Origin of the sequence: Pseudomonas allokribbensis (genome assembly GCF_014863605.1) — a bacterium.
Taxonomy (GTDB): Bacteria; Pseudomonadota; Gammaproteobacteria; order Pseudomonadales; family Pseudomonadaceae; genus Aquipseudomonas; species Aquipseudomonas allokribbensis.
Genome location: NZ_CP062252.1, coordinates 5,899,440 through 5,957,110 on the forward strand (window position 1 = coordinate 5,899,440; position 57,671 = coordinate 5,957,110).

Sequence of the window (57,671 nt, forward strand, 5' to 3'; positions counted from 1 at the left end):
ATCTGTTCAGGCGGAAGACCCGTCGGCTGACCGATCACTGCCCTGAAAAAAGTGGCGCATTATGCAGACGTCAGCGGGGGATCGCCAGAGTCTGCACTGCTTTTATGATAGTTGAATGTCGGCTCAGCCGAGTTCGACGATTTCATAGTCGTGGGTGATTGCCACGCCAGCTGCGCCGAGCATGATCGAGGCCGAGCAATACTTCTCCGCCGACAGCTCGATGGCGCGTTTGACCTGGGCTTCTTTCAGGCCACGACCCTTGACCACGAAGTGCATGTGGATCTTGGTGAACACTTTCGGATCTTCGGTCGCGCGTTCGGCTTCCAGGAAAGCTTCGCAGCTTTCAACCGCCTGACGGGACTTCTTCAGGATGCTGACCACGTCGAAATTGCTGCAACCGCCAACGCCCAGCAGGAGCATTTCCATCGGGCGAACACCCAGATTGCGACCACCGGCGTCCGGCGGACCGTCCATGACCACGACATGACCGCTGCCGGATTCGCCGAGGAACATGGCTTCGCCAGCCCATTGGATGCGTGCCTTCATCGCCAAGACTCCACTGTAGAAAAAAGGGTCGCCAGCTTAGCACAGGGCCCCGGTTTGACTGCGAGCGCTGATCCTAGGACGGATGCCTTTACCGCGTAGGTAATTTCTCGAATTTTCGACGAAGTGTCTGGTAAGCTGGCGCCAATTCACTGGCGCCTAGCCAGTATTTGTAGCGACCGCCTCAGCGCCTCATATAAAAACCAAATATAACCGTGCAGTCTTTTCGGGATACAACCATGGTTGGTATTACCCCCACACCTAAAATCAAGAACCTCGACAAACTGCTGATGCATTGCCAGCGCCGGCGCCATGCGGCCAAGAGCAACATCATCTGCGCCGGGGATCGCTCGGACACGCTGTACTTCATCATCCGCGGCTCGGTCACGATCCTGATCGAGGACGACGACGGCCGCGAGATGATCATCGCTTACCTGAATGCCGGGGATTTCTTCGGTGAGCTGGGCCTGTTCGAACAGGCCGGCCAGGAACAGGAGCGCAGTGCCTGGGTGCGGGCGAAGGTCGAGTGCGAGGTTGCGGAAATCAGCTACGCCAAATTCCGTGAGTTGTCGCAGCAGGATCCAGACATTCTTTATGTGCTCAGCGGACAAATCGCACAACGCCTGCGCAACACCACGCGCAAGGTCGGCGATCTGGCGTTCTTCGATGTCACCGGCCGCGTGGCCCGCTGTCTGCTGGAGCTGTGCAAGCAACCCGATGCGATGACCCACCCGGACGGCATGCAGATCAAGGTGACCCGTCAGGAAATCGGGCGGATTGTCGGTTGTTCGCGGGAGATGGTCGGTCGCGTGCTCAAAGATCTTGAGGAACGCAACCTGGTGGATGTGAAAGGCAAGACCATGGTGGTCTTCGGCACTCGCTGAGTTCGAACGCTCAGGCGGCGTAGATCTGCGCCAGCATCAAAAGAAAGAGTTCATCGAGTCGCGCCAATGCATGGGGCGCCGGGAATTTCTCATGCAACGCGATGTGGCTGGCGGCACGTACCCGTTGCTCCAGGCCACACGCTTCGTTGAATCGATTGACCGCCGCGACCATCGATTCGCGCTCGTCATCCAGCAGCATTGCACCGTGCACCAATCCCACCGGGCGCTGCCCACCCTGACTCTGGCGCCAGCGCTGAGCGGTGCCGACCATCTTGCGGCCGTCGAGGTTGACGTTAAAACGACCGTCGCAGAACGCACCGTCAATTTCACCCAACGACGACCTGCCGCCCAACTCATCCAGCAACTCACAGATCGGATCACACAGACGCCGGTAACCGGTTTCGATGCGGTTCAGATCGCCTTCGCTGCGAGGCGGCGCGTAGACCAGTGCAATGTTGATCGTCGACGCTGATTGCGGAACAGGTTCACCGCCAGTTTCACGCAACAGCACCGGCCAACCGGCAGCCGCGGAGACTTCACAGGCGTGATCGAATCCGGGAAGGCGATTCAAGCGGCGCGGCATGACCAGAGCGCGATCACTGGGCTGCCAGAACAGCAGACCGAATTCAGCATCACCGGCGCAGACCGAGGCCAGCAGATCCTGCTCGGCTTGCAGGCCGGCTTCGATGGTCAGGGAAGTGGGGATCATAAGGTTTCCATAGGACGTTGAGCCTGAGGTGAATCTTATGCTGCCTTCGCGGGCAAGCCCGCTCCCACAGGGATACGGGCGCCTGCGAAGAGTCGATCAGTCGAGGGTCGAACCGCTCACCGGAACGCCGCGCTCAGGGAAGAACAGGCGCTGCAGTTCAATGCCCGGGCTTTCGGCGCGCATGAACGCTTCACCGACCAGGAACGCATAAACGTCGCTGATTTCCATGAGTTCGACATCGGCACGGTTGAGGATCCCGCTCTCGGTGATCACCAGACGATCGCGCGGAATGCGCGGCAGCAGGTCGAGGGTGGTTTCCAGGCTCACGTCGAAGGTGTGCAGGTTGCGGTTGTTGACCCCGACCAGCGGCGTGTCGAGGGTCTTCAATGCGCGTTCCAGCTCATCGCCGTCGTGGACTTCCACCAGCACATCGAGACCGACGCCTTTGGCCACCGAAGCCAGCTCGGCCATTTTCACGTCATCCAGCGCGGAGACAATCAGCAGCACGCAGTCGGCGCCCAGCGCACGGGCTTCGACGATCTGGTACGGATCGATCATGAAGTCCTTGCGGATCACCGGCAGCGAACACGCGGCACGGGCCTGCTGCAGATAAGCATCAGCGCCCTGGAAGTAGTCGATATCCGTCAGTACCGACAGACAGGTCGCCCCGCCCTTCTCATAGCTTTTGGCGATATCGGCAGGAATGAAGTTCTCACGGATCACGCCTTTGCTCGGCGAAGCCTTCTTGATTTCAGCGATCACAGCCGGTTGTTTCTTCTTGGCCTGCGCCAGCAAGGCACGGGCAAAACCGCGGGGTGCATCGGCCGCCTTGGCCAGACTTTCCAGCTCGCTCAGGCTCACACGGGCGCTACGCTCGGCGACTTCCTGAACCTTGCGGGCCAGAATGTTTTCCAGAACCGTCGGTACACTCATCCCTCATTCTCCACTTTGAATACCGCGGTAAAGGCACCCAACTCCTCGAGTTTTTCCCGAGCGAGACCGGTGTGCAGAGCGTCGTGGGCAAGTGCCACGCCTTCTTTCAGACTTGTTGCCAGATCGGCGGCGTACAGCGCCGCACCGGCATTGAGCACGATCATTTCCGCAGCCTTCTGACCATTCTCGGTCTTGCGCTTGCCCAGCGCGTCGCGGATCAGCGCCAGCGAAGCTTCCGGACCTTCGACCGACAGGCCATGCAGACTCTGGCTCTTCATACCCAGATCTTCCGGCTCGACCCAATATTCGGTGATCTCGTTGTTCTTCAGCTCGGCCACAAAAGTCGGCGCAGCGAGACTGAATTCATCCAGACCGTCCTTCGAATGCACCACCAGCACATGTTTGCTGCCCAGACGTTGCAAGACTTCGGCCAGTGGCCGGCACAGCGCCTGAGTGAAGACACCGACGACCTGATGTTTGACGCCGGCCGGATTCGTAAGCGGGCCGAGCATGTTGAACAAGGTACGCAGGCCAAGGTCACGGCGCGGGCCGGCAGCGTATTTCATGGCTTTGTGATGCGTCTGGGCAAACATGAAACCGATGCCGACGTTGTCGATGCAACGCGCCACCTGAACCGGGGTCAGGTTGAGGTAGATCCCGGCCGCTTCCAGCAGGTCGGCGCTGCCGCTCTTGCCCGACACCGCGCGGTTGCCATGTTTGGCGACGGTGCAGCCGGCCGCGGCAACGACAAAGGAGGAAGCGGTGGACACGTTGAAAATGTTCGCGCCGTCACCGCCGGTGCCGACCACATCGACCACGCCGTCGAGGGTCTTGAGTTCGACCTGGTCGGCCAACTCGCGCATCACCGACACCGCGCCGACGATTTCGTCGATGCTTTCGCTCTTCATGCGCATGGCCATCATGAACGCGCCGATCTGCGCGTCCGTGCATTGGCCGGTCATGATTTCGCGCATCACATCACGCATTTCATCGGTGCTGAGGTCGAGGTGATCGACGATACGGCTCAGGGCTGTCTTGATATTCATGGAGAGTCCTTAGCGCGTGCCGCCGGTTTGTTTGAGGAAGTTGGCGAACAGTTCGTGGCCCTGCTCGGTGAGGATCGATTCCGGGTGGAACTGTACGCCCTCGATGTTCAGGGTCTTGTGACGCAGGCCCATGATTTCATCCACCGAGCCGTCATCGTGCTGAGTCCACGCGGTCAGCTCCAGGCAATCGGGCAAGGTCTCATGCTTGACGATCAGGGAATGATAGCGGGTGACGGTCAGCGGACGGTTCAGGCCGGCGAATACGCCCTTGTCCTCGTGGAATACCGGGCTAGTCTTACCGTGCATCACTTGCCGGGCACGCACCACGTCACCGCCAAAGGCCTGGCCGATGGACTGGTGGCCGAGGCAGACGCCGAGGATCGGCAGTTTACCGGCAAAGTGCTTGATGGCTTCGATGGAGATGCCGGCTTCGGTCGGTGTGCACGGACCGGGGGACACCACGATTCGCTCCGGGTTGAGCGCTTCGATTTCGGCGATGGTCAGCTCGTCGTTGCGCACGACCTTGACCTCGGCACCCAGCTCGCCGAGGTATTGCACAACGTTGTAAGTAAAGGAGTCGTAGTTGTCGATCATCAGCAACATGGCGTTTCGAACCTCTTGAATTCTGACTTGGAAACAGCCTTCGGATGACTTGCCAGGACGCTGCACGATGTCGGACGCACAGGTGGCGACGGCAAAGCGGCATTTCAAACGGGCAAGGAAGGCAAAGCGATACAGATCCGGCGGGGCCGGCAGAAAAGATTCAGGCGCGCCAACGCCAGCGGGCGTGTGCCTTGATGACTTGATCCAGGAGTTTGCTGGTGATCAACACGGGGAAGGTCTCGTTCATACGTTCCCGCACAGTAACTTAGCTGGGCAGAGCGTGCAATATGGCCGGGCCTGACGGGGGGAAAACTATGGGAGGGTTGACGACCGATGGCAAAACGCCGGAAGTTTTTGGTACTGTCGTTTCGTTCCATACAACAATAAATAAACGGACTTGCTCATGATCAAACAGACGTTGTTTGTACCGCTCGCCGGATGCCTGCTCGCGATGGCCTGCGCCCAGGCGAATGCCGCGCCCAATCCTTATTCGAATTTCATCGTCTTCGGTGACAGCCTCAGTGATGCCGGGACGTTCACCGACAGCGGCGGCCCCGCCGGATCAGTCGAACGCTACACCAACCGCACCGGCCCGAACTACCACAACGGCAGCGGTGAGTTGTACTCGCTCAATGCCACCCAATTGATCGGCGGTCGGCTGGGCTTCACGCCGGACCAGACCGCTTCCGCGGACTCGGCAGTGCGCGCCGGCCAGGGTTTGCCGGACGGCAACAACTGGGCGGTAGGCGGATACCGCACTGACCAGATTCTTGATTCGATCACCAGCACGTCCGACACCGGCGAACGCACCCGCGCCGGCTACCTGCCGTCGAACGGCTTTCGTGCTGATCCGAATGCCCTGTACTACCTGACCGGGGGCGGTAACGACTTCCTGCAAGGTCGCGTCACCAGTCTCGATCAGGCCAGCGCTGCGGCTGATCGCCTGGCCAGCAGTGTTCGGACTCTGCAAGGCGCAGGCGCCCGCTACATCATGGTCTGGTTGCTGCCTGACATCGGCTTTACCCCGGCTTTCAATGGCACCGCACTGCAGACGTTCACGTCCCAGCTCAGCGCCCAGTTCAACACCGAACTGGTGAGCCAACTGCAAACCATCAACGCCAACATCATCCCGCTGAACATTCCGGTATTGCTCAAAGAGACGTTTGCCAACCCGGCACAGTTCGGCCTCGCCACCGATCAGAATCTGGTCACGACCTGCTTCAGCGGCAACAGTTGCCTCGAAAACGCCCGGTACGGGATCAACAGCGCCACGCCGGATCCGACCAAGCTGATCTACAACGACTCGGTGCACCCGACCGAAGCCGGGCAACGGCTGATTGCCGATTACGCCTATTCGTTGCTGGCTGCTCCATGGGAACTGACCCTGCTGCCGGAAATGGCCCAGGGCACGTTGCGTGCGCATCAGGACGAACTGCGCAATCAATGGCTGGCCGACTGGGAAAACTGGCAAGGCGTTGGCCAATGGCGGGCGATTGTCGCCGGCGGTGGCCAGCATCAGGACTTCGATGACCAGCATGCTGCGGCCAGTGCCGATGGCAACGGTTACAACCTGAACATCGGTGGCAGCTACCGCCTCGACGACGCCTGGCGTGTTGGTGTGGCGGCGGGTTTCTATCACCAGAAAATCGAAGCCGGCGACAACGACTCCGAGTACAAACTCAACTCCTACATGGGCACCGCGTTCGCCCAGTACCAGCAAAACCGCTGGTGGGGTGACCTGGCTGTTACCGCCGGACATCTGGACTACGACAGCCTGAAGCGCAAGTTCCAGCTGGGGGTCAACGAACGTGGCGAGAAAGGCGACACCGACGGTTACGTACTGGCCATCGGCGGCCGTGTCGGCTACGACATCGCACCAGAGGCGAGCAGCCCGTGGCACCTGTCGCCTTTCGTCAGCGCCGATTTCGGCAAGGTGGAAGTCGACGGTTACTCGGAAAAAGGCGCGGACTCTACTGCGCTGACCTTCGATGACCAATCGCGCAACTCCCGTCGCCTCGGCCTCGGCATCCAGGGCAAATACCAGATCACCGCACAGACCCAGGTATTCGGCGAATTCGCCCACGAGCGCGAATACAACGACGACGCCCAGGATCTGACGATGAACCTCAACAGCCTGCCGAACAATCGCTACACCCTGGAAGGCTACACACCGCAAACCAACCTGAACCGCCTGAATCTGGGCGTGAGCCACAACCTCACCAAGGACGTGGCCCTTCGCGCCAGCTACAACATTCGCAAGGATGACGACTTTACCCAGCAAGGGGTCAATGTTGGCGTAAGTCTCGACTTCTGATCAGAAGGCCATAAAAAACGCGGCGCCCTCACAGGCGCCGCGTTTTTTTATGGCTGAATCACCCGTCACTCAGTCCGGGGTTTGCTCGGCCAACGCAACAGCTCGGAACATTGCCCGACGCTTGTTGATGGTTTCTTCCCATTCCAGCGCCGGCACCGAGTCGGCAACGATGCCACCACCGGCCTGCACGTGCAGCTCGCCGTTCTTGATCACCGCGGTGCGAATTGCAATCGCGGTGTCCATGTTGCCGTTCCAGGCGAAGTAACCGACCGCCCCGCCATACACGCCACGCTTGACCGGTTCCAGTTCGTCGATGATTTCCATCGCGCGGATCTTCGGCGCGCCGGACAAGGTGCCCGCCGGCAGGATCGCCCGCAGTGCGTCCATCGCCGTCAACCCGGCCTTCAACTGGCCGGTGACGTTGGAAACGATGTGCATCACGTTGGAATAGCGCTCGATGACCATTTTCTCGGTGAGCTTCACCGAGCCGATTTCCGAAACACGCCCGGTGTCGTTGCGACCAAGGTCGATCAGCATCAGATGCTCGGCGATTTCCTTGTCGTCGGACAGCAGGTCCTCTTCCAGCGCCACGTCAGCCTCTTCGGTGGCCCCGCGAGGACGGGTGCCGGCAATCGGGCGCACGGTGATCAGGTTGTCTTCGACCCGCACCAGTACTTCCGGCGAACTGCCGACGACATGGAAATCACCGAAGTTGAAGAAATACATGTACGGCGTCGGGTTGAAGCAACGCAGCGCACGGTACAGATCAATCGGCGCCGCCTTGAAGTCGATCGACATGCGCTGGGACGGCACGACCTGCATGCAGTCGCCGGCGAGGATGTATTCCTTGATGGTGTCGACGGCTTTTTCGTAGTCGTCCTGGGTGAAACTGGAGCGGAATACCGGCTCGGCCGCCTGCTGCTTGCTGAAATCCAGGCCACGGCGCGGGGTGATCGGCTGACGCAGTTTTTCCAGCAGTTCCTGCAATTGCGCCTGGCCCTGCTCGTAGGCATCGGCCTGCGCCGGGTCGGCCAGCACGATCGCGTGCATCTTGCCGGCGAGGTTGTCGAACACCACCACCGCATCGGAAACCATCAGCAGAATGTCCGGCACGCCGAGCGGATCCGGGTTCGGGCATTTGCCGAGGCGCTTCTCTACATAACGCACGCAGTCGTAACCGAAGTAACCCACCAGGCCGCCGTTGAAACGCGGCAGACCGGCAATGGTCGGCACGTTGTAGCGGGCCTTGAAGGTTTCGACGAAGGCCAGCGGGTCTTCAACGTCGTGGCTTTCGGTCTCGACGCCATCGACGGTGATACTGACGTGATGATCATGAACCCGCAGCACGGTGCGGCACGGCAGGCCGATGATCGAGTAACGGCCCCATTTCTCGCCGCCCTGCACCGATTCGAGCAGGTAGGAGTTGGGCTGGTCGGCCAGTTTCAGGTAGATCGACAGCGGCGTGTCGAAGTCGGCCAGGGTTTCGCAGGCCAGCGGGATGCGGTTGTAGCCTTCAGCGGCCAGACGCAGGAATTCTTCGCGGATCATAGGGTGCCTCGTGGTGTGAGGTGCAAATCAGTCAGGTGTGCAAACGCGCCGGCAGACCGGCCAGGAACAAGTCAGGCGCGCCAACGCCAGCGGGCCAGGGCCTTGATGACTTTCATCCAGAGTTTGCGGGTGACCACCACGATGGCGTTTCCAGAAGGGGATTGAGAAGCGTCGGGCAACGTTATCTCAGCGGCCGTATCCAGGCAACCGGGAATTAACTTGCGCAGATCGTCGATCACCAGCGCCGGGGATTCTTCGGCAATCGGCCGACCATGGTTGTAGCCATAACTGAGCGCTACACATTTGACCCCTGCTGCTTTCGCCGCCAGCACGTCGCTGCGCGAGTCGCCGACGAACAGCGATTGCGAGGCCGGAATGCCGGACATCTTCATGACAAAGAACAGCGCTGCCGGATCGGGCTTCTTCTGCGGCAGGGTGTCGCCGCCAATGATCCACTTGAAGTAGCGGCCGATCTTCATCTGATCCAGCAACGGCGCAACGAAGCGCTCCGGTTTGTTGGTGATCAGCGCCATGGCCACACCCTGCTTGTGCAGCCATTTCAGCGTGTCGCGTACGCCGGGATAGACCACGGTCAGCTCATGGCTGGCGCCGTAGGCTTCCATGAACACCTCCAGCGCATGCTCGGCTTCGACGTCATCCACGGAGGCATGGTCGATGCCACCGGCCAAAGCGCGGCGCACCAGCACCGGCGCGCCATTGCCGACCCACTCGCGCACCGACTCGATACCGGCAGGCTTGCGCCCGAGGGAGAGCAGCATGTTATCCACCGCCGCCGCCAGGTCGGGTACCGAGTCGATCAGCGTGCCATCCAGATCGAACATCACCAACCGCGGCAGTTGCCCCGGGAATAGCTGCTCAAATCCGCTCATGGGCGGGCCAGCGCCAGTTCGGAACGCATCTTGTCGATGACTTCCTGATAGTTCGGCGCATTGAAGATCGCCGAGCCGGCGACAAAGGTGTCGGCGCCGGCAGCGGCGATTTCACGGATGTTGTTGACGTTGACGCCGCCGTCGATTTCCAGGCGGATGTCACGGCCCGAGGCATCGATGATCGCGCGCGCTTCGCGCAGCTTGTCGAGGGTGCCGGGGATGAATTTCTGCCCGCCGAAGCCCGGGTTGACGCTCATCAGCAAGACCATATCGACCTTGTCGATCACGTACTTGAGCACGTCCAGCGGGGTCGCCGGGTTGAACACCAGGCCGGATTTGCAGCCGCCTTCACGGATCAGTTGCAGCGAACGATCGACGTGCAGCGTGGCTTCCGGGTGGAAGGTGATGTAGGTGGCGCCGGCCTCGATGAAGTCACCGACGATGCGATCCACCGGGCTGACCATCAGGTGCGCGTCGATCGGCGCGGTCACGCCATACTTGCGCAGCGCGGCGCAGACCATCGGGCCGATGGTCAGGTTCGGTACGTAGTGGTTGTCCATGACATCGAAGTGAACGAAGTCGGCACCGGCGGCCAGAACGTTGTCCACTTCCTCGCCCAGGCGGGCGAAGTCGGCGGAGAGAATCGACGGAGCAATAACGAAGGGCTGCATGACGCACCTTTTCTGAGCTAAATCACGATGGCGCGCATTGTATACCTCAAGTTTCCGCGCGCGCACCGTGACCGCGATGATTGGGTTGTGCCATGACCGATGACCGGCGGATTCTCAGTACGCTGCCCGGTAGATCTTCTCGATGTCGGCAGCGCTGAGCTTGCGCGGGTTGTTGCGCATCAGGCGCTCGATGCCTGCGGCCTCTACGGCCATGGCCGGGATCGCCTCTTCGGGCACACCGAAACTGCGCAGACCCTGCGGAATGTCCACCGCTGCGCACAGTTCGGTCATCGCCGTGACGGCACGGTCCGCCGCTTCATTGAGGCTCAGATGAGCGGTCTTCACCCCCATGGCTTCGGCGATATCCTGCATCCGTTCGACGCAGGCCATCTTGTTCCAGGTCATGACATAAGGCAGCAACAGCGCATTGCTGACGCCGTGGGTAATGTTGAAACGCCCGCCCAGCGGATACGCCAGCGCATGCACCGCGCCAACCCCGGCATTGCCGAACGCCATGCCGGCCATCAGGCTCGCGGTGGCCATGTCTTCCCGCGCCTGCAGGTTGGATGGGTTGGCGTAGGCCTTGGGCAATGACCGGGCGATCAACTTGATCGCGCCGATCGCCAGCGAATCGGTGATCGGCGAGGCATTCAGCGACAGATAGGACTCGATGGCATGCACCAGCGCATCGACACCACTGGCGGCCGTCACACTGCGCGGACAAGTCAGGGTCATCTGCGGACTGACCAGCGCCACGTCCGGCAGCAGGTAGTCGCTAACGATGCCCTTCTTCAATTGAGCGACCTTGTCCGAAAGAATGGCGACGTTGGTCACTTCAGAACCCGTGCCGGCGGTGGTCGGGATGGCGATCAGCGGCGGGCCCTTGCGCGGCACCTGATCGACGCCGAACAGATCCTCCAGCGCACCGTGATAACCGGCATACGCCGCGACGCTCTTGGCGATGTCGATGGCACTGCCGCCGCCGAGGCCGATCAACCCGTCATGCCCGCCCTCTCGGTAGACGCGCATGCAGTCCTCGACGATGGCGATTTCCGGATCCGGCAGCACGCGGTCGAAGATTTCGTACTCGCGCTCGCCGATCTGCGCCAGCGCCAACTGCACCGTGCCGGACTTGACCAGCGCGGCATCGGTGACGATCAGCGGGTTGTCGATGTCCAGCCGTGTGAGCTCGGCCGCCAGTTGCTCGATGGCCCCGGCGCCGGTGATCAGTTTGTGAGCAATCTTGAACGAGGAAAGACTCATCGTGCGCAGCCTCTTATAGATGTGGGAGCTGAGCACAAGCGTAGCTGGGGAATTCGGGTTGTCTGTCATTCAGCGCATGAATGGCAGACAACCCGGATCGTGCAGTCGTCAGACCTGAGCGGTGCGCAGTTTCTCGCTACGCCCACGCAGCCACTCAAGCGTCAGCAGCAGGATCACCGAGAAGGCAATCAACAGAGTCGCCGCCGCCGCAATCGTCGGACTCAGGTTCTCGCGAATCCCGCTGAACATCTGCCGAGGCAACGTCGCTTGCTCAGGGCCGGCAAGGAACAGCGTCACCACCACTTCATCAAACGACGTCGCAAAGGCAAACAGCGCACCGGAAATCACCCCCGGCGCAATCAGCGGCAAGGTCACCCGACGGAACGTGGTTAGTGGCGAAGCCCCAAGGCTGGCCGCCGCCCGCACCAGGTTATGGTTGAACCCCTGCAACGTCGCCGACACCGTGATGATCACGAACGGCACACCCAGCACCGCGTGCACCACGATCAGCGAAAAGAAACTGTTGCCCAGGCCCAACGGCGCGAAGAACAGGTAGCTGGCCACACCGATGATCACCACCGGCACCACCATCGGCGAAATCACCAGCGCCATCACCAGCGCCTTGCCGGGGAAGTCGCCACGGGTCAGGCCGATGGCCGCCAGCGTGCCGAAGACCATTGCCAGCACCGTCGCCGCCGGGGCGACGATGATGCTGTTCTTCAGCGAGCGCATCCATTCCGCCGAGGCGAAGAAGTCCTGATACCAGTGCAGCGAAAAACCTTGCAGCGGGTACACCAGGAAACTGCCCGAGTTGAACGACAGCGGCACGATCACCAGCACCGGCAGGATCAGGAACAACAGGATCAAGCCGCAGAGGATCCGCAAGCTGTAGAACCACACCCGCTCGACGGGCGACATATAAGGACTCAGCATTTCAAACTCCCCTTAGCTCAGGCGCAGGCGACTGGCGCCCACCAGCCAGCTGTAGATCAGATAAAGCACCACGGTCGCCAGCAGCAACAGCCCGCCAAGCGCAGTGGCCATGCCCCAGTTGATGCTGGTGTTGGTGTAGAACGCGACGAAGTAGCTGACCATCTGATCGTTCGGGCTGCCCAGCAACGCCGGGGTGATGTAGTAGCCGATGGCGAGGATGAACACCAACAGGCAACCGGCGCCGACACCGGCATAGGTCTGCGGGAAGTACACCCGCCAGAAACTGGCGAACGGATGGCAACCCAGGGAAATCGCGGCGCGCATGTAGGTCGGCGAGATGCCTTTCATCACGCTGTAGATCGGCAGGATCATGAACGGCAGCAGGATGTGCACCATCGAGATGTAAACCCCGGTACGGTTGAACACCAGCTCCAGCGGTTTATCGATCACGCCCATTGCCATCAGCGCGCTGTTGATCAACCCGCCGGATTGCAGCAACACGATCCACGCGGCGACCCGCACCAGAATCGAGGTCCAGAACGGCAGCAACACCAGAATCATCAGCAGGTTGCTTTGACGTGACGGCAGGTTGGCCAACAGGTACGCCAACGGATAGGCCAGCACCAGGCAGATCACGGTGATGATCAGGCCCATCCAGAAGGTCCGGGCGAAGATGTCGAGGTAGATCGCCTGATCCGGGGTGGCCGGGGCCAGCTCGCCGAGATCGTCGATGCGATGATCCACCGCCGCCAACAGGTAGAACGGGGTGATGCTGCTGGTGTTGCGCTTCACCGCTTGCCAATAGGCCGGATCGCCCCAACGCTCGTCGAGGCCTTCCAGCGCTTCTTTATAAGAGGTCGGCTCGCTGGCGAATGGCAGCGAACGGGCGGTTTTGGTCAGCAGGCTGCGATAGCCGGCCAACTCCATGTTCAAGCGCTTGGACAGATCGCCCAAGGTCTGGTTTTTGCGGGCTTCGGCGAGGTCTTCGCCGGCGGCCTTGTAGACCGGTTCAGCGGGCAGTCCGCGACCGTCCCAACTGGCAATGGCTGCCACGGTGCGTGGCATGCCGCCCACCACTTCCGGGTTGCCGACGCTTTTGTAGAGCAGCGCCACGATCGGCACCAGGAACACCAGCAACAGAAACAGCACCAGCGGCGCGATCAGCGCCTGGGCCTTCCAGCGGTTGACCCGCTCGGCGTGCTTGAGCCGCTGCTTCAAGGTGGGGCTGTTGCCCTCGTTCAGGGGAACGGCGATGGCCATGACGTACTCCGGAAATCTTTTGAATGACGGCGTCACCCTTGGGGTGACGCCGCGTAGGCATCACGCCTTACTTCGCAGCCCAGGAATTGAAGCGCTGCTCCAGTTGCTCACCGTTGTCAGCCCAGAAGCTGACGTCGATCTGCACCTGGTTGGCGATGTTCTCCGGGGTGGTCGGCATGTCTTTCAGGACATCCTTGGCCAGCAGCGGTACAGCCTGGGTGTTGGCCGGGCCGTAGGCGATGTTTTCCGAATAGGTCTTCTGCTGTTGCGGTTGCACCGAATAGGCGATGAATTTCTTCGCCGCTTCCGCACGCTTGGCGTCCAGACCTTTCGGGATGGCCCATGCGTCGAAGTCGTAGATGCCGCCGTTCCACACCACTTTCAGGTTGGATTCTTTCTGCACGGCAGCGATCCGGCCGTTGTAGGCCGAGCTCATGACCACGTCACCGGACGCGAGGTATTGCGGCGGCTGGGCGCCGGCTTCCCACCACTGGATGCTTGGCTTGAGTTCGTCCAGTTTCTTGAATGCGCGATCCTGACCATCTTTGCTGGCCAACACTTTGTAGACGTCTTTCGGCGCAACACCGTCGGCCATCAGTGCGAATTCGAGGGTGTACTTGGCGCCTTTGCGCAAGCCGCGCTTGCCCGGGAATTTCTTGGTGTCCCAGAAGTCCGCCCAACTGCTCGGTGCGGTTTTCAGCTTGTCGGCGTTGTAGGCCAGCACGGTCGACCACACGAAGAAGCCCACGCCACACGGCTGGATCGCGCCTTTGACGTAGTCTTCGGTCTTGCCGAACAGAGCAGGATCGAGTTGCTCGAACATGTCTTCGTCGCAGCCACGGGACAGTTCCGGCGATTCAACCTCTACCAGATCCCAGGACACGCTCTTGGTGTCGACCATGGCTTTGACCTTGGCCATTTCACCGTTGTACTCGCCGGCGACGATCTTGCCGTTGCCTGCTGCTTCCCACGGTGCGTAGAAGGCTTTGACTTGCGCCGCCTTGTTCGCCCCGCCAAACGACACCACGGTCAGATCCGGGCCAGCGGCCATTGCGCTTGCCGCACCCATCAGGCCCAGGGTCAGGGCTGTGAACTTCAGGGATCTCAACATTTATTGTTCTCTCCACGTGCAGGGTTGGTGTTGGTATTGCCGGGGCGATTAATGCGCCTCTAGAAGTGGGTCGAGTGCACGAACGTGTTCGACCTGCCAGCCAAGCGGAACCACGTCGCCGACCGCGAGCGCTGGATCGAGCTCGGCAATCGGTTGTTTCACGAAGAAGTCGGTCTTGCCGCAGACTTCCAGGCGCACCCGGACGTGGTCGCCCAGATAGATGAATTCGGCCACCCGCCCGGAGAAGCGGTTGACGCATTGATCGCTCGAACCGTTGAGGCTGACGCGCTCCGGACGGATCGACAGGGTGACCGGTTCACCGGTCTGGCCGATGTTGACCGCCAGCGCCTCGACCTTTTCCCCACGCCCCAACTCGACCACACAGCGCTCGCCGCTCTGGCTGAGCAGGCGACCGTTGAGGCGGTTGTTCTCGCCGATGAAGTTGGCGACAAAGGTGTTTTTCGGTTCTTCGTAGAGGGTGCGCGGCGGGGCGATCTGTTGGATCTCACCTTGATGGAATACAGCGACGCGATCGGACATGGTCAGGGCTTCGCCCTGGTCGTGGGTCACGTAGACCACGGTCACGCCGAGGCGCTGGTGCAGGTGTTTGATTTCCATCTGCATGTGTTCGCGCAGCTGTTTGTCGAGGGCGCCGAGGGGTTCGTCCATCAGCACCAGTTGTGGCTCGAACACCAGTGCGCGGGCCAGCGCCACACGTTGTTGCTGGCCGCCGGACAACTGCGCCGGATAGCGCGAAGCGAAGGCATCGAGCTGCACCATGCTCAGGACTTTCTTGACCTTGTCGCTGACGTCGCTCTTGTTCAGGCCGCGCACGGTCAGCGGGAACGCCAGGTTCTCGGCGACGGTCATGTGCGGGAACAGCGCGTAGTTCTGGAACACCATGCCGATGTCGCGCTTGTGCGGCGGCACGTTGTTGATCGCCCGCCCGGCCAGCAGGATTTCACCGGCGGTCGGTGTTTCGAAACCGGCGAGCATCATCAGGCTGGTGGTCTTGCCGGAGCCGGACGGCCCGAGCAGGGTCAGGAACTCGCCCTTGCGGATGTCCAGGTTGAGGTCTTTGACGATCAGGTTCTCGCCGTCGTAGCTCTTCTGCACTCCACGAAAGCTGACCAGCACATCGCTGGCCCCTGCGTTTGATTCGACCTGGCTCATACCCACACCTTTGTTATTGATGACTGCTGTGGGATTAAGCCTAGTGGCTGCTTGCAGTCACGCAAATCGGGGCGCAGGAGAGAATCGCCTCAGCCGGATGGAAGGCCGGGGGTAGGGATTGCCCTACAAGGATGGCGCGTTTGGACATGTCAGGTGCGAGCCCTGAAGTTCCAGCCGCAGGAACCGGCAAAAGCGCCTGTCGTTATTGGATATGGGCGTTAGAGGAGCTTGTGTTCCATCGCATACTTCACCAGCTCGGCGAGTGAAGTGATGTTGAGCTTCTGCATCAGCCGTGCCTTGTGGGTGCTGATGGTCTTGCTGCTCAGGGCCAGTTGCTGGGCGATGTCGTTGACGTTGGCGCCCTGGGCCAGGCGCTCGAACACGGAAAACTCGCGCTCCGACAACAACGAATGCAGCGGTCGTGTATCGGTCAGGCCGACTTCGAAGACCATGCGGTCGGCCAGTTCCGGATCGATGTAGCGCCCGCCCGCCGCGACCTTGCGGATCGCCGTCAGCAGCAGCGCCGGATCGCTGTCCTTGGTCGCATACCCGGCGGCGCCGACCTTCAGCGCCCGGGCGGCCATCTGCGCTTCATCGTGCATCGACAGCACCAGAATCGCTGGCGGATTGTTCAGTGCGCGGATACGCGGAATCGCTTCCAGCCCGTTGACCCCGGGCATGGAAATATCCAGCAGCACCACCTCGCACGGCACGCTGCGCAGGGTTTCGAGCAACTGCTCGCCATTGCTCGCCTCCCCCACCACTTGCAGATCCTTGGCCAGGCCGATCAATTGCTTGATGCCTTCGCGAACGATGGTGTGGTCTTCGGCTACCAGTACACGGATCACTTACTTCTCCTCATCCAATGGCACCCGCACGCTCAGTGTGGTGCCCTCGCCCGGTTCGCTGTCGAGTGACAACTGACCGCCCATGATCAACACCCGCTCACGCATGCCCACCAGCCCAAAGGATGTTGGCCTGCCCGCAGCGGCGACAAATCCTACGCCATCATCGCTGACTGTCAGACACAAATCGGCGCCTTCGAGCGCCAGCGTCAGTTCCACAGTATGCGCCTGGGCATGGCGCATGACGTTGGTCAGCGCTTCCTGAAGGATGCGGAACAGGCCAATGGCCTTGGCATCGCTCAGCGGCGGCAGATTGTCCGGCACCTGCACCAGACACGGAATCTGCGTACGCGCCTCGAATCGCCGGGCCTGCCACTCGATCGCCGAGGCAATCCCGGCATCGAGGATCGGCGGGCGCAATGCCGTTGCCACATCGCGCACCAACTGGAACAACTGCGCAATCAGGCGCTTCATGCTGTTCAGGCGTTCGTTCAGACCCGGGTCGAGTTGCGCGTAGGCCAGTTCGCACATCGATGTCTCCAGTTTCAGCACCGTCAACATCTGCCCCAGCTCATCGTGAACCTCGCGGGCAATGCGTGCTTTTTCCTCTTCCCGCACGCTTTCGAGATGCGCCGACAGCTCGCGCAGTTGTTCGCGCGATGCCGCCAGTTCCAGTTCGATGCGTTTGCTTTCGGTGATGTCCCAGACGATGCCGTCCCAGACGAAGGCGCCGTCCTCCAGTTGCCGAGTGATGGCCTTGATCTCGGCCCAGCGCTGTTCGCCCTGTCGCGTAAGGATCCGCCCCTGCCACGACCAGTCGCTGTCGGTGTCCAGCGCCCGGTCCTGAGTCTGGTGATAACCGGCCTTGTCGTCCGGGTGCACCAGACTGCGCAGGCCCATGTCGCGATGAGCGATGGCGGCCGGCGCGTAGCCCACCAGACTCTCGCTGCCCTCGCTGATGTAGGCAAAGTCGATCTGCCCGGTCACCGGCGCCCGCTCCAGGCGGAACACCAGCCCCGGCACGTTGGCGGCGATGCCCTGCAAGCGCGCCTCGCTTTCCTGCAACGCGGCCAGGGCCCGCCGGCGTTCGGTGACGTCAGTGAGATAAACCACCAGATATTCGCTGTCGCGAAAGCGCAGAAAACTCAACGACACATCCGCCGGCAGGATGCTGCCATCCGCCCGCACACAACTCGTTTCAAAGCTGAGCGGCCCTTCTTCACTGGCCCGGGCGCGTTTCCACAGGTTAAGCCAGCGGTCCATGTGCAAGCCGGGTTCGAAGTCGATCAGCGGTCGTTCGATCAGCGCGCCCTGTGGATAACCCAGCATGTGCTCCGCCGCGCGGTTGGCGTAGCGCACGTGGCTGTCCCAGTTGACCCAGAGGATGCCGACGGTGCTCTGATCGATGGAAAACTGGGTCAGGCGCAGGGCTTCTTCGCTGGCGGCGCGCAGGGCGATGTCTTCCCGGGCGGCGAGCAGGCGTTGTTCAAGGCTGTGTTGCTGGCGCCGCTGCCAGAAGACGATCGCCGCACAACTGAGCAGCAACACGGCGAACAACAGGCTCAGGTTCTGCCAGAACCCCGGCGACTCCGAAAGCCGCGGGTATTTGGGTTGCAGCCATTGGGTGTGCAGGCGTTCCAGATCTTTTGCCGGGATCGCCCGCAAGGCACTTTCGACAATCCCGGCCAGCTCCGGCCAGTCACGACGGGTGGCGACCCGCAGCAGCTGCGGTAGACCGATGTCGCCGACCACTACCAGCCCGGCAAACTCCGGTTCTGTCGACAGCCGCCCCAATTGCGCTTCGTCCACCACCGCGTAAGACGCCTGCTGACTCAACAGCAACTGCAACGCCTGACGCTCCAGCGGCACGCCTTGCAGATTCAGATGGGGATAGTTACCGCGCAGGTAATCGGCGGTAACGCTGGGCATGCGCACGGCGACCCGGGCCTGGCTGTCGAGTTTTTCCAGTTCAACCGAACTGCTCACTTTCTGGTCGCTGACCACCAGTTGCGGCACGCGCATGTAGGGATCGGAAAACTGCCAGAGACGCAGCGAGCCGGGCGTCTGGGTCAGGCCCGGCGCAATATCGATTTCGCCGTCCCGCGCGGCGGCTTCAAGTTGTTCCAGATCGGGGAAGTTGCGCCAGCTGAGTTCGATGTCGAGGGCCTTGGCCATCCATTTCATCAACTCGACATTGGCCCCGGACAGCCGCTGCAAGCGCCGGTCATATTGCGCGTACGGCGCCTGCAGAATCAGACCGACGCGCAATTCATTGTGCTGCGCCAGCCACTGTTGCTGGCCCGTCGACAACTGCGCAACATGGCTCGGCGGCGCAGGCGCGGCCCACCCCATCAAGGGAAACGCCAGACAGCCGATAACCCACAGGCAGCAAAAACGCATCATTGAAATCCCATACACTGACAAATTCTGACCAACCCATTAGGCTGCCGGGATACTTTCTGGCCTGGAATAACCGATGCCCCCTGTCTCTCGCCTGGCAATGCCAGCATTGTGCCTGTCGCTGATCCTGCCTTGTGCGTTTTCCGTCGAAGCCGCCGATCCGGCACCCGCCGCAGCCGCGGAAAAACCCGCCGAAGAAAAACCGGTCGAACGCCAGCCATTGCTTGAGCGTAGTCAGGAAGAAGCCTCGGCACTCGAACGCAAAGTCCCGGCCCAGGAACAGCAACAGTTGCAGGCCGGCAGCGACACTTTCCTCGCGCTGTGGAAACCGGCCAACACGGCTGACCCAAAAGGCGTGGTGATCCTCATCCCCGGCGCCGGTGAAACCGCTGACTGGCCCCAGGCGATCGGCCCGCTGCGGCGCAAATTGCCGGACGTCGAGTGGAACAGCCTGAGTATCACCCTGCCCGACCTGCAAAGCGATGCCATCGCACCGCGCGTGATCGAAGCGCCCGCAGCGCCGAAAACCGCCGATGCAGGCAGCAAGGATTCGACCACTGCCGAACCGATCGAGCAAGCCGCTGGCGGTGAAGCGGATGTGGCGGACAAGGTCGTCGCCGAAACCACCGAAGAACAGGCCAAGGCCGACGCAGAACGAATCTTCGCCCGCATCGACGCAGCGATTGCCTACGCCGAACAGCAAGGCGCGCACAGCATCGTGGTGCTCGGGCACGGCACCGGTGCCTATTGGGCCGCGCGTTTCCTGAACGAAAAGCAGACAGCACAAGTGGAAAAACTGGTGATGGTCGCCGCGCAAGTGCCGCCCAAGGCCAAGCCTGAACTGGCAGAACTGACGCCACTGCTGAAGCTGCCGACCGCCGATATCTTCTATATGGACAAGCCGCTGGATCGCAACGCTGCACTGGAGCGTATGCAGGCCAGCAAGCGCTTGAAGACGTCGGCGTTCAGCCAGGTCGCGCTCAAGGCGTTGCCCGACAACAAGGCCGAGCAGGAACAATTGTTCCGCCGGGTGCGCGGCTGGTTGAATCCGCAAAACCCGGACTGACCGACCGCACAAAAAAAGATCGCAGCCTGGGCTGCGATCTTTTTTTCGTCTAGCGGAAATCCCGCCGCTCGCGAATCAACGTGTAGGCATTGTGCAAGTCGCGAGTTCTTTCAGTTGCCTCGAGTACCTGGGCCGCCGTCGCACCGGTCCCGGCCACCTTGTCCGGATGATGGCGGCTGAGCAGGCGACGATAGGCGCGTTTGATCTGTGCCGGTTCGCTGGTCGCCGACACGCCGAGCAGGCGCATCGCATCCTGGTAACTCACCGCTGCGCTGACGATCGGGCGTTTGTTCGGCTCGTAATCCGCCGCCAGCGCCTGAATCTGGTGAGTCGTCCAGCCCAGCCACTTGCCCCATTGCGCCAGCAGTTCGCGCTCGCTGCTGCCGGCCCGGCCATCGGCCCAGACCATCCGCCAGCAGGCGCGCAACACGCCTTCGGCCGCATGGGGCTGAGCGCTGAGACGCCGCAGATAACCGCGCAGGCGATCCCCGCCGGACTTGCCGCGATTGAACGCAGCAATGGCCCGGCGCTGCGCCGGCTCGCTCATGTCCAGCGCGCGCATCTCCTGACGCGCCTGCTGGATATGACCGTCGGTGACCCGCCCGTCACTCTTGGCCAGACGCCCGAGCAAGACGAACAACAACTCGTCGTTGCGCAGCATCGGCTGGCCGCCGAGTTTTTCCCGCAAATGCCCCCAGCTCTGCAAATGCAGGCGCCGATCCAGCGCCTGCCCCAACAAAGCCCCAAGCATGGCCCCCGGAATGCTGGCGATAGCAAAACCCGCTCCGGCTCCAATCAGAGTCCCTGGCCACAACATATCAGCGACTCGCTTCTATCAAGGTTTCGGCTTCAGCCAGACGCTCGTGCGTACCGACATCGACCCAGTGGCCTTTCAGTCGCTCACCGCTCACCTGCCCGTCCGCCATGGCTTTGCGCAGCAACGGTGCCAGTTTGAAGGCGCCGTCCGTGCAGCCATCGAACAATTGCGGGTGCAGCACAGCGATGCCGCTGTAGGTCAGGGTCGCCGTCTCCGGTTGCCCGTCCTGCACCTGGTCGCCGACCAGACAGAAATCGCCCGTCGGGTGATGGGCCGGATTGTCCGCCAGCACCAGATGCGCCAGACCGGTGATCGGCTGGTGCAGCACGCTGAAGTCGTAATCGGTCCAGATGTCACCGTTGACCACCAGGAACGCTTCGTCACCGAGCAACGGCAAGGCGCGGAAGATACCGCCACCGGTCTCCAGAGGTTCGCCTTCGGGCGAGTAACGGATGCTCAGGCCGAATTGCGAACCGTCGCCCAGGTAATCTTCGATCTGCTGACCGAGCCAGGCATGGTTGATCACGATGTCGCTGAAACCCGCCGCCGCCAGGGCACGCAGGTGGTACTCGATCAACGGTACGCCAGCGGCACGCACCAGCGGTTTGGGGGTGGTCAGGGTCAGCGGGCGCATGCGCTCGCCTTTGCCGGCCGCCAGAATCATTGCCTTCATGCAGTCACTCCGCCACGCAGGCTGACCAGCAGTGCCTGCAGTTGCGCCAATTCCGGACGGCGTGCGATCACCGCTTCTATATAAGAGAAGAAGCGCGGCACATCGCCGAGGTAGCGTGGCTTGCCGTCGCGGTGACAGATGCGGGCGAAGATACCGATGACTTTGAGGTGACGTTGCACACCCATCAGGTCGCTGGCGCGCAGGAAGTCTTCGAAGTCCGGCTGCACGGGGATGTTCAACGCTGCCGCCTGCTGCCAGTAGTTTTCCAGCCAGCCACGTACGCGTTCTTCAGGCCAACTGAGGAAGGCGTCCTTGAACAGACAGGTCACGTCGTAGGTCACCGGGCCGTACACCGCGTCCTGGAAATCCAGCACGCCGGGGTTCGGCTCGCTGAGCATCAGGTTGCGCGGCATGTAGTCGCGGTGCACCAGCACTTTTGGCTGTGCCAGCGCGCTGTCGATCAGCAGATCGCTGACCTGCTGCCACTGCTGCTGTTGCGTGGCGTCGAATTCCACACCCAGTTCGCGTTTCACGTACCACTCGGGGAACAGTTCCAGCTCGCGACGCAACAGCGCGACGTCATAACTCGGCAGCGGTGCCACCATCGGCAACTGCTGAAATGCCAGCAGCGACTGCAAGGCATCGCTGAACAATGCATCGGCATTTTCGCTGTCGATCACGTCGAGATAGGTCTTGTTGCCCAGGTCATTGAGCAAAAGAAATCCACGCTCGAGGTCCTCGGCATAAATTTTCGGCACGTTAATTCCGGATTTCGCCAGCAAAAAGGCGATATCCACGAACGGTTTGCAGTTTTCCTGGGGCGGCGGTGCGTCCATCACGACGAAACTGCGACCGGCGCCTTCCCAACGGAAATAACGGCGGAAACTCGCGTCGCTGCTGGCCGCAGTCAACGTGGCCGGGGGTACGACACCCCAGCCCTGATCGGCAAAAAGGGTTGCCAACTGCTCATCGAGCCAAACTTTCAGGTGTTGCAAGCGTACATCTTGGTCAGGCATTGCAAGGGTCTCCGACGGCGCTAGCCGTCAAGCGGGTCATGCTTTATTATCCAGCATCTTTTTCAGACCATCGAGAGGCGTGCGGCCCACACCGCGGGCAGATGGCACGCAGGAAGCCCGGACTAATAAGATGGCATTGAAATCCCCCGCGTTTCGTAAAAAATTTCCGTTGTTGGTAACCGGCAGTCTGCTGGCTATGCAACCTCTGGCCAGTTCATTCGTTGTCGCCGCCGAGCAGTATGACTGCGCCGTCTCGGCTACGGGCGGCTGGGCCTGTTCGCCAAAGACGTCGGCGGCTGCATTGCCACCGCGTCCGGTGCATGACGGCAGTGCCGTCAGCGCCACCGGCGAAACCCCGGCCGAGAACGGCAGCGTTTCGGACTCCGGTCCCAAACCCGTGCTGGTCACCGAGTCCAAGGGCCGCGGCCTGAAATCCCGTAGCGAAGACTACAGTCACCTCGACTGGGTTCCGCGCGAGAAGCTCACCGCCGCCCAACTGGCCGAGACAGGTCCTTACTGCTCTGGTTCCTATATCGAACCAATTCGTCCTGGCATGAATGACAAGACGAATAAAAGTGACGCCCCGACCTTCATCGGCGCGAAAGCCTCGCGCTATAACACCGAAGATCAGGTCGGTACGCTGGCCGGTGACGTGGTTCTGCGTCAGGGCAGCATGCAGGTCGAGTCCCAGGAAGCGAGCCTCTATCAGGCCGAGAGCCGCGCCGAACTCAAGGGCGACGTGCGCATCCGCGACAATGGTGCGCTGATCGTCGGCGACCACGCCGATGTGCAGCTCGACACCGGTGAAGCGAAAGTCGACAACGCCGAATACGTGATGCACAAGTCGCGCATCCGCGGTAACGCGCTGTACGCCAAGCGCGCCGAGAACGCGATCATCCGCTTGAAGGACGGCACGTACACCACGTGCGAACCGAACAGCAACGCCTGGCAGCTCAAGGGCAACAACATTACCCTGAACCCTGCCACCGGCTTCGGTACCGCGACCAACGTGACACTGCGGGTCAAGGACATTCCGATCCTGTACACCCCGTACATCTATTTCCCGATCGACGACCGTCGTCAGTCGGGCTTCCTGCCGCCGACCATCGGCACCGGCAGCGACACCGGCTTCATGCTGGTCACCCCGTACTACTTCAACCTGGCACCGAACTACGATGCCACGTTGTACCCACGCTACATGAGCAAGCGCGGCATGTTGGTGGAAGGCGAATTCCGTTACCTGACCAAATCCAGCGAAGGTCAGTTCGGCGCCGCGTACCTCAACGACGAAGACACCGATCGCAGCAAGCAGACCGATTACGAAAAAAATCGCTACATGTACAACTGGCAACACAAGGGCGGTCTCGACTCCCGCGTGTTCACCCAGGTTGACTACACCAAGATCAGCGATCCGTACTACTTCCAGGACCTGACCACCGACCAGATCGGCGTGAAGAGCCAGGACTTCGTGAATCAGCAGGGTCTGGTTGCCTACCGTGGCGATAACTACACCGCCATCCTGAATGCTCAGCAGTATCAGCTGGCAACCGTTTCGAACATCACACCTTACGGGCGCCTGCCGCAGATCACCTTCAATGGCAAACTGCCGTACCACCCGGAAGGCCTGAACTTCGATTACGAGACCGAACTCGTTCGCTTTGACCGCGATCTGAAAACCGGTGACTTCGTCAACGAAGACGGCACTGTCTCTCCGCGACTGGATACCAACGTGACCGGCCTGGCTCGTGCCAACGGTGATCGCCTGAATCTGAAGCCTGGCGTCAGCCTGCCGCTGAACTGGACGTATGGCTTCCTCAAGCCATCGCTCAAGTACCAGTACACCCAGTACCAACTGGACCTGGACGGCCAGGGCAAAAGCGACATCGTTGCCCAGAAGGCATTCGCTGCAGCGAACGGCGCCCGATACGTCAACGGTAATTTTGGCAGCAACCAAAACCGTGGCGTGCCGATCGCCAGCATCGACAGCGGCCTGTACTTCGACCGCAACACGTCGTTCTTTGGCAAGAACTACCGCCAGACCCTGGAACCGCGCCTGTTCTACCTCTATGTACCTGAGGTGGATCAAGAAGACATTCCAGTGTTCGACACCAGCGAATACACCTTCAACTATTCCTCGCTGTTCCGTGACAACCGTTTCTCCGGTTCCGACCGGGTCGGCGACGAGAACAAGCTTTCGTTGGGTGTAACCAGCCGCTGGATCGAAGACGACGGCTTCGAGCGTCAACGTATCAGTGTCGGCCAGGCCTTGTACTTCAAGGATCGCGAAGTCCAACTGCCAGGTATCGATCCAAAGACCCGCGACGATGCGCATTCCAACGTTTCGCCTTATGCGCTGGAATACGAATACCGCTGGAACCGCGACTGGCGCACCACTGCCGACTACAACTGGGATCCGGACAGCCGCAGCCCACGTTCCGGCAGCGCGATGTTCCACTACCAGCCTGAAGACAACCCGAACAAGGTGGTCAACCTCGGTTATCGCTATCGCAACGACCAGGTTCGTTACGACCAGAACACCGGCAAATGGTCGGTGGGTGGTGGCGACTACGGCACCCCGGGCCAGCCTGGCTACGTGAAGGACTACTACAAGATCCAGCAGCATGACTTCTCGGTCATCTGGCCGATCGTTCCACAGTGGAGCGCAATCAGCCGCTGGCAGTACGACTACAACCGCAACCGTACACTGGAAGCCTTCGGTGGTTTCGAGTACGACAACTGCTGCTGGAAACTGCGCCTGATCAACCGTTACTGGGTTTCCTACGACGAGTTCAGTCAGGAAGCTCCGCAAAACGAAAAAGGCGACCACGGCGTCTTCCTACAAATTGTTCTGAAGGGACTCGGCGGCCTCACTGGCGCCAAGGTAGAGAGCTTCCTCGACAAAGGCATCCAAGGTTATCGTCAACGTGAAGACCAAGCTTTCTGATTGTCTGCGCCCGCTGATGCTGGGCGCGCTGTTCCTGGGTACCGCGGCCAACGCCGCGGTGCAGTCCATCGATAAAGTGGTGGCCATCGTCGACAACGACGTGGTCATGCAGAGCCAGCTGGATCAACGCGTCCACGAAGTTCAGCAAACCATCGCCAAGCGCGGTGGCGGCTTGCCGCCTCCGGGCGTACTGGACCAACAGGTGCTCGAGCGCCTGATCGTCGAAAACCTGCAACTGCAGATCGGCGAACGTTCCGGTATCCGCATCACCGATGAAGAACTGAACCAGGCTGTCGGCACCATTGCCCAGCGCAACAACATGACTGTCGATCAGTTCCGCGCAGCCCTGGCTCACGACGGCCTGAGTTACGAAGGCGCCCGTGAGCAGATCCGCAAGGAAATGGTCATCAGCCGCGTGCGTCAGCGCCGTGTTGCAGAACGCATTCAGGTATCGGAGCAGGAAGTGAAGAACTTCCTCGCCTCCGACCTGGGCAAGATGCAACTGTCCGAAGAGCTACACCTGGCCAACATCCTGATTCCGACCCCGGAAAGCGCCAACTCTGAAGCAATTCAGAGCGCTGCACGTCAGGCGATGGAGGTTTATCAGCAACTCAAGCAAGGCGCCGATTTCGGTCAACTGGCCGTTGCCAAGTCCGGCAGCGACAACGCTCTGGAAGGCGGCGACATGGGCTGGCGTAAAGCTGCTCAACTGCCACCGCCGTTCGACCGCGAGTTGAGCAGCATGGCTGTCGGCGACATCACTCAGCCAGCACGCACTCCGGGTGGTTTCATCATCCTGAAGCTGCTGGAAAAACGCGGCGGCGAAAGCCAGATGCGCGATGAAGTGCATGTGCGCCACATCCTGGTCAAGCCAAGTCCGGTTCGCGACGAAGCAAAGACCAAGGAACTGGCTCAATCGCTCTATAACCGCATCTCGGCCGGTGAAGATTTCGCCGAACTGGCCAAGAAGTATTCGGAAGACCCAGGCTCTGCCCTCAACGGCGGCGACCTGAACTGGATCGACCCGAACGCACTGGTACCGGAATTCCGCGCCGTGATGGCCAAGTCCCCTCAGGGTCAGCTGTCCAAGCCATTCCAGACCCAGTACGGCTGGCACGTTCTGGAAGTCCTTGGCCGTCGCGCCACTGACAGCACCGAACAGGCCCGTGAGCAGCAAGCCATGACCGTACTGCGTAACCGCAAATACGATGAAGAGCTGCAAACCTGGCTGCGTCAGATCCGTGACGAAGCGTACGTAGAGATCAAACTCCCTGGTGCAGACCAGGCAGCGCAGTGAAACCCAAGCGTTTCGCGCTGACACCCGGCGAACCAGCCGGCATCGGTCCCGACCTGTGCCTGCTGCTCGCCTCGCAAGCCCAGCCACATCCCCTGATTGCCATCACCAGCCGCGACCTGCTCCAAGAGCGGGCCGCGCAGCTGGGGCTGGCCGTCAGTCTGCTGCCTGTGTCGCCCGGTCAATGGCCGGATCTTCCGGCGCCGGCCGACAGCCTTTATGTCTGGGACACCCCGCTCAGCGCCCCCGTGGTCGCCGGGCAACTGGACAAGGCCAACGCCGCATTCGTCCTTGAAACCCTGACCCGCGCCGGCAATGGCTGTCTGAACGGCGATTTCGCCGGAATGATCACCGCCCCGGTACACAAGGGCGTGATCAACGAATCGGGCATCGCTTTTTCCGGCCACACCGAATTCCTCGCCGACCTGACCCACACCGCCCAGGTCGTGATGATGCTCGCTACCCGCGGTTTGCGCGTGGCGCTGGTCACCACTCACCTACCCCTGCGCGACATCGCCGATGCGATCACGCCGGAGCGACTGGAACGGGTCACTCGGATTCTGCACGCCGACCTGCAAGACAAATTCGGCATTGCCCAACCGCGCATCCTGGTTTGCGGACTCAACCCGCACGCCGGTGAAGGTGGACACCTGGGCCATGAAGAAATCGACATCATCGAACCCACATTGGAGCGCCTGCGCGGCGAGGGCATGGACCTTCGTGGCCCGCTGCCTGCCGACACTCTGTTTACCCCCAAATATCTGGAGCACTGCGACGCAGTGCTGGCGATGTACCACGACCAGGGCCTGCCCGTGCTCAAGTACAAAGGCTTCGGCGCAGCGGTCAACGTGACCCTGGGCCTGCCGATCATCCGCACCTCCGTCGACCACGGCACCGCCCTGGATCTGGCCGGTAGCGGCAAGATCGACACCGGCAGCCTGCAGGTCGCCCTGGAAACCGCCTACCAGATGGCCGAGACCCGTTTATGACCGAGCAATACCAACACAAGGCGCGCAAACGCTTTGGCCAGAACTTCCTGCACGATGCCGGCGTCATCGACCGCATCCTGCGCTCCATCAGCGCCAAGCCTGACGACCGGATGCTGGAAATCGGCCCGGGCCAGGGCGCATTGACCGCAGGCCTGTTGAACAGCGGTGCACAGCTCGACGTGGTGGAACTGGACAAGGACCTGATCCCGATCCTCAACCAGCAGTTCGCCGGCAAGAGCAACTTCAACCTGCATCAGGGCGATGCGCTGAAGTTCGACTTCAATACCCTGAACGCCGCACCGAACAGCCTGCGCGTGGTCGGCAACCTGCCGTACAACATCTCCACGCCGCTGATTTTTCACCTGCTGAACAACGCCGGTATCATCCGCGACATGCACTTCATGCTGCAGAAGGAAGTGGTTGAGCGTCTCGCCGCAGGTCCGGGTGGTGGTGACTGGGGCCGTCTGTCGATCATGGTTCAGTACCATTGCCGGGTCGAGCATCTGTTCAACGTCGGCCCGGGTGCTTTCAACCCGCCGCCGAAGGTCGACTCGGCCATCGTCCGCCTGGTGCCGCACGCGGTACTGCCGCACCCGGCCAAGGACCATCGCCTGCTGGAGCGCGTCGTGCGCGAAGCCTTCAACCAGCGCCGCAAGACCTTGCGCAACACCCTCAAGCAATTGCTGAGCAACGCTGAAATCGAAGCCGCCGGCGTCGATGGCAGTCTGCGCCCCGAGCAGCTTGACCTGGCGGCATTCGTGCGCCTGGCCGACAAGCTCGCCGAACAGCCCGCACCAACACCCGCTGCCGACTGACAGGCAAGCATTGCGCTCGGGCAGGACACCGCTCTGGTCTCCTGCCCGATACTTGCCTAGACTCAACCCATCGGCGACACCCCGCGTTCCGCTTTGTCCTTAAGGCCTTTTGCATGTCTGATCCTCGTTATCAGGTCGATGTCAGTGTCGTAACTCACTATCTGGCAGACCAATCGCAACCCGAGCACGACCGCTTTGCCTTCGCCTACACCATCACCGTGCAGAACAATGGCGAGCAGCCAGCCCGACTGATCTCCCGGCATTGGGTGATCACCGATGGCGACGGTCATGTCGAAGAGGTGCGCGGCGCCGGCGTGGTGGGCCAACAGCCACTGATCGACGCGGGAAAAAGCCACACCTACAGCAGCGGCACGGTCATGACCACCAAGGTCGGCACCATGCAGGGCAGCTATGAAATGGTCGCCAGCGACGGCAAGCATTTCGACGCAATCATCAAACCTTTCCGCCTCGCCGTTCCCGGAGCCCTGCACTAATGGCGACGTATGCCGTCGGCGACCTGCAAGGCTGCCTCGAACCGCTCAAGTGCCTGCTCAAGCAGGTCGCGTTCGACCCGGCAGTGGATCGGTTGTGGCTGGTGGGTGACCTGGTCAACCGTGGCCCGCAATCGCTGGAAACCCTGCGCTTCCTTTATGGCATGCGTGAATCGCTGGTCTGCGTACTCGGCAACCACGACCTGCACCTGCTGGCGGCGGCGAAAAACATCGAGCGGATGAAGAAGTCCGACACGCTGCGCGAGATTCTCGCAGCGCCGGACTGCGCCGAACTGATGGAATGGCTGCGCCAGCAAAAGCTCATGCACTACGATGAGCAACGTGAAGTCGCCATGGTGCACGCCGGCATTGCACCGCAATGGTCGCTGCGCAAAGCACTGAAGTACGCCGAGGAAGTCGAAACCGCATTACGCGACGACAACCTGTTCCCGGCCTTCCTTGACGGCATGTATGGCAACGAGCCGGCGAAGTGGGACAGCGAGCTCAACGGTGTAACCCGCCTCCGGGTCATCACCAACTATTTCACGCGCATGCGTTTCTGCACCGCCGAGGGCAAGCTCGACCTCAAGAGCAAGGAAGGCCTCGACACCGCGCCACCGGGCTACAAGCCCTGGTTCCAGCACAAGGAGCGCAAGACCCGAGGCCTGCGAATCATTTTCGGCCACTGGGCGGCGCTGGAAGGCAATGTCCATGAACCCGGCATTTCAGCCCTCGACACTGGTTGCGTTTGGGGCGGCAGCCTGACCCTGATGAACGTCGACAGCTTTGAACGGCTGTCATGCAAATGCGACGAACACGGCGGCGTCCTGCCCCCGGTCGCGCCATTGATCACCGAATCCTCGCCAGTCAGCGCTGCGCGTTAGACTGCGTTTTCAGCCGAGCCACAGGAACCCGCCATGAGCGAATTCAAACGTATCCCCCCGGAACAGGCCCAGGCCCTGCGCGAGCAAGGTGCCGTGGTGGTCGACGTCCGTGACCCAGCCACATTCGCGGCGCTGCACATCAGCGGCTCGAAGCATCTGGACAATCATTCCCTGCACGCCTTCATCCAAGGGGCCGACCTCGATGCCCCGACTGTCGTGGTCTGCTATCACGGCAACTCGAGCCAGGGTGCCGCGGCGTATCTCGTGAGCCAGGGCTTCTCCGACGTCTACAGCATGGACGGTGGCTTCGAGCTGTGGCGTACGACTTTTCCTTCGGAAACCGCGCAAGGCACCTCCGAATAATTTTTTTGTAACGTGCAAGCCCCGGCTCCCGTGGGCTCGCGCGGTGGCAGACGAACGGTCTGCCACAACTAATTACGTATCTCGCCTTTACCTCCTGAATTCCCAACTATCCTTAAGCCCAGGCCATCCAAAACAGGGGAGAGCCGGTACACCGGCGCACGGGTCATCGGGAGTGACTTTCGCGGTTGTCGATCGCGGAGGGGTTCTGGGGGGTAAACAACAGCTGCCTTAGCGGCTGCTTGCCAGCATCGACTGAGTGATCCGGCGTCGGCTCCACGTATCGAGCGAGGTGACGTCATGAGTATCTTTAGCCACTTCCAACAACGCTTCGAGTCCACACGCCAGGAAGAACTCTCGCTGCAAGAGTACCTGGAGCTGTGCAAGAAAGACCGTAGCGCCTACGCTTCCGCTGCCGAACGTCTGTTAATGGCCATCGGCGAACCGGAGCTGCTCGACACCTCGACCAACTCGAGGCTGTCGCGAATCTTCTCGAACAAGGTGATCCGCCGCTATCCGGCCTTTGAAGACTTCCACGGGATGGAAGAATGCATCGACCAGATCGTGTCGTATTTCCGCCATGCCGCCCAGGGCCTCGAGGAGAAGAAACAGATCCTCTACCTGCTCGGTCCCGTCGGTGGTGGTAAATCCTCCCTGGCCGAGAAGCTGAAACAGCTCATGGAAAGAGTGCCTTTCTACGCCATCAAGGGTTCACCGGTTTTCGAATCTCCCCTGGGTCTGTTCAACGCCACCGAAGATGGCGCGATCCTCGAAGAAGACTTCGGCATTCCCCGGCGCTACCTGAACACCATCATGTCGCCATGGGCGACCAAGCGCCTGGCCGAATTCGGCGGCGACATCAGCCAGTTCCGCGTGGTCAAGCTCTACCCGTCGATCCTCAACCAGATCGCCGTGGCCAAGACCGAACCCGGTGACGAGAACAACCAGGACATCTCGGCGCTGGTCGGCAAGGTCGACATCCGCAAACTCGAGGAATATCCGCAGAACGACGCCGATGCCTACAGCTACTCGGGCGCGCTGTGCCGGGCCAACCAGGGTCTGATGGAATTCGTCGAAATGTTCAAGGCACCGATCAAGGTGCTGCACCCGTTGCTGACCGCCACTCAGGAAGGCAACTACAACAGTACCGAAGGCCTCGGCGCGATTCCGTTCACCGGGATCCTGCTGGCCCACTCCAACGAATCGGAGTGGCACACCTTCCGCAACAACAAGAACAACGAAGCCTTCATCGACCGGATCTACATCGTCAAAGTGCCGTACTGCCTGCGGGTCAGCGACGAAGTGAAGATCTACGACAAACTGCTGTTCAACAGTTCCCTGGCCAAAGCCCATTGCGCGCCGGACACCCTCAAGATGCTGGCGCAGTTCACCGTGCTGTCACGCTTGAAGGAGCCGGAAAACTCCAACATCTACTCCAAGATGCGGGTGTACGACGGCGAAAATCTCAAGGACACCGATCCGAAGGCCAAGTCGATCCAGGAATATCGCGACTCGGCGGGCGTCGACGAAGGCATGAACGGTCTGTCGACCCGGTTCGCGTTCAAGATCCTGTCCAAGGTCTTCAACTTCGACCCGCATGAAATCGCCGCCAACCCGGTGCACCTGCTCTATGTGCTGGAACAGCAGATCGAACAGGAACAGTTCCAGGCCGAAACCCGCGAGCGCTATCTGCGCTATCTGAAGGAATACCTGGCGCCGCGTTATATCGAATTCATCGGCAAGGAGATCCAGACCGCCTACCTCGAGTCTTACAGCGAGTACGGCCAGAACATCTTCGACCGCTACGTGCTGTATGCGGACTTCTGGATTCAGGATCAGGAATACCGCGATCCGGAAACCGGCGAGATCCTCAACCGCGTCGCCCTCAACGAGGAACTGGAAAAAATCGAGAAACCGGCCGGCATCAGCAATCCGAAGGATTTCCGCAACGAAATCGTCAACTTCGTACTGCGCGCCCGGGCCAACAACAACGGCAAGAACCCGACCTGGCTCAGCTACGAAAAACTGCGGGTGGTCATCGAGAAGAAAATGTTCTCGAACACCGAGGATCTGCTGCCGGTCATCAGCTTCAATGCCAAGGCCAGCAAAGAGGATCAGCAGAAACACAACGACTTCGTTACACGAATGGTCGAACGCGGCTACACCGACAAACAGGTACGACTGCTCTCCGAGTGGTATCTGCGGGTCAGAAAATCACAGTAAACCGCGGCCGGTCAGACCGGTTGTCGTCAGCCCGAGGCTTGTGTGCGCATTTTCTGCTACACAGGCCTCTGGAAGGTGTTCGAAAGGCGGTAGCGAGGTTCAGGCAGCACCCAAAGCGCTTGGGGGAGCGTGTGCGTCCCTTGGCATTCGGTTCAACGCTGCATGACCGCTCGCCCCTTTGCAGGACAGCTTCTAAGGAGCAGTCATGAGCTATGTGATCGACCGACGTCTCAATGGCAAGAACAAAAGCACGGTAAACCGTCAGCGCTTCCTGCGGCGTTACCGTGACCACATCAAGAAGGCTGTCGAAGAGGCGGTCAGCCGGCGCTCCATCACCGACATGGAGCACGGCGAGCAAATCAGCATTCCCGGTCGCGACATCGACGAACCGGTGCTTCACCATGGCCGTGGCGGTAAGCAGACCGTGGTTCACCCCGGCAACAAGGAATTCACCGCAGGCGAACACATCGCCCGCCCACCGGGAGGCGGCGGCGGTCGCGGACCGGGCAAGGCCGGCAACTCCGGCGAAGGCATGGATGAATTCGTGTTCCAGATCACCCAGGAAGAATTCCTCGAATTCATGTTCGAGGACCTCGAACTGCCCAACCTGGTCAAACGCAACCTGAGTGGCACCGATACCTTCAAGACGGTCCGCGCCGGGATCAGCAACGAGGGCAACCCGTCCCGGATCAACATCATTCGCACACTGCGCTCGGCCCACGCCCGGCGAATCGCGCTGTCCGGCAGCAGCCGCGCCAAACTGCGCGAAGCCAAGGAAGAACTGGCCCGCCTGAAACGCGAAGAACCGGACAACTTCGGCGATATCCAGAATCTCGAAGCCGAAATCGAAAAACTCAGCGCGCGTATCCACCGTGTGCCGTTCCTCGACACCTTCGACCTCAAGTACAACCTGCTGATCAAGCAACCGAACCCAAGCTCGAAAGCCGTGATGTTCTGCCTGATGGACGTTTCCGGCTCCATGACCCAGGCGACCAAGGACATCGCCAAACGCTTTTTCATCCTGCTGTACCTGTTCCTCAAGCGGAACTACGACAAGATCGACGTCGTGTTCATCCGCCACCACACCAGCGCACGGGAAGTGGACGAAGAAGAGTTTTTCTATTCGCGGGAAACCGGCGGCACCATCGTTTCCAGCGCGCTGAAGCTGATGCAGGAGATCATGGCAGAGCGCTATCCGAGCAACGAATGGAACATCTACGCCGCACAGGCTTCCGACGGCGACAACTGGAACGACGACTCGCCGATCTGCCGCGACATCCTGATCAATCAGATCATGCCGTTTGTGCAGTACTACACTTACGTAGAGATCACCCCGCGCGAACATCAGGCCCTGTGGTACGAGTACGAACGCATCGCCGAAGCCTTTTCTGACACTTTTGCCCAGCAGCAGCTGGTCTCGGCCGGAGATATCTATCCGGTCTTCCGTGAACTCTTCCAGCGCAGGTTAGTGACATGACCGCCAAAGAGCAGAAGCGCCAACCCATTTCCACCGGCTCCGAATGGACATTCGAGCTGATCCAGACCTACGACCGCGAAATTGCCCGGATCGCGGCCGGGTACGCCCTGGACACCTATCCCAACCAGATTGAAGTGATCACCGCCGAACAGATGATGGACGCCTACGCTTCGGTCGGCATGCCGCTGGGCTATCACCACTGGTCCTACGGCAAACACTTCCTCAGCACCGAGAAATCCTACAGTCGCGGGCAGATGGGGCTGGCCTACGAGATCGTGATCAACTCCGACCCGTGCATCGCCTACCTGATGGAGGAAAACACCATCTGCATGCAGGCGCTGGTGGTGGCCCATGCCTGCTACGGCCACAACAGCTTCTTCAAGGGCAACTACCTGTTCCGCACCTGGACCGATGCCAGCTCTATCATCGATTACCTGGTGTTCGCCAAGCAGTACATCATGCAATGCGAGGAGCGCCATGGCATCGACGCGGTCGAGGACCTGCTCGATTCCTGCCATGCCTTGATGAACTACGGCGTCGACCGCTACAAACGTCCGTACCCGATTTCCGCCGAGGAAGAGCGGCGCCGGCAGAAGGATCGCGAAGAACACCTGCAGAAACAGATCAACGACCTGTGGCGCACCATTCCCAAAGGCGCAGACAAATACAGCGACAAGGACAACGCACGCTTCCCGGCCGAGCCACAGGAAAACATCCTGTACTTCATCGAGAAACACGCGCCGCTGCTGGAGCCCTGGCAGCGGGAGATCGTGCGGATCGTGCGCAAGATCGCCCAGTATTTCTATCCACAGCGCCAGACCCAGGTGATGAACGAGGGCTGGGCAACCTTCTGGCACTACACGTTGATGAACGACCTGTACGACGAGGGTCTGGTCACCGATGGCTTCATGATGGAGTTCCTCACGTCTCACACCAGCGTGGTGTTCCAGCCAGGTTTCGACAGTCCCTACTACAACGGCATCAACCCTTACGCACTGGGTTTTGCCATGTACCGCGACATCCGGCGCATGTGCGAAGAACCAACGGAAGAAGACCGTCGCTGGTTCCCGGAAATCGCCGGCACCGACTGGCTGTCGACCATCAAGTTCGCCATGAGCAGCTTCAAGGACGAGAGTTTCATCCTGCAGTACCTGTCACCCAAGGTGATCCGCGACCTGAAACTGTTCAGCATCCTCGATGACGACCAGAAGGACGATCTGCTGGTGCCCGCCATTCATGACGAGGGCGGCTACCGGATCATCCGCGAGACCCTGGCCGCGCAGTACAACCTCGGCAACCGTGAACCGAACGTGCAGATCTACAGCATCGACCGGCGCGGCGACCGCTCACTGACCCTGCGTCACCAGCAGCACGACCGAAAACCGCTGGGCGACTCCACCGAAGAGGTACTCAAGCACCTGCACCGGTTGTGGGGTTTCGACATTCATCTGGAAACCCTGCAGGGCGACCAGATCATGAAAACCCACCATGTACCGCCCCGCAGCGAACACGGTGAGGGAGATTACGGTCGGCTCGATCTGGCCGTCATTCATCTTTGATCCCGTTCTGGCCTCCGAAAGTCCGGCGCAAGGGTTATCCTGTCGGGCCAACGGAGGTTTTTTATGCAGATTTACAAGGTCGGCGGCGCAGTACGTGATCGCCTGCTGGGCAAACCGGTCACCGATATCGATTGGGTGGTGGTCGGCGCCACCGCAGAAGAAATGCTCGCCCAAGGGTTTCGCCCGGTAGGCGCGGATTTCCCTGTGTTTCTTCACCCGAAAAGCGGCGAGGAGTACGCCCTCGCCCGCACCGAGCGCAAGAGCGGTCGCGGTTATGGCGGATTCACCTTTCACGCCAGCCCCGAGGTCACGCTCGAAGAAGACCTGATCCGTCGCGACCTCACGATCAACGCCATGGCCGAGGACGATCAGCAAAACCTGACCGATCCCTATCACGGCCAGCGCGATCTCGACGATCGAATCCTGCGTCACGTTTCCCCCGCGTTCGCCGAAGATCCCCTGCGAGTCTTGCGTGTTGCCCGCTTTGCAGCTCGTTACGCGGAACTCGGCTTCAAGGTGGCGCCCGAGACGCTGGAACTGATGCGCGAGCTCAGCGAATCCGGCGAACTGGAGGCCCTGACCGCCGAACGCAGCTGGAAAGAGATTTCCCGCGCACTGATGGAAAATCAGCCGCAGGTTTTCATTCAGGTATTGCGCGATTGCGGCGCTCTGAAAGTGCTGATGCCGGAAGTCGATGCCTTGTTCGGCGTACCGCAACCGGAAGCCCATCACCCGGAAATCGACAGCGGCATTCACACGCTGAGCGTGCTTGAGCAAGCCGCCCTCCACCAGCAACCGCTGACAGTGCGCTGGGCCTGCCTGCTGCACGACCTCGGCAAAGGTCTGACGCCGGAAGAGGAATGGCCGCGGCATATCGCCCATGAGCACAAAGGCCTGAAGCTGATCAAAGCCGTCAACGAACGCTTCAAGGCACCGAAGGATTGTCAGGAACTGGCCTTGCTGGTTGGCCAGTACCACACCCACGGTCATCGCGCCCTGGAACTGAAGGCGTCGACCTTGCTGGAATTGCTGCAGAGCTTTGATGTTTATCGCCGACCGCAGCGTTTCGAAGAATTTATCGTCGCGTGCGAGATGGATGCACGAGGCCGCAAAGGACTTGAGCAGCGCAGTTATCCACAGGCCGATTACCTGCGCGGTGCAGCCAGCGCTGCTCGGGGTGTTGCGGTTCAGCCGCTGCTGGAGAAGGGCTTCCAAGGCCCCGAACTGGGCGAAGCGCTCAAGCGCGAACGGCTCAAGGCGTTGAAGGCTTACAAGGAATCAGCGTCTTCCTGAGAACATCTGACGCCATCGCGATGGCTGCTCGCGATGGCGTCAGTCAGCTCAACAGATCTGAAGGCGTGAGCTGAATACCGCGCCATTCAAACCCGACCGGTGCCAACACCTGATCGATTTGCGCCTCGGCCCACAACGTGGCAAAACTTTTTCCCACGCCTGGATGTACCCGATCCGGCGCAATCAGCGACAGCGGCCACAGCACAAAGGCATTTTTCAGAATTTCGGCCCGGGGCAGGATCAGCCCGTCGAAATTGCCTGCCAGCTCGCCGTACAGCAAGACGTCGATATCCAGCGGCAACCCCTTGCGATCCGGGGCATAACGACCGTTATCCGCCTCGATGAATTTCAGCCGACGATCCAGCTCCATCAACGGCAGATCGGTAAACGCCGAGACCACGAAGTTGTAGAAAGGCCCGCTCTTGATCCCCACCGGCTGGCTTTCGAACACCGCCGAACAGCGGATATCCACCAGAAAACCGGCCAGGGCATCCAGACCTGCGCGCAAATGGGTTTCGCGCTCGATATTGCTACCGAGCCCGAGATAGACCTGAGTCAGCGACATCCGCGCTCGATCTCCACGCCCACACCACCCTTGGCGGCCGGGACCGCGCCAGGCTTGGTCAGCTTCAGTCGCACCCAGGTAATCTTGAATTCGTTCATCAGCACTTCGACCAGACGCTCGGCGAAGGTCTCGACCAGTTGATACTGGGATTGCTCGGCAAAGGCCTGGATCCGCGTGGAAACACTGGCGTAATCGAGTGCCAGGGTCAGGTCGTCACCGGCAGCAGCCGGGCGATTGTCCCAGGCGAAGCTCAGATCAAGGCGCAGGCACTGTCGGATGCCGCGCTCCCAGTCGTAGGCACCGATCACGGTGTCGACTTCCAGGCCCTCGATAAACACTCTGTCCAAGCACTTTTCTCCGCTGCACGACAAGGGCGCAATGCGCCGTTAGAATCAGGGCGTCCTCGCCCGGAATAGTTAGCATGTTTTGGTTACTGGCGATCCTCGCCTACCTGCTCGGCTCGCTGTCCTTCGCCATTTTGCTCAGCCGCCTGACCGGAAATCCGGACCCGCGAATGAGTGGCTCGGGTAATGCCGGTGCCACCAACATGCTGCGCCTGGCCGGTCGCAAACTCGCGATCCTGACCCTGCTGGGTGATCTGTGCAAAGGCCTGCTACCGGTGCTGATCGCTTCGGCAGCGGGCCTTCCACTACAGGATCAGGCCTGGATCGGCGTCTGCGCCGTGATCGGTCACCTGTTCCCGCTGTACTTCCGTTTCCGCGGCGGCAAGGGCGTTGCCACGGCGGCCGGCATGCTGCTGGGCCTGTATTCGCCTGCCGCGCTGCTGGCCGTGTGTGCCTGGCTGCTGACGTTCTACCTGACCCGCACCAGCTCGCTGGCAGCGCTGATCGCCACGCCCCTGACCCTGCCATTACTGGCCTGGCAGGAACCGGAGGCGCTGCTGCCGATGAGCACGCTGACGCTGCTGATCGTCTGGCGCCACCGGGGCAATCTACGCGACCTGTTTGCCGGGCGCGAACGGCATTTTTAAATACCGCACGTGAGCGCCACTCATTACAGTGCCGACAACTGCTCCATCGGCCAGCGCGCCTGCACGCTGATCGCCAGGCTTTCCTGCTGGCCAGCCTGCAAACGCTGGCAACCGGCAAACGCAATCATTGCGCCATTGTCGGTGCAGAATTCTGGACGGGCATAGAACACATCGCCCTTCATGTCGCCGAGCATTTTCTCCAGCGATACACGCAACGCCTTGTTGGCGCTGACGCCGCCAGCGATCACCAGACGCTTCATGCCGGCCTGCTTCAACGCACGCTTGCACTTGATGGTCAAAGTCTCCACCACGGCCTGCTGGAACGCCAGCGCGATGTCGCAACGGGCTTGCTCGCTGTCGTCCCCGGCGCTGACGCACTGCTGCCAGGTATTGAGGGCAAAGGTCTTCAAGCCACTGAAGCTGAAATCAAGGCCTGGGCGATCGCACATCGGACGCGGGAAGGTGAAACGTCCTGCGACGCCCTTCTCCGCCAATTTGGCGATTTCCGGGCCGCCCGGGTAGTTGAGGCCCATCATCTTCGCAGTCTTGTCGAACGCTTCGCCTGCGGCGTCATCAAGGGTTTCGCCCAGCAGGCTGTATTGGCCGATGCCATCGACCTGAACCAGCTGCGTATGACCACCGGAGACCAACAAAGCGACGAACGGAAATTCCGGCGGCTTTGGCTCCAGCATCGGCGCCAGCAAGTGGCCCTCCATGTGGTGCACACCGAGGGCCGGAATGCCCCAGGCAAACGCCAGCGCCTGAGCGCACGAAGCACCCACCAGCAAAGCACCCACCAGGCCAGGACCCGCGGTGTAGGCGATGGCGTCGATCTCGGTCGGCACGCAGTCGGCCTCGGCCAACACCTGACGGATCAAGGGCAGCATGCGCTTGACGTGATCGCGCGAGGCCAGCTCCGGCACCACACCGCCGTAGACGCGATGCAGGTCGATCTGACTGAACAATGCGTCGGCCAGCAGACCGCGTTCACTGTCGTATAAAGCGACGCCGGTTTCGTCGCAGGAAGTTTCTAATCCCAGTACTAGCATGGGTTTGCGCCTTGTTTAGGCTGAATTCGAAGGCGCGCATAATAGTCGCCACTGGATGCCCCGACCAGCGGTTTTCGATCAGAGGCTTTGCATTCCGAGCGTTGAGGGGTTAACATCCGCAACCCTTAAAAACCGACGTCTTCAAGTGCTCTTTTGCCGCGAGGATGTTGACCCCGGTAATGAATGAAGGTAGCTCTGGATGCCAGCCGTCAAAGTTAAAGAGAACGAACCCTTCGACGTAGCTCTGCGTCGTTTCAAGCGCTCCTGCGAAAAAGCCGGTGTACTGGCTGAAGTTCGTAGCCGCGAATTTTACGAGAAGCCAACTTCTGAGCGTAAGCGCAAGGCAGCAGCCGCTGTTAAGCGTCACGCCAAGAAAGTTCAGCGCGAACAGCGCCGCGCCGTTCGTCTGTACTAATACACAGACGATCGTAGCAAGCTTCTGCCAAGCCCGGCCCTCAGCCGGGCTTATGGCATTTGCGTAAAACGCTTGATGCTTCACCGTCGAAGCCGCACACGCGACCGAGACAAATCCGCTTCACCGCGTCAGGCCTGGCTCTTTTGCCAGCGGTGCACGTCTTTTCTGACGAGCCTTTCAAGGCTACTGACGAGCACACCCACTGATTCCTCTTACGACGATCAGCCCAAGGCACCTGCTTGCGTGCCCGTTTCATGAGCTATCCGAGGCCAGCATACCGGCCGTCAGCGGATTCAGCGCAACACTTTCAAATAGTCGAAGACTGATGAGTACTAACGTCAGTGAATTTTCGGCAGATACACTTCCCGACAGCGATTACGTCAACGACACTGGTCGAGCCGCACTTTATCTTGCGCGCCTCACACCATGATCGTCCGGCCGCCCTTCGCATCGGACCCATTACAGCGCAGACGAGAACGCCATGGCCGGGCTGATTCCCCAGAGCTTCATTGACGACCTGCTGAACCGCACCGACATCGTCGACGTGGTCAGCTCGCGCGTGCAACTGAAGAAGGCCGGCAAAAACTACACCGCCTGTTGCCCGTTTCATAAAGAGAAGACCCCGTCGTTCAGCGTAAGTCCCGACAAGCAGTTCTATTACTGCTTCGGCTGCGGCGCTGGCGGCAACGCGCTTGGTTTTCTCATGGATCACGACAACCTGGACTTCCCCCAGGCCGTCGAGGATCTGGCCAAGGCGGCGGGCATGGAAATCCCGCGCGAAGAAGGTGGCCGCTCGCACAAACCGCGACAGCCGACCGATTCGCCGCTCTATCCGCTGCTGACCGCCGCCGCCGATTTTTACCGGCAGGCGCTCAAGAGCCACCCGGCACGCAAGGCTGCCGTGGACTACCTAAAAGGTCGCGGCCTGACCGGCGAGATTGCCCGAGACTTCGGCCTCGGCTTTGCCCCACCGGGCTGGGACAACCTGTTCAAGCACCTGAGCAGCGACACCCTGCAGCAGAAAGCCATGATCGACGCCGGCCTGCTGATCGAGAACGCCGAAACCGGCAAACGCTATGATCGCTTCCGTGATCGTGTGATGTTCCCGATCCGCGATACCCGTGGGCGCATCATTGCCTTCGGTGGCCGAGTTCTCGGCGACGACAAGCCGAAATACCTGAACTCGCCGGAAACCCCGGTATTCCATAAAGGCCAGGAACTCTACGGCCTTTATGAAGCACGCAAGAACAACCGCAACCTCGACGAAATCATCGTCGTCGAGGGCTACATGGACGTCATCGCCCTGGCCCAGCAAGGCCTGCGCAATGCCGTCGCGACGCTGGGCACGGCCACCAGTGAAGAACACCTGAAACGTCTTTTTCGCGTCGTGCCGAACGTATTGTTCTGCTTTGACGGCGACCAGGCCGGCCGCAACGCCGCCTGGCGCGCACTGGAAGCTACGCTGAGCAGCCTGCAGGACGGTCGCCGCGCGCGCTTCCTGTTTCTGCCTGAAGGCGAAGACCCGGACACCTTGATCCGAGCCGAAGGCACCGACGCCTTCCGGGCGCGAATCAACCAGCACGCACAACCGCTGGCGGACTACTTCTTCCAGCAACTGACCGAAGAGGCCGACCCTCGCTCGCTCGAAGGCAAGGCGCACCTGGCCACCCTTGCCGCGCCGCTGATCGACAAGGTGCCGGGGGCCAACCTGCGGATCCTGATGCGTCAGCGCCTGACCGAAATCACCGGTCTGAGCAGCGAGACCGTCAGTCAATTGGCCCAGAGCGCACCACAGGAAGCGCCGCCCGCCTACGATCCAGGCATCGATTACGACGCAATACCGGACTACAGCGACTACCATCAGCCGCAGGCACAGGACATGTATGTGCCGCAGCAGGAATGGACGCCGAAGAAATCCGGCGCCGGCGGCAAGAAATGGGAAAAGAAACCCTGGGACAAAAATGGCAAACGTGGTGGTGATCGCGATCAACCGCGTGCCCCACGGATACCGGCCGCCGTCGAAACACCGATCATGGCCGCCCTGCGAACCGTGATCCACCACCCGCAGTTGGCCCTGAAAGTCGAGACCGCCGGTCACTTCGCGGACGAAGACAATACCAACACCCAGCTTCTGGTGGCCTCGCTTGAGGCCGTACAAAAGAATCCTCAGCTAAACTCTTTTCAGTTGATCTCGCGATGGCACGGCACCGAACAGGGTCGATTGCTGACCCGCCTGGCAGAAAAGGAATGGCTGATCAACGGAGAAAACCTTGAACAACAGTTTTTCGACACCATAACTAGCTTGTCCGCCCGCCAGCGCGAGCGAAAGCTGGAACAACTTTCCAGGAAATCACGTCAAAGCGATTTGAGCGCCGAAGAAAAATCTTTGCTGCTCGAGTTGCTTAAACGGGATGTTCCTGCATCAAACCCGACCTCAACTGGCGCGTGAGGTCATAGCTCAGGTATAATCCTCGGCTTGTTTTTTGCCCGCCAAGACCTTCAGTGGATAGGGTGTTATGTCCGGAAAAGCGCAACAGCAGTCTCGTATTATTGAGTTGATCAAACTGGGTCGTGAGCAGAAGTATCTGACTTACGCCGAGGTCAACGACCACCTGCCCGAGGATATTTCAGATCCTGAGCAGGTGGAAGACATCATCCGCATGATTAACGACATGGGGATCCCCGTACACGAGAGTGCTCCGGATGCGGACGCCCTTATGTTGGCCGACGCCGATACCGACGAGGCCGCTGCGGAAGAAGCAGCCGCTGCGTTGGCAGCGGTGGAGACCGATATCGGTCGCACCACTGACCCAGTGCGCATGTACATGCGTGAAATGGGTACGGTCGAGCTTCTGACTCGTGAAGGCGAAATCGAAATCGCCAAGCGTATCGAAGAGGGCATCCGTGAGGTGATGAGCGCAATCGCGCACTTCCCGGGCACGGTTGACCACATTCTCTCCGAATACACTCGGGTCACCACCGAAGGCGGTCGCCTGTCCGACGTTCTGAGCGGTTACATCGACCCGGACGACGGCATTACACCGCCGGCCGCCGAAGTGCCGCCGCCGATCGATGCGAAAGCCGCGAAAGCGGACGACGATTCCGAGGACGATGACGCCGAAGCTTCCGATGACGAAGAAGAAGCCGAAAGCGGTCCGGATCCGGTCATTGCTGCCCAGCGTTTCGGCGCCGTGGCTGACCAGATGGAAATCACCCGCAAGGCGCTGAAAAAGCACGGTCGTCACAACAAGGCAGCCGTTGCCGAGTTGCTGGCCCTGGCCGAGCTGTTCATGCCGATCAAACTGGTGCCGAAGCAATTCGAAGCCCTGGTCGAGCGTGTTCGCAGTGCCCTGGATCGTCTGCGTCAGCAAGAGCGCGCGATCATGCAATTGTGCGTACGTGATGCACGTATGCCGCGTGCCGATTTCCTGCGCCAGTTCCCGGGCAACGAAGTCGACGAAAGCTGGTCCGACGCCCTGGCCAAAGGCAAGAGCAAGTACGCCGAAGCCATTGGCCGCGTGCAACCGGACATCATTCGTTGCCAGCAAAAGCTGACCGCGCTGGAAACCGAAACCGGTTTGACCATTGCCGAGATCAAGGACATCAACCGTCGCATGTCGATCGGTGAGGCGAAAGCCCGCCGCGCGAAGAAAGAGATGGTTGAAGCAAACTTGCGTCTGGTGATCTCCATCGCCAAGAAGTACACCAACCGCGGTCTGCAATTCCTCGATCTGATCCAGGAAGGCAACATCGGTCTGATGAAAGCGGTGGACAAGTTCGAATACCGTCGTGGTTACAAGTTCTCGACTTATGCCACCTGGTGGATCCGTCAGGCGATCACTCGCTCGATCGCCGACCAGGCCCGCACCATCCGTATTCCGGTGCACATGATCGAGACGATCAACAAGCTCAACCGTATTTCCCGGCAGATGCTGCAGGAAATGGGTCGCGAACCGACCCCGGAAGAGCTGGGTGAGCGCATGGAGATGCCTGAGGACAAGATCCGCAAGGTATTGAAGATCGCCAAAGAGCCGATCTCCATGGAAACCCCGATCGGTGATGACGAAGACTCCCATCTGGGTGACTTCATCGAAGACTCGACCATGCAGTCGCCAATCGATGTCGCCACTGTTGAGAGCCTGAAAGAAGCGACTCGCGAAGTACTGTCCGGCCTTACTGCCCGTGAAGCCAAGGTACTGCGCATGCGTTTCGGTATCGACATGAACACCGACCACACGCTCGAAGAAGTCGGCAAACAGTTTGACGTGACCCGCGAGCGGATCCGTCAGATCGAAGCCAAGGCGCTGCGCAAGCTGCGCCACCCGACGCGAAGCGAGCATCTGCGCTCCTTCCTCGACGAGTGATACCAGAACCCCCGGCCCAGGCCGGGGGTTTTGTTTATAGGGCAGATTAAATACCTCGCTCCGCCCTTCCCTCGCGCACAGCCCGTCTACACTCGAAACATTCCCCCGAGCCATAACGAGACCGTTATGCCCAGACTGGCGTCCGTGCTTTTTTTGCTGTCACTGATGATCTGGACCGCAACGGCTGACGCGCTGACTCTGACCGATGAAGAACGTAGCTGGCTGGCGGCTCACCCGGACTTGCGCCTGGGTGTCGATGCATCGTGGCCGCCATTTGAGTTTCGGGACGACCAGAACCGTTATCAGGGCCTGGCGGCGGACTATATCGATGTGATCCGTCAGCGCCTGGCGATCAAACTGACACCAATCGAACCCGTGAGCTGGACGGTGGTGCTCGAACAGGCCAAAAACGGCACCATCGATCTGCTGCCGGGCATCATGTCCACCCCGGAACGCCAGAATTACCTGGCTTTCACCCGCCCCTACCTCGACTTTCCGATCGTCATCCTCGCCCACGTCGGCGGCCCGCAACCGCGCAAGATCGAGGATCTGTACGGGCTGAAGATCGCCGTTGTCGAAAACTATGCCCCTCACGAACTGCTGCGCACGCACCATCCCGACCTGAACCTGGTCGCCATGCCCAATGTCAGCTCGGCCCTTCAGGCCCTGGCCACAGATGAAGTAGACGCGGTGGTCGGCGATCTCGCCTCCAGCGTCTGGAGCCTGCGCCAGCTCAAGCTCGACGGGCTGTATGTCAGCGGCGAAACCCCCTATCGCTATCAACTGGCCATGGGGGTGCCCCGGGACAAGAAAATGCTGGTGAGCATCCTGGATAAAGTCCTGGCCGACATGTCCCCGGAAGAAATCAGCAGCATTCAGGAACATTGGGTAGGCAACGTCCTCGATCATCGGACATTCTGGTCGGATCTGCTGGTCTACGGTTTGCCTGGCCTGTTGCTGCTGGTGATCATCCTGGCCGTGGTGATCCGCATCAACCGCCGCTTGAGCTCGGAAATTGCCCGACGCATAGACCTCGAGCAGGAACTGCGCAGCAGCGAATACCACTATCGAGGACTGGTGGAGAGCCTGTCGGCCATCGCCTGGGAAGCGCGAATCAGCGATTTCACCTACAGCTACGTTTCGCCCCACGCCGAGGATCTGCTCGGTTATCCACTGTCGCACTGGCTGATACCGGGCTTCTGGCGCAACATCATCCACCCGGCAGACCTGACTCGCGCGCAAAGCTTCTGCGATCACGAAGTCCTTGCCGGGCGCGATCACAGCCTCGATTATCGAGTGATCACCGCTGACGGCCGTTGCTTGTGGGTGCGCGATATCGTCAGCCTGATTGAACACGGCCACGAGCCGGTGATGCGCGGTCTGATGATCGACATCAGCGAAACCAAGCGCACCGAAGAAGCGCTACGTCTGTCAGAGCAGAAATTCGCCTCGGTATTCCAGCAATGCCCGGACATTCTGGTGATTGCACGGCTGTCCGACGGCTGCCTGCTGGAGGTCAACGAGGCCTTTGAAGAGCAGATCGGGCTGAGAGCCGAAGAAGTCATCGGCCAGACCGCCACCGAACTCAACATCTGGGGCATTCCCGGCGTCGGGCCGGGCCTGCTGCAGCGCCTGCAGGCTGGCAGCATCCGCAACCTGGAGATGCCCTTTCGTCGCAACAATGGCCAGGTGTTCACCGGGCTGATTTCTGCCGAACCGTTCGAGCTCGATACCACACCGGCGCTGGTCGTGGTGGTGCGCGACATTTCTCCACTCAAGGAAACCCAGCAACAACTGCAAACCTCCGAAGAGAAGTTCGCCAAGGCCTTCCACGCCTCGCCGGACGGACTGCTGCTGTCGCGTCAGAGCGATGGCCTGCTGCTGGAGGTCAACGAAGGTTTCAGCCGCATCACCGGTTTCAACAGCGCCATGTCGGTGGACCGCTCGGCGCTGGATCTGGGGATCTGGGTCAACCTCAACGAACGCAAACAGATGCTTGATCTGCTGCACCGCGACGGTTTCGTTCGCGATTTCACCTGCCACATCCGCCGCAGTGACGGGCAGATCCGCCTCTGCGAGGTGTCCAGCCGTCCACTGCCGATCGGCGACGAAGACTGCATGCTGACCATCGCCCGGGACATCACCGAGCGCCACCTGATGCAGGAAAAACTGCAACAGGCCGCGACCGTGTTCGAGAGCACCGCTGAAGGCGTATTGATCACCGACACTCAACAGCACATCAGTGCGGTGAACCGTGCGTTTACCGAAATCACCGGTTACAGCGAAAGCGAGGCGCTCGGGCATACCCCGCGCCTGCTGGCCTCAGGGCTGCACGACAGCGCATTTTACGCGGCGATGTGGCATCAATTGACTGACGAAGGCCACTGGCAAGGCGAGATTTCCAACCGACGCAAGAATGGCGAGTTATACCCAAGTTGGCTGACCATCAGCGCCGTGCGCAATCGCGACAAGTTCATCACCCACTTCGTTGCGGTATTCGCCGACATCTCCAGCCTCAAGCATGCCCAGGCCAAGCTCGACTACCAGGCCCACCATGACCCGCTGACCGGCCTGCCAAACCGTACGCTGTTCGAAAGCCGTCTGCAGATGGCGCTGAACAGCCAGCAGGAAAACGGCAGCCTGGGCGCGGTGTTGTTCCTAGACCTCGACCGCTTCAAGCACATCAACGACAGCCTCGGTCACCCGGTTGGCGACCTGCTGCTCAAGGGCATCGCCGTACGCCTCAAAGAACAACTGCGCGATATCGATACCGTGGCGCGACTGGGGGGTGACGAATTCATCATCCTGCTACCCGGCCTGCAACAGGCCGGTGATGCCGACAACATTGCCACCAAATTGCTGAACTGCTTCGGCGCACCGTTCCAGGCCGGCGAGCACGAGTTTTTCATCAGCGCCAGCATCGGCACCAGTCTTTACCCCCGTGACGGCTGTGACGTCGCCACCCTGATCAAGAACGCCGATGCGGCGATGTACCGTTCCAAGGCCAAGGGCCGCAACCGCGTCGAAAGCTACACCCGCGACCTCACCGCCCAGGCCAGCGAGCGCGTGGCGCTGGAACATGAACTGCGCCGGGCTATCGAGCGCGAAGAGCTGTACCTCTACTACCAACCGAAAATCAGCCTCGACGATCACTCTCTGGTCGGCGCCGAAGCCCTGATCCGCTGGCGCCACCCGACCTTCGGCGAGGTGCCTCCGGAGCACTTCATACCGTTGGCGGAAGAGAACGGCATGATCCTGCAAATCGGCGACTGGGTGCTGGAAACCGCCTGCCGGCAGATGTTCGAGTGGAACCAGATTTACGAATCCCTGGGCCCACTGTCGGTCAACCTGGCCGGCGCACAACTGCGCCAGCCGAACCTGCTGGGACGCATCGAACAACTGCTCAAGGACAACCGCCTCAGGCCGGATTTACTGCAACTGGAAATTACCGAAAACTTCATCATGAGCCAGGCCGAAGAAGCCCTGGCGGTGCTGCATCAACTCAAACACCTCGGCGTGCAACTGGCCATCGACGACTTCGGCACCGGTTATTCCTCGCTGAGCTACCTCAAACGCCTGCCGCTGGACATCCTCAAGATCGACCAGTCTTTCGTCCGCGGCCTGCCCGACGACCCGCACGACGCGGCGATTGTCCGCGCCATCATCGCCCTGGGCCGCAGCATGCAATTCACTGTGATCGCCGAAGGCGTGGAAACCCAGGCCCAGCAACAATTCCTCGCCGCCGAAGGCTGTGAACAGATCCAGGGCTACATCGTCAGCCTGCCGCTGCCACCGGAGGAGTTCGCCGCGACGTTTCTTCGTATAGCCGTATCAGATTTTTCGGATAGCACAGCCGAGAAACCGTCGCTATAATCCGCGGCCTACTGAGGGCCTATAGCTCAGTTGGTTAGAGCAGAGGACTCATAATCCTTTGGTCCACGGTTCAAGTCCGTGTGGGCCCACCAAACATGAAAAAGCCGCGCATATGTGCGGCTTTTTTTCGCCTGTCGTTTGGCGATTACGGTATTCAACAACGCAATGTTCGGAAGACTACCGCAAGGTCTGTAGGTAATTTCCCAAGCTGTGTTTCTACTCAGTTTTCGGCCTTGTTGGCCTTTTCTCCGAGCGAGTAATCTCCGGGCGCCGCTGCCCGCCAAGGATTACTTTCATGCTCATGAGTGCTGCGCCACTGGTCAAAGAAGCAGGTGGCCAACAAACATGGATCGACTTAGCTTTGCCCGACCTGCGAACGCTGGCCAGGGAGTTTCGGTCAGCGGTAATCGATGAGGTAAAAAGGGCAGACGATGCGCAAGGCGCCCTCAAGATTCTCCTGGCTCACTTCGGCTTCATCGACGAGGCGCTACTGGCAGTGACCATCCTCACGCCGATCGGAAACGTTGCGGTGATGAGGGACAAGCTCGCCCACATCGTCGAAAAACGCGCTGACTCACGAGAGCGCTACGTTCGGCATGCCATTGATACGCTGACGGGACCTTTTGAAATTTGGAGAATCCTGTACGACAACGGCGGATACCGCCTAGCCTTCATCAACGCCTACGAGGCAAAGAATGACATGCTCGTCGTGGTGGATGTCAGGCACGGACACGTCCTGTGGAACTTCATGCATGCCCCGGCAAGAGCTATGAACAGGCACCGCCAGGGCGAACTTCTCTACAAGAGATACGTTCTTCAGGACAAACAAAAAGGGGAGCCTGTTGGCTCCCCTTGAGTATTTGAATCCTGATATTGGCATCCTCAGGAAATGGGATGAAGAGGTCTCACCTTACACCGATGTTGCAGCATCGCTGAGGTACCTACGTCCGCTGAAGCCCTGCAAGGCAGCGGATTTCGCGCTCTTGAGGCCATTTTTGATAAAGGCAGCAGGCAAGTCAAATCATTTGTCCGTTCTTTTGTTTCAGTAAAATCCCCCGATCCAGCGACTGCCTGACCCCAGCCGTTCAATCAGCGCCCACAAGCGCCTCGCGTGACGAGCCTGTAACATGCAGCCCCATTGATCCGTACCGCTGGAGCCTGCCCTTGCCCGACATCCGCCCACCCGTGCTTGATGAAATCGACCGCCAGCTAATCGCTGCCCTGCAAATCAACGCCCGTGAAAGCGTGGCAATGCTGGCCAGGCAACTGGGCATCGCACGCACGACCGTGACTTCGCGGCTGGCGCGACTGGAAAAGGCCAAAGTCATCACCGGTTATGGCGTGCGCCTGGGCCAACGCGTCGTGGATGGCGGGTTGCAGGCGTATGTCGGGATCAAGGTGCAGCCGCGCTCCGGCAAAGAGGTGTTGCGGCGGTTGAGTGCGATGGCCCAGGTGCAGCAGTTGTGTGCGGTGAGTGGAGAATTTGATTATGTAGCGTGGCTGCGAACCGACTCGCCGGAACAACTGGATCAATTGCTGGATCAGATCGGCAGCGTAGACGGCGTGGAGAAGACCACGACCTCAATCATCCTCAGCAGCAAAATTGATCGCGGACATCCAGTCTGATCATTATATTCGTCAGATTGCAGCACCAACGCTCAAAACGACGACACTTTGCGTCTTATTAACGTGTTCTACGCTCCCTAGAATGGCTGGCATCTTTTCCTATACTCAGACGCGCATCCTGCGTCGGGTCGCCAGCAAGGTCAGCCATGAACAAGAACAATCGCCATCCTGCAGACGGTAAGAAACCGATCACCATTTTCGGCCCGGACTTTCCTTTCGCCTTCGACGACTGGATCGAACACCCGGCCGGTCTCGGCAGCATTCCCGAGCACAATCACGGCGCCGAAGTGGCGATCGTCGGTGCCGGCATTGCAGGTCTGGTGGCGGCTTACGAGCTGATGAAACTGGGCTTGAAACCCGTCGTTTATGAGGCCTCGAAGCTTGGCGGCCGTTTGCGCTCCCAGGCATTCAACGGCACTGACGGCATCGTCGCCGAGCTCGGCGGCATGCGCTTCCCGGTGTCTTCCACCGCGTTCTATCACTACGTCGACAAACTCGGTCTGGAGACCAAGCCCTTCCCCAACCCGCTGACGCCGGCCTCCGGCAGTACCGTGATCGACCTGGAAGGCAAAACCCATTACGCACAGAGCCTGAAGGATCTTCCTGCACTGTTCCAGGAAGTGGCTGACGCATGGGCTGATGCTCTGGAGGCCGGCTCGCAGTTCGCCGATATCCAGCAAGCAATCCGCGACCGCGACGTGCCACGCCTCAAAGAGCTGTGGAACACCCTGGTGCCGCTGTGGGACGACCGCACGTTCTACGACTTCGTCGCCACGTCGAAAGCCTTCGCCAAACTGTCGTTCCATCACCGCGAAGTGTTCGGCCAGGTCGGTTTCGGTACCGGCGGCTGGGACTCGGACTTCCCCAACTCGATGCTGGAAATCTTCCGCGTGGTGATGACCAACTGCGACGATCACCAGCACCTGGTGGTCGGCGGTGTGGAACAAGTGCCGCAGGGCATCTGGCGTCATGCACCGGAGCGCTGCGTGCACTGGCCGCAAGGCACCAGCCTGAAATCTTTGCACCATGGCGCGCCGCGCTCCGGGGTGAAGAAAATCGCCCACGCGCCTGACGGACGCTTCGCGGTCACCGACAACAACGGTGACACCCGCGAATACGCCGCCGTGCTGACCACCTGCCAGAGCTGGCTGCTGACCACCCAGATCGAATGCGACGAAACCCTGTTCTCGCAAAAAATGTGGATGGCGCTCGACCGCACTCGCTACATGCAATCGTCGAAGACATTCGTGATGGTCGACCGGCCGTTCTGGAAGGACAAGGACCCGGAAACCGGCCGCGACCTGATGAGCATGACCCTCACCGACCGCCTGACCCGTGGCACCTATCTGTTCGACAACGGCGACGACAAACCGGGCGTGATCTGCCTGTCGTACTCGTGGATGAGCGACGCGCTGAAGATGCTCCCGCACCCGGTGGAAAAACGCGTGAAACTGGCGCTGGATGCATTGAAGAAGATTTACCCGAAAGTCGACATCGCCGCGCGGATCATCGGCGATCCGATCACCGTGTCGTGGGAAGCCGACCCGCACTTCCTCGGCGCATTCAAGGGCGCCCTGCCCGGCCACTATCGCTACAACCAGCGCATGTACGCGCACTTCATGCAGGACGACATGCCGGCGGAGCAGCGCGGGATCTTCATCGCTGGCGACGACGTGTCGTGGACGCCAGCGTGGGTTGAAGGCGCAGTGCAGACCTCGCTCAACGCGGTGTGGGGAATCATGAAGCACTTCGGCGGGTCCACACATAAAGAGAACCCCGGCCCGGGTGATGTGTTCAACGACATCGGCCCGATCGCCCTGCCCGAGTAAGAGGAATCCCTGATGCGTGTAGCCCTTTACCAATGCCCACCGCTGCCTCTGGAACCCGCCGCCAACCTCCAGCGCCTGCAACAACTGGCGATGGAGGCCAAAGGCGCCGACCTGCTGGTGGTGCCGGAAATGTTCCTGACCGGCTACAACATCGGCAAGGAAGCGGTCGCGACGCTGGCCGAGGTCTACAACGGTGAATGGGCGCAACAAGTCGGGCGGATCGCCAAGGCTGCCGGCCTGGCGATTCTCTACGGATACCCCGAGCGCACGGCGGATGGGCAGATTTACAACGCCGTGCAGCTAATCGACTCGAATGGCGATCGCTTGTGCAATTACCGCAAGACGCATCTGTTCGGCGATCTGGATCGTTCGATGTTCAGCCCCGGCGATGGCGAATTTCCCATCGTCGAACTCAACGGCTGGAAGCTCGGGTTCCTGATCTGCTACGACCTGGAGTTCCCGGAGAATGCCCGGCGCCTGGCCCTTGAAGGTGCCGAGCTGATTCTGGTGCCGACGGCGAACATGATTCCTTTTGATTTCATTGCTGATGTTTCCGTGCGCTCCCGCGCTTTCGAAAACCAGTGCTACGTGGCTTACGCCAACTACTGCGGCCACGAAGGCGACATCCATTACTGCGGACAAAGCAGCATTGCTGCGCCGGATGGCAGCCGCATCGCCCAGGCCGGACTGGATGAAGCCTTGATCGTCGGTGAGCTCAATCGCCAGTTGATGGTCGACTCCCGCAGCGCCAACCGCTACTTCAACGACCGCCGCCCCGAACTTTACGACGCGCTCAACAAGCGCTAATCCGCTAGCATTGGCACTTCACTGTTCTGGAAGTGCCCATGCCTGCGCCGACTCATCCCCGCCCCCACACCGAAACCCTGGCCAACGGCTTGCGCGTGACCCTGCGTCACGTGCCCGGCCTGAAGCGCAGTGCCGCCGCGTTGCGGGTGGCTGCCGGTAGTCATGACGTGCCGTTGGCGTGGCCGGGACTGGCGCATTTCCTTGAGCATTTGCTGTTTCTCGGCACCGAGCGTTTTCCTGCAAGCCAAGGGCTGATGGCCTACGTGCAAGGTCACGGCGGCCAGGTGAATGCCAGCACCCGCGAGCGCACCACCGATTTCTTCTTTGAGTTGCCGCCAGCGTCCTTCAGCGGAGGGCTGGAGCGTCTGTCAGACATGCTCACCCATCCCCGTATGAATCCGGACGATCAGTTGCGGGAACGGGAAGTGTTGCAGGCAGAGTTTGTCGCGTGGTCCCAGGATGTCGCAGCTCAGCAGCAAGAGGCGCTGTTCGAAGGCTTGTCAGCAGCGCATCCGTTGCGTGGTTTTCATGCCGGGAACCGCGACAGTCTGCCGGTAGAACACGCGGAGTTTCAGCAGGCACTGAAAGACTTCCATCAGCAGTTTTACCGCACGGGGCAGATGACCCTGAGTCTGGTCGGGCCGCAGAGCATTGAAGAGCTGCGAGTGCTGGCCGAACAGTTTGCCGCCGCGCTGACCGCTGGGGATAAAACTGCACAGGCAGCACCAGCTCGCTTGATGGACAACCCACAGGCAAGTTATCAACAGGTCGGCGAGCGGCGCGGCAATCTGCTGTTTGCGCTGGAGGATCTGCCGGAGTCGTCGGCCGAAGCGCTGGCGTTTCTCTGTCACTGGTTGAACAGCGCCAAACCCGGTGGATTGCTCGCGCATTTGCGGCAGCAGGGTCTCGCGAACGGTTTGCAGGCCTGCGTGCAGTACCAGTTCGCAGGGCAGGCGTTGCTGCATCTTCAGTTCACTGCACCCTGCGGGTCACTCGATGCCATTCGCGAGCAAGGGCTGGATTGGCTGAGTTTCTTCGCCGCACAGCAGGACTGGCCGGTATTGCGTGAGGAATATGCGGCGCTGCATCAACGCCAGCAGCAAGTCTGCGGCGCACTGAATCTGGCGCGGCTCGACAGCGAACAACTCGAAAGCGGCTTGTCCGAATCGGCCGTTGCGGCGCTCAAAGAGATTCTCGGCAAAATCGGCACTGTGGATAACTTCAGCAGTCACTGGCATCTGCCGGCTGCCAATCCCTTCTTGCGCACAGCCGAACCGCTGGCCAACGCTGGCCTGATCCGTGGCCAGACCAGCGCCCACCGTGGCTTGCGCACGTTTGCTCAGGACCGCTCGCGCAGCCGCCGTGAGCGCTCGCCGATGCAGTTCAGCCAAGCGCTGCCGGACAACGGGGACGAAGGCGCGGTGTATGTGCGCTGGCAGATGGAAGCGGCGGCTACGGCCGAGCTGCAAGAGAAACTGCAACGCAGTCTGCGGGAAGTGTCGGATGAAGCACGCCAGGCCGGGGTCGAGCTTTCGTTCAGCACCACGGGCAATCAGTGGTTGTTGAAGGTGACCGGTCTGCAGGACATATTGCCCAGCGTCCTCGAACATGCGCTGAAACATCTGACGCAAGTTGATGCCGATTCCGCGCGAAGTGAGCCGGAAGAACCGTTGATGCCGATTCGCCAATTGCTCAAGGCATTACCCGAACACGGCCTGCAATCGCTAACGACGTCTGACGATGCCGCACACCTGTGGACAACTTCCCGCTGGGACGGTCTGGCGCTGGGACTCAACCCACAGACTCAATCCGCCATGGGCCTGGCCCTGAGTCGCATCCCCGGGACACCGGACAATCAAATACCCGCACCATCGGCAATCAACGCCGGATACTTGTGGCGCCAAATCGAAGGGGCTTCCAGCGAACACGCCTTGCTGCTGTTCTGCCCGACCGCCAGCCACGAAATCGCCGATGAAGCCACGTGGCGCCTGCTCGCGCACCTGTGCCAGACGCCGTTCTACCAACGCCTGCGAGTCGAACTGCAACTGGGTTATGCGGTGTTCAGCGGCCCGCGTCAGTTCCACGGCCAGACCGGATTGCTGTTCGGTGTGCAATCGCCCTCGGCTACCGCCGCGCAATTGCTCGACCACATTCAGCAGTTTCTCGATGGCCTGCCAGCCCTGATCGAACAACTCGATGACGCCAGCCTCACCCAGCAACGCCAGACGCTTGCCGATCAGTTCGATGACAGCGCCCTGTCCGGCAAAGATGCGGCCGAGTTCCTGTGGCAGGCCCGACTCGCCGGCCACTCGTCGGATTATCTGGCACAACTGCGCTGCGCCATCGCTCAACTGGATCGCCCGGCATTGCTGGCCGCCGCACAACGCCTGATCCGCGCCGAGGGCGGCTGGCACGGCCTGTCCAACAACCTTGCGCCGGGCACGCCCTGGCAAGCGGCAAAATGATCATTACCGGGGCTGCAAGGAGCTTTCTCAAAGATTCACGGGCCAACCCCCTGAAATTTTGAGTAACATAGCCACCTAACTATTTGGAACATCCCTGCGCTGCCGTGGACTATACCTATGGATAGCGCTATCTCACCCACCTGAAAAAGGAGTCACCCGATGGCCTGGACCAAACCTGCTTACACCGACCTGCGCATCGGCTTCGAAGTCACCATGTACTTCGCCAGCCGCTGAGTCCTGCCTCAAGCAGAACACTGCAGTGCAACGCCTCGGCTCGCCGGGGCGTTTTATTTTCAGCGTTGAAATGATGGAGCGTTCATGTTCGTCCAGATTCTGGGTTCGGCCGCCGGTGGCGGTTTTCCGCAGTGGAACTGCAACTGCGTCAATTGCGCCGGTTTTCGCGACGGCAGCCTGAATGCCAAGGCCCGCACCCAATCGTCCATTGCCATCTCCGATGACGGCGTGAACTGGGTGCTGTGCAACGCCTCGCCGGACATCCGCGCGCAGCTTCAGGGCTTCGCCCCGATGCAACCGGGCCGAGCCCTGCGTGACACCGGCATCAGCGCGATCATCCTGATGGACAGCCAGATCGACCACACCACCGGCCTGCTCAGCCTGCGCGAAGGCTGCCCGCATCAGGTCTGGTGCACGGACATGGTCCACGAAGACCTGAGCACCGGTTTCCCGTTGTTCACCATGCTCAAGCACTGGAACGGCGGGCTGGACTGGAACCGCATCGAACTCGACCAGAGCTTCACCGTCGCCGCCTGCCCGAACCTGCGCTTCACCCCGCTGCCGTTGCGCAGTGCGGCACCGCCCTATTCGCCACACCGTTTCGACCCGCACCCGGGCGACAACATTGGCCTGATCGTCGAAGACCTCAGCACCGGCGGCAAACTGTTCTATGCCCCGGGCCTGGGCAAGGTCGACGCGCCGTTGCTGGACATCATGGCCGGCAGCGACTGCGTGCTGGTGGACGGGACGATGTGGGACGACGATGAAATGCAGCGCCGTGGCGTCGGTACCCGCACCGGTCGCGAAATGGGCCACCTGGCGCAGAACGGCCCCGGCGGCATGCTCGAAGTGCTGGAACAGCTTCCCGAGCAGCGCAAGGTGCTTATCCACATCAACAACACCAACCCGATTCTCGACGAAGACTCCCCGGAGCGCGCGGAACTGGTGCGACGCAATGTTGAAGTGGCGTATGACGGCATGAGCATTGTCCTGTAACGAATGCCCCGGAGAACCGCAATGACCGACACCCCGCTGTCCCACGCCGAATTCGAAGCGGCCCTGCGCGCCAAGGGCGCCTATTACCACATTCATCACCCGTATCACGTGGCGATGTATGAAGGCAGGGCCACCCGCGAGCAGATCCAGGGCTGGGTCGCCAACCGTTTCTACTATCAGGTGAACATCCCCCTGAAAGACGCGGCAATTCTGGCCAACTGCCCGGATCGCGAAATCCGCCGCGAGTGGATTCAGCGCCTGCTCGACCACGACGGCGCCCCAGGCGAAGACGGCGGCATCGAAGCCTGGCTGCGTCTCGGCCAGGCCGTCGGCCTCGATCCGGATCAACTGCGCTCCCAGGAACTGGTGCTGCCCGGCGTGCGCTTCGCCGTCGACGCCTACGTCAACTTCGCCCGCCGCGCCAGTTGGCAGGAAGCCGCCAGCAGCTCGCTGACCGAGCTGTTCGCGCCGCAGATCCACCAGTCGCGTCTCGACAGCTGGCCGCAGCATTACCCGTGGATCGACCCGGCCGGCTACGAATATTTCCGTACCCGTCTCGGTCAGGCCCGGCGCGATGTCGAGCATGGTCTGGCGATCACGCTGGAACACTACAAGACCCGCGAAGGCCAGGAGCGCATGCTGGAAATTCTCCAGTTCAAACTGGACATCCTTTGGAGCATGCTCGATGCCATGAGCATGGCCTACGAACTGAACCGCCCGCCGTATCACAGCGTCACCGATCAACGGGTCTGGCATAAAGGAATCGCCTTATGAGTTTCGACCGCAGCAAGACCCCGACCTGGCGTCCCGGCTACCGTTTCCAGTACGAACCGGCGCAGAAAGGCCATGTGCTGCTGTACCCGGAAGGCATGATCAAGCTCAATGAAAGCGCCGCGCTGATCGGCGGCCTGATCGACGGTGAGCGGGATGTCGCGGCGATCATCGCCGAACTCGACAGACAGTTCCCCGGCGTGCCCGAGCTCGGTGACGACATCGAGCAATTCATGGAGGTTGCCCGTGCGCAGCACTGGATCGAACTTGCCTGAGTCATCGGTGCAAGTCCCGGCCAAACCGGAAGTCGGCCTGCCGCTGTGGCTGCTCGCCGAGCTGACTTACCGCTGCCCGCTGCAATGCCCGTACTGCTCCAATCCGCTGGATTTCGCCGAGCAGGGCAAAGAGCTGAGCACCGAGCAGTGGATCAAGGTATTTCGCGAAGCGCGGGAGATGGGCGCGGCGCAACTGGGCTTCTCCGGCGGCGAGCCGCTGGTACGCCAGGACCTCGCCGAGCTGATCCGGGAAGCGCGCCAGTTGGGTTTCTACACCAACCTGATCACCTCTGGCATCGGCCTGACCGAGCAGAAGATCAGCGACTTCAAGAAAGCCGGGCTCGACCACATCCAGATCAGTTTCCAGGCCAGCGACGAGCAAGT

The 57,671-nt window shown here is 60.6% G+C and carries 50 protein-coding genes and 1 tRNA gene (1 of these 51 only partly in view); 30 read left to right on the forward strand and 21 right to left on the reverse strand.

Translation table 11 applies throughout. From position 1 onward, the window contains the following. Positions 1–123: 123 nt before the first annotated feature. The gene (locus IF199_RS27195; RefSeq protein ID WP_003228794.1) at positions 124–546 is read right to left on the reverse strand and encodes an OsmC family protein; all 423 of its coding nucleotides are present in this window, start codon (positions 544–546) and stop codon (positions 124–126) included. A gap of 236 nt (positions 547–782) precedes the next feature. Here IF199_RS27195 and crp point away from each other — a divergent pair, with 236 nt between their 5' ends. After that, on the forward strand, positions 783–1,427 hold the full coding sequence (gene crp, locus IF199_RS27200) for a cAMP-activated global transcriptional regulator CRP (protein WP_085709238.1): 645 nt from the start codon (positions 783–785) through the stop codon (positions 1,425–1,427). 10 nt (positions 1,428–1,437) lie between these two features. Here the strand turns inward: crp and IF199_RS27205 are convergent, their stop codons facing one another. From IF199_RS27205 to IF199_RS27220, 4 genes are all read right to left on the reverse strand, one after another. Beyond that, entirely contained in the window at positions 1,438–2,136 is a 699-nt protein-coding gene (locus IF199_RS27205) for a lipoate--protein ligase family protein (RefSeq protein ID WP_192559124.1), read from the reverse strand. A gap of 96 nt (positions 2,137–2,232) precedes the next feature. Continuing rightward, entirely contained in the window at positions 2,233–3,069 is an 837-nt protein-coding gene (gene trpC, locus IF199_RS27210) for an indole-3-glycerol phosphate synthase TrpC (RefSeq protein WP_192559125.1), read from the reverse strand. Further along, a complete protein-coding gene (gene trpD, locus IF199_RS27215; protein WP_096817925.1) occupies positions 3,066–4,115 on the reverse strand; it encodes an anthranilate phosphoribosyltransferase in 1,050 nt (349 codons plus the stop codon). Before trpD ends, trpC begins: the two co-directional genes overlap by 4 nt. A 9-nt stretch (positions 4,116–4,124) precedes the next feature. Then, positions 4,125–4,718 (reverse strand): aminodeoxychorismate/anthranilate synthase component II, encoded by a 594-nt coding sequence (locus IF199_RS27220; RefSeq protein WP_007956309.1) that lies wholly within the window; start codon positions 4,716–4,718, stop codon positions 4,125–4,127. Between the two features lie 403 nt (positions 4,719–5,121). On the opposite strand from IF199_RS27220, the gene estP reads away from it, so the two are divergent. Further along, the gene (estP, locus tag IF199_RS27225; protein WP_192559126.1) at positions 5,122–7,032 is read left to right on the forward strand and encodes an esterase EstP; all 1,911 of its coding nucleotides are present in this window, start codon (positions 5,122–5,124) and stop codon (positions 7,030–7,032) included. Positions 7,033–7,101: 69 nt separating this feature from the next. Here estP and trpE read toward each other — a convergent pair whose 3' ends face one another. From trpE to IF199_RS27275, 10 genes are all read right to left on the reverse strand, one after another. Continuing rightward, the gene (gene trpE / locus IF199_RS27230; RefSeq protein WP_102619797.1) at positions 7,102–8,580 is read right to left on the reverse strand and encodes an anthranilate synthase component I; all 1,479 of its coding nucleotides are present in this window, start codon (positions 8,578–8,580) and stop codon (positions 7,102–7,104) included. A 71-nt stretch (positions 8,581–8,651) separates the two neighbouring features. Beyond that, entirely contained in the window at positions 8,652–9,470 is an 819-nt protein-coding gene (locus tag IF199_RS27235) for a phosphoglycolate phosphatase (RefSeq protein ID WP_192559127.1), read from the reverse strand. Beyond that, positions 9,467–10,141: a ribulose-phosphate 3-epimerase gene (rpe, locus tag IF199_RS27240; RefSeq protein ID WP_007918813.1), complete on the reverse strand. Its 675-nt coding sequence runs from the start codon at positions 10,139–10,141 to the stop codon at positions 9,467–9,469. Before rpe ends, IF199_RS27235 begins: the two co-directional genes overlap by 4 nt. Before the next feature lie 114 nt (positions 10,142–10,255). Next, the gene (locus tag IF199_RS27245) at positions 10,256–11,404 is read right to left on the reverse strand and encodes an iron-containing alcohol dehydrogenase (protein WP_192559128.1); all 1,149 of its coding nucleotides are present in this window, start codon (positions 11,402–11,404) and stop codon (positions 10,256–10,258) included. 108 nt (positions 11,405–11,512) lie between these two features. Next, a complete protein-coding gene (locus IF199_RS27250) occupies positions 11,513–12,337 on the reverse strand; it encodes an ABC transporter permease (protein WP_096817915.1) in 825 nt (274 codons plus the stop codon). A gap of 12 nt (positions 12,338–12,349) precedes the next feature. Continuing rightward, positions 12,350–13,597, reverse strand: a complete 1,248-nt coding sequence (locus tag IF199_RS27255; RefSeq protein ID WP_096817913.1) for an ABC transporter permease — start codon at positions 13,595–13,597, stop codon at positions 12,350–12,352. A 67-nt stretch (positions 13,598–13,664) separates the two neighbouring features. Then, complete coding sequence (locus IF199_RS27260; protein ID WP_096817911.1) at positions 13,665–14,708, reverse strand: polyamine ABC transporter substrate-binding protein; 1,044 nt, start codon at positions 14,706–14,708, stop codon at positions 13,665–13,667. A gap of 48 nt (positions 14,709–14,756) precedes the next feature. After that, positions 14,757–15,881 carry an ABC transporter ATP-binding protein gene (locus IF199_RS27265; RefSeq protein WP_085667439.1) on the reverse strand — a complete coding sequence of 375 codons (1,125 nt, stop codon included), beginning with the start codon at positions 15,879–15,881 and terminating at the stop codon, positions 14,757–14,759. Between the two features lie 218 nt (positions 15,882–16,099). Continuing rightward, the gene (locus tag IF199_RS27270; RefSeq protein ID WP_003228820.1) at positions 16,100–16,729 is read right to left on the reverse strand and encodes a response regulator; all 630 of its coding nucleotides are present in this window, start codon (positions 16,727–16,729) and stop codon (positions 16,100–16,102) included. Further along, positions 16,730–19,129: a PAS domain-containing sensor histidine kinase gene (locus IF199_RS27275; protein WP_192559129.1), complete on the reverse strand. Its 2,400-nt coding sequence runs from the start codon at positions 19,127–19,129 to the stop codon at positions 16,730–16,732. 73 nt (positions 19,130–19,202) lie between these two features. Between IF199_RS27275 and IF199_RS27280 the strand changes: the two genes are divergently transcribed. Next, positions 19,203–20,192: an alpha/beta hydrolase family protein gene (locus IF199_RS27280; protein ID WP_192559130.1), complete on the forward strand. Its 990-nt coding sequence runs from the start codon at positions 19,203–19,205 to the stop codon at positions 20,190–20,192. Between the two features lie 49 nt (positions 20,193–20,241). Here the strand turns inward: IF199_RS27280 and IF199_RS27285 are convergent, their stop codons facing one another. The 3 genes from IF199_RS27285 to IF199_RS27295 are packed head-to-tail and all read right to left on the reverse strand — an operon-like array spanning position 20,242 to position 22,698. After that, entirely contained in the window at positions 20,242–21,009 is a 768-nt protein-coding gene (locus IF199_RS27285; protein WP_102619793.1) for a TerB family tellurite resistance protein, read from the reverse strand. A 1-nt stretch (position 21,010) separates the two neighbouring features. Next, positions 21,011–21,682: an N-acetylmuramate alpha-1-phosphate uridylyltransferase MurU gene (murU, locus tag IF199_RS27290; protein ID WP_102619792.1), complete on the reverse strand. Its 672-nt coding sequence runs from the start codon at positions 21,680–21,682 to the stop codon at positions 21,011–21,013. Further along, entirely contained in the window at positions 21,679–22,698 is a 1,020-nt protein-coding gene (locus IF199_RS27295; RefSeq protein WP_102619791.1) for an aminoglycoside phosphotransferase family protein, read from the reverse strand. The genes murU and IF199_RS27295 overlap by 4 nt, the downstream gene beginning before the upstream one ends. 130 nt (positions 22,699–22,828) lie before the next feature. Between IF199_RS27295 and IF199_RS27300 the strand changes: the two genes are divergently transcribed. The 11 genes from IF199_RS27300 to IF199_RS27350 all read left to right on the forward strand — a co-directional run bounded on the left by IF199_RS27300 (position 22,829) and on the right by IF199_RS27350 (position 37,027). Beyond that, a complete protein-coding gene (locus IF199_RS27300) occupies positions 22,829–25,642 on the forward strand; it encodes an LPS-assembly protein LptD (protein ID WP_096817900.1) in 2,814 nt (937 codons plus the stop codon). Further along, positions 25,623–26,939 (forward strand): peptidylprolyl isomerase SurA, encoded by a 1,317-nt coding sequence (gene surA / locus IF199_RS27305; protein WP_141401754.1) that lies wholly within the window; start codon positions 25,623–25,625, stop codon positions 26,937–26,939. Before IF199_RS27300 ends, surA begins: the two co-directional genes overlap by 20 nt. Then, on the forward strand, positions 26,936–27,925 hold the full coding sequence (gene pdxA / locus IF199_RS27310) for a 4-hydroxythreonine-4-phosphate dehydrogenase PdxA (RefSeq protein WP_096817898.1): 990 nt from the start codon (positions 26,936–26,938) through the stop codon (positions 27,923–27,925). The genes surA and pdxA overlap by 4 nt, the downstream gene beginning before the upstream one ends. After that, positions 27,922–28,740 carry a 16S rRNA (adenine(1518)-N(6)/adenine(1519)-N(6))-dimethyltransferase RsmA gene (rsmA, locus tag IF199_RS27315; protein ID WP_096817896.1) on the forward strand — a complete coding sequence of 273 codons (819 nt, stop codon included), beginning with the start codon at positions 27,922–27,924 and terminating at the stop codon, positions 28,738–28,740. The genes pdxA and rsmA overlap by 4 nt, the downstream gene beginning before the upstream one ends. Before the next feature lie 113 nt (positions 28,741–28,853). Next, on the forward strand, positions 28,854–29,234 hold the full coding sequence (gene apaG / locus IF199_RS27320) for a Co2+/Mg2+ efflux protein ApaG (RefSeq protein WP_096817894.1): 381 nt from the start codon (positions 28,854–28,856) through the stop codon (positions 29,232–29,234). Further along, a complete protein-coding gene (locus IF199_RS27325; protein ID WP_192559131.1) occupies positions 29,234–30,115 on the forward strand; it encodes a symmetrical bis(5'-nucleosyl)-tetraphosphatase in 882 nt (293 codons plus the stop codon). The genes apaG and IF199_RS27325 overlap by 1 nt, the downstream gene beginning before the upstream one ends. A gap of 33 nt (positions 30,116–30,148) precedes the next feature. Then, positions 30,149–30,478, forward strand: coding sequence for a thiosulfate sulfurtransferase GlpE (gene glpE / locus IF199_RS27330; protein WP_007959911.1), 330 nt, complete (start codon positions 30,149–30,151; stop codon positions 30,476–30,478). A 297-nt stretch (positions 30,479–30,775) separates the two neighbouring features. Then, a complete protein-coding gene (locus IF199_RS27335) occupies positions 30,776–32,698 on the forward strand; it encodes a PrkA family serine protein kinase (RefSeq protein ID WP_096817891.1) in 1,923 nt (640 codons plus the stop codon). A 205-nt stretch (positions 32,699–32,903) separates the two neighbouring features. Next, entirely contained in the window at positions 32,904–34,175 is a 1,272-nt protein-coding gene (locus tag IF199_RS27340) for a YeaH/YhbH family protein (protein WP_096817889.1), read from the forward strand. Beyond that, positions 34,172–35,734, forward strand: a complete 1,563-nt coding sequence (locus IF199_RS27345) for a SpoVR family protein (protein WP_096817887.1) — start codon at positions 34,172–34,174, stop codon at positions 35,732–35,734. The genes IF199_RS27340 and IF199_RS27345 overlap by 4 nt, the downstream gene beginning before the upstream one ends. A 63-nt stretch (positions 35,735–35,797) precedes the next feature. Continuing rightward, complete coding sequence (locus IF199_RS27350) at positions 35,798–37,027, forward strand: multifunctional CCA addition/repair protein (protein WP_192559132.1); 1,230 nt, start codon at positions 35,798–35,800, stop codon at positions 37,025–37,027. 43 nt (positions 37,028–37,070) lie between these two features. Here IF199_RS27350 and folK read toward each other — a convergent pair whose 3' ends face one another. Next, positions 37,071–37,592 carry a 2-amino-4-hydroxy-6-hydroxymethyldihydropteridine diphosphokinase gene (folK, locus tag IF199_RS27355; RefSeq protein ID WP_192559133.1) on the reverse strand — a complete coding sequence of 174 codons (522 nt, stop codon included), beginning with the start codon at positions 37,590–37,592 and terminating at the stop codon, positions 37,071–37,073. Next, positions 37,583–37,939, reverse strand: coding sequence for a dihydroneopterin aldolase (gene folB, locus IF199_RS27360; protein ID WP_011336216.1), 357 nt, complete (start codon positions 37,937–37,939; stop codon positions 37,583–37,585). The genes folK and folB overlap by 10 nt, the downstream gene beginning before the upstream one ends. A 74-nt stretch (positions 37,940–38,013) precedes the next feature. Between folB and plsY the strand changes: the two genes are divergently transcribed. Continuing rightward, complete coding sequence (plsY, locus tag IF199_RS27365) at positions 38,014–38,583, forward strand: glycerol-3-phosphate 1-O-acyltransferase PlsY (protein WP_192559134.1); 570 nt, start codon at positions 38,014–38,016, stop codon at positions 38,581–38,583. Positions 38,584–38,606: 23 nt separating this feature from the next. Here plsY and tsaD read toward each other — a convergent pair whose 3' ends face one another. Beyond that, positions 38,607–39,632, reverse strand: coding sequence for a tRNA (adenosine(37)-N6)-threonylcarbamoyltransferase complex transferase subunit TsaD (gene tsaD / locus IF199_RS27370; protein ID WP_039768071.1), 1,026 nt, complete (start codon positions 39,630–39,632; stop codon positions 38,607–38,609). A 199-nt stretch (positions 39,633–39,831) separates the two neighbouring features. Between tsaD and rpsU the strand changes: the two genes are divergently transcribed. From rpsU to pqqE, 15 genes are all read left to right on the forward strand, one after another. Further along, positions 39,832–40,047, forward strand: a complete 216-nt coding sequence (gene rpsU, locus IF199_RS27375) for a 30S ribosomal protein S21 (RefSeq protein WP_002551877.1) — start codon at positions 39,832–39,834, stop codon at positions 40,045–40,047. 481 nt (positions 40,048–40,528) lie between these two features. After that, positions 40,529–42,496 carry a DNA primase gene (gene dnaG / locus IF199_RS27380; RefSeq protein ID WP_192559135.1) on the forward strand — a complete coding sequence of 656 codons (1,968 nt, stop codon included), beginning with the start codon at positions 40,529–40,531 and terminating at the stop codon, positions 42,494–42,496. Between the two features lie 67 nt (positions 42,497–42,563). Next, positions 42,564–44,411 (forward strand): RNA polymerase sigma factor RpoD, encoded by a 1,848-nt coding sequence (gene rpoD / locus IF199_RS27385; protein ID WP_096817878.1) that lies wholly within the window; start codon positions 42,564–42,566, stop codon positions 44,409–44,411. Positions 44,412–44,537: 126 nt separating this feature from the next. Further along, positions 44,538–48,284, forward strand: coding sequence for a bifunctional diguanylate cyclase/phosphodiesterase (locus IF199_RS27390; RefSeq protein WP_102619783.1), 3,747 nt, complete (start codon positions 44,538–44,540; stop codon positions 48,282–48,284). 15 nt (positions 48,285–48,299) lie between these two features. Next, positions 48,300–48,376 (forward strand) — tRNA-Ile (locus IF199_RS27395). A gap of 203 nt (positions 48,377–48,579) precedes the next feature. Further along, on the forward strand, positions 48,580–49,140 hold the full coding sequence (locus IF199_RS27400; RefSeq protein ID WP_192559136.1) for a PBECR2 nuclease fold domain-containing protein: 561 nt from the start codon (positions 48,580–48,582) through the stop codon (positions 49,138–49,140). A gap of 308 nt (positions 49,141–49,448) precedes the next feature. Then, positions 49,449–49,910: an Lrp/AsnC family transcriptional regulator gene (locus IF199_RS27405; RefSeq protein WP_007959884.1), complete on the forward strand. Its 462-nt coding sequence runs from the start codon at positions 49,449–49,451 to the stop codon at positions 49,908–49,910. A gap of 146 nt (positions 49,911–50,056) precedes the next feature. Further along, positions 50,057–51,739 (forward strand): flavin monoamine oxidase family protein, encoded by a 1,683-nt coding sequence (locus IF199_RS27410; protein WP_096817873.1) that lies wholly within the window; start codon positions 50,057–50,059, stop codon positions 51,737–51,739. Between the two features lie 12 nt (positions 51,740–51,751). Further along, complete coding sequence (locus tag IF199_RS27415) at positions 51,752–52,546, forward strand: carbon-nitrogen hydrolase family protein (RefSeq protein ID WP_096817871.1); 795 nt, start codon at positions 51,752–51,754, stop codon at positions 52,544–52,546. 38 nt (positions 52,547–52,584) lie between these two features. Next, on the forward strand, positions 52,585–55,011 hold the full coding sequence (pqqF, locus tag IF199_RS27420; protein WP_192559137.1) for a pyrroloquinoline quinone biosynthesis protein PqqF: 2,427 nt from the start codon (positions 52,585–52,587) through the stop codon (positions 55,009–55,011). A 159-nt stretch (positions 55,012–55,170) separates the two neighbouring features. Continuing rightward, positions 55,171–55,245: a pyrroloquinoline quinone precursor peptide PqqA gene (pqqA, locus tag IF199_RS27425; protein ID WP_003444522.1), complete on the forward strand. Its 75-nt coding sequence runs from the start codon at positions 55,171–55,173 to the stop codon at positions 55,243–55,245. 84 nt (positions 55,246–55,329) lie between these two features. Further along, a complete protein-coding gene (pqqB, locus tag IF199_RS27430; RefSeq protein ID WP_102619779.1) occupies positions 55,330–56,241 on the forward strand; it encodes a pyrroloquinoline quinone biosynthesis protein PqqB in 912 nt (303 codons plus the stop codon). A 21-nt stretch (positions 56,242–56,262) separates the two neighbouring features. Beyond that, the gene (gene pqqC / locus IF199_RS27435) at positions 56,263–57,015 is read left to right on the forward strand and encodes a pyrroloquinoline-quinone synthase PqqC (protein WP_192559138.1); all 753 of its coding nucleotides are present in this window, start codon (positions 56,263–56,265) and stop codon (positions 57,013–57,015) included. After that, on the forward strand, positions 57,012–57,287 hold the full coding sequence (pqqD, locus tag IF199_RS27440) for a pyrroloquinoline quinone biosynthesis peptide chaperone PqqD (RefSeq protein WP_007959876.1): 276 nt from the start codon (positions 57,012–57,014) through the stop codon (positions 57,285–57,287). The genes pqqC and pqqD overlap by 4 nt, the downstream gene beginning before the upstream one ends. Beyond that, positions 57,259–57,671, forward strand: the 5' end (the start) of a protein-coding gene (pqqE, locus tag IF199_RS27445; protein WP_192559139.1) for a pyrroloquinoline quinone biosynthesis protein PqqE. 760 nt of this gene lie beyond the right edge of the window; the window shows 413 of its 1,173 coding nt (coding positions 1–413); its start codon is at positions 57,259–57,261; its stop codon lies off the right edge, out of view. Before pqqD ends, pqqE begins: the two co-directional genes overlap by 29 nt.

Coding starts and splice junctions, on each gene's coding strand:
- rsmA (WP_096817896.1), top strand. CDS start 27,922: ATGACCGAGCAATACCAACACAAGGCGCGCAAACGCTTTGGCCAGAAC.
- IF199_RS27345 (WP_096817887.1), top strand. CDS start 34,172: ATGACCGCCAAAGAGCAGAAGCGCCAACCCATTTCCACCGGCTCCGAA.
- IF199_RS27295 (WP_102619791.1), bottom strand. CDS start 22,698: ATGCCTGACCAAGATGTACGCTTGCAACACCTGAAAGTTTGGCTCGAT.
- IF199_RS27250 (WP_096817915.1), bottom strand. CDS start 12,337: ATGCTGAGTCCTTATATGTCGCCCGTCGAGCGGGTGTGGTTCTACAGC.
- tsaD (WP_039768071.1), bottom strand. CDS start 39,632: ATGCTAGTACTGGGATTAGAAACTTCCTGCGACGAAACCGGCGTCGCT.
- plsY (WP_192559134.1), top strand. CDS start 38,014: ATGTTTTGGTTACTGGCGATCCTCGCCTACCTGCTCGGCTCGCTGTCC.
- IF199_RS27245 (WP_192559128.1), bottom strand. CDS start 11,404: ATGAGTCTTTCCTCGTTCAAGATTGCTCACAAACTGATCACCGGCGCC.
- IF199_RS27195 (WP_003228794.1), bottom strand. CDS start 546: ATGAAGGCACGCATCCAATGGGCTGGCGAAGCCATGTTCCTCGGCGAA.
- estP (WP_192559126.1), top strand. CDS start 5,122: ATGATCAAACAGACGTTGTTTGTACCGCTCGCCGGATGCCTGCTCGCG.
- IF199_RS27300 (WP_096817900.1), top strand. CDS start 22,829: ATGGCATTGAAATCCCCCGCGTTTCGTAAAAAATTTCCGTTGTTGGTA.
- IF199_RS27235 (WP_192559127.1), bottom strand. CDS start 9,470: ATGAGCGGATTTGAGCAGCTATTCCCGGGGCAACTGCCGCGGTTGGTG.
- murU (WP_102619792.1), bottom strand. CDS start 21,682: ATGAAGGCAATGATTCTGGCGGCCGGCAAAGGCGAGCGCATGCGCCCG.
- IF199_RS27275 (WP_192559129.1), bottom strand. CDS start 19,129: ATGATGCGTTTTTGCTGCCTGTGGGTTATCGGCTGTCTGGCGTTTCCC.
- pqqD (WP_007959876.1), top strand. CDS start 57,012: ATGAGTTTCGACCGCAGCAAGACCCCGACCTGGCGTCCCGGCTACCGT.
- IF199_RS27340 (WP_096817889.1), top strand. CDS start 32,904: ATGAGCTATGTGATCGACCGACGTCTCAATGGCAAGAACAAAAGCACG.
- trpC (WP_192559125.1), bottom strand. CDS start 3,069: ATGAGTGTACCGACGGTTCTGGAAAACATTCTGGCCCGCAAGGTTCAG.
- trpE (WP_102619797.1), bottom strand. CDS start 8,580: ATGATCCGCGAAGAATTCCTGCGTCTGGCCGCTGAAGGCTACAACCGC.
- IF199_RS27255 (WP_096817913.1), bottom strand. CDS start 13,597: ATGGCCATCGCCGTTCCCCTGAACGAGGGCAACAGCCCCACCTTGAAG.
- rpsU (WP_002551877.1), top strand. CDS start 39,832: ATGCCAGCCGTCAAAGTTAAAGAGAACGAACCCTTCGACGTAGCTCTG.
- glpE (WP_007959911.1), top strand. CDS start 30,149: ATGAGCGAATTCAAACGTATCCCCCCGGAACAGGCCCAGGCCCTGCGC.
- IF199_RS27400 (WP_192559136.1), top strand. CDS start 48,580: ATGCTCATGAGTGCTGCGCCACTGGTCAAAGAAGCAGGTGGCCAACAA.
- pqqF (WP_192559137.1), top strand. CDS start 52,585: ATGCCTGCGCCGACTCATCCCCGCCCCCACACCGAAACCCTGGCCAAC.
- pqqC (WP_192559138.1), top strand. CDS start 56,263: ATGACCGACACCCCGCTGTCCCACGCCGAATTCGAAGCGGCCCTGCGC.
- crp (WP_085709238.1), top strand. CDS start 783: ATGGTTGGTATTACCCCCACACCTAAAATCAAGAACCTCGACAAACTG.
- trpD (WP_096817925.1), bottom strand. CDS start 4,115: ATGAATATCAAGACAGCCCTGAGCCGTATCGTCGATCACCTCGACCTC.
- pqqB (WP_102619779.1), top strand. CDS start 55,330: ATGTTCGTCCAGATTCTGGGTTCGGCCGCCGGTGGCGGTTTTCCGCAG.
- rpe (WP_007918813.1), bottom strand. CDS start 10,141: ATGCAGCCCTTCGTTATTGCTCCGTCGATTCTCTCCGCCGACTTCGCC.
- IF199_RS27350 (WP_192559132.1), top strand. CDS start 35,798: ATGCAGATTTACAAGGTCGGCGGCGCAGTACGTGATCGCCTGCTGGGC.
- IF199_RS27220 (WP_007956309.1), bottom strand. CDS start 4,718: ATGTTGCTGATGATCGACAACTACGACTCCTTTACTTACAACGTTGTG.
- IF199_RS27285 (WP_102619793.1), bottom strand. CDS start 21,009: ATGTTGTGGCCAGGGACTCTGATTGGAGCCGGAGCGGGTTTTGCTATC.
- apaG (WP_096817894.1), top strand. CDS start 28,854: ATGTCTGATCCTCGTTATCAGGTCGATGTCAGTGTCGTAACTCACTAT.
- IF199_RS27325 (WP_192559131.1), top strand. CDS start 29,234: ATGGCGACGTATGCCGTCGGCGACCTGCAAGGCTGCCTCGAACCGCTC.
- IF199_RS27390 (WP_102619783.1), top strand. CDS start 44,538: ATGCCCAGACTGGCGTCCGTGCTTTTTTTGCTGTCACTGATGATCTGG.
- IF199_RS27410 (WP_096817873.1), top strand. CDS start 50,057: ATGAACAAGAACAATCGCCATCCTGCAGACGGTAAGAAACCGATCACC.
- IF199_RS27335 (WP_096817891.1), top strand. CDS start 30,776: ATGAGTATCTTTAGCCACTTCCAACAACGCTTCGAGTCCACACGCCAG.
- folK (WP_192559133.1), bottom strand. CDS start 37,592: ATGTCGCTGACTCAGGTCTATCTCGGGCTCGGTAGCAATATCGAGCGC.
- IF199_RS27265 (WP_085667439.1), bottom strand. CDS start 15,881: ATGAGCCAGGTCGAATCAAACGCAGGGGCCAGCGATGTGCTGGTCAGC.
- IF199_RS27260 (WP_096817911.1), bottom strand. CDS start 14,708: ATGTTGAGATCCCTGAAGTTCACAGCCCTGACCCTGGGCCTGATGGGT.
- dnaG (WP_192559135.1), top strand. CDS start 40,529: ATGGCCGGGCTGATTCCCCAGAGCTTCATTGACGACCTGCTGAACCGC.
- IF199_RS27280 (WP_192559130.1), top strand. CDS start 19,203: ATGCCCCCTGTCTCTCGCCTGGCAATGCCAGCATTGTGCCTGTCGCTG.
- IF199_RS27415 (WP_096817871.1), top strand. CDS start 51,752: ATGCGTGTAGCCCTTTACCAATGCCCACCGCTGCCTCTGGAACCCGCC.
- rpoD (WP_096817878.1), top strand. CDS start 42,564: ATGTCCGGAAAAGCGCAACAGCAGTCTCGTATTATTGAGTTGATCAAA.
- IF199_RS27205 (WP_192559124.1), bottom strand. CDS start 2,136: ATGATCCCCACTTCCCTGACCATCGAAGCCGGCCTGCAAGCCGAGCAG.